Annotated in this window: 48 protein-coding genes and 4 tRNA genes (2 of these 52 cut by a window edge); 23 read left to right on the forward strand and 29 right to left on the reverse strand. The window is 66.0% G+C overall.

Annotated elements, in window-relative coordinates; genetic code table 11:
* From ACF8LI_RS09810 to ACF8LI_RS09840, 7 genes are all read left to right on the forward strand, one after another.
* A protein-coding gene (locus ACF8LI_RS09810) for an efflux RND transporter periplasmic adaptor subunit (RefSeq protein ID WP_392412523.1) crosses the window boundary here: on the forward strand, positions 1-79 show its 3' portion. It extends 1163 nt beyond the left edge of the window; the window shows 79 of its 1242 coding nt (coding positions 1164-1242); its start codon lies beyond the left edge, outside the window; it ends in the stop codon at positions 77-79.
* Between the two features lie 2 nt (positions 80-81).
* The gene (locus ACF8LI_RS09815) at positions 82-3309 is read left to right on the forward strand and encodes an efflux RND transporter permease subunit (RefSeq protein ID WP_392412525.1); all 3228 of its coding nucleotides are present in this window, start codon (positions 82-84) and stop codon (positions 3307-3309) included.
* 43 nt (positions 3310-3352) lie between these two features.
* Entirely contained in the window at positions 3353-4063 is a 711-nt protein-coding gene (locus tag ACF8LI_RS09820; RefSeq protein WP_016447088.1) for a protein-L-isoaspartate O-methyltransferase, read from the forward strand.
* Positions 4064-4140: 77 nt separating this feature from the next.
* Positions 4141-4488, forward strand: coding sequence for a rhodanese-like domain-containing protein (locus ACF8LI_RS09825; protein ID WP_016447089.1), 348 nt, complete (start codon positions 4141-4143; stop codon positions 4486-4488).
* A gap of 87 nt (positions 4489-4575) precedes the next feature.
* Positions 4576-6030, forward strand: coding sequence for a TolC family outer membrane protein (locus tag ACF8LI_RS09830; RefSeq protein ID WP_392412527.1), 1455 nt, complete (start codon positions 4576-4578; stop codon positions 6028-6030).
* Between the two features lie 370 nt (positions 6031-6400).
* Positions 6401-7078 (forward strand): response regulator, encoded by a 678-nt coding sequence (locus tag ACF8LI_RS09835; protein ID WP_013802240.1) that lies wholly within the window; start codon positions 6401-6403, stop codon positions 7076-7078.
* A gap of 2 nt (positions 7079-7080) precedes the next feature.
* Positions 7081-8505, forward strand: a complete 1425-nt coding sequence (locus ACF8LI_RS09840) for a sensor histidine kinase (RefSeq protein WP_392412529.1) — start codon at positions 7081-7083, stop codon at positions 8503-8505.
* Between the two features lie 37 nt (positions 8506-8542).
* On the opposite strand, the gene ACF8LI_RS09845 is transcribed toward ACF8LI_RS09840, so the two are convergent.
* From ACF8LI_RS09845 to ACF8LI_RS09860, 4 genes are all read right to left on the reverse strand, one after another.
* Complete coding sequence (locus ACF8LI_RS09845) at positions 8543-9868, reverse strand: 3-deoxy-D-manno-octulosonic acid transferase (RefSeq protein ID WP_392412531.1); 1326 nt, start codon at positions 9866-9868, stop codon at positions 8543-8545.
* A gap of 15 nt (positions 9869-9883) precedes the next feature.
* Positions 9884-11272 carry a phosphomannomutase/phosphoglucomutase gene (locus ACF8LI_RS09850; RefSeq protein WP_034348160.1) on the reverse strand — a complete coding sequence of 463 codons (1389 nt, stop codon included), beginning with the start codon at positions 11270-11272 and terminating at the stop codon, positions 9884-9886.
* 150 nt (positions 11273-11422) lie between these two features.
* Positions 11423-13309, reverse strand: a complete 1887-nt coding sequence (locus ACF8LI_RS09855) for a propionate--CoA ligase (RefSeq protein WP_047473883.1) — start codon at positions 13307-13309, stop codon at positions 11423-11425.
* Between the two features lie 203 nt (positions 13310-13512).
* Entirely contained in the window at positions 13513-14115 is a 603-nt protein-coding gene (locus tag ACF8LI_RS09860; RefSeq protein ID WP_016447096.1) for an isochorismatase family protein, read from the reverse strand.
* Positions 14116-14306: 191 nt separating this feature from the next.
* Here ACF8LI_RS09860 and ACF8LI_RS09865 point away from each other — a divergent pair, with 191 nt between their 5' ends.
* The 3 genes from ACF8LI_RS09865 to ACF8LI_RS09875 all read left to right on the forward strand — a co-directional run bounded on the left by ACF8LI_RS09865 (position 14307) and on the right by ACF8LI_RS09875 (position 16114).
* Positions 14307-14942: a C40 family peptidase gene (locus ACF8LI_RS09865; RefSeq protein WP_016447097.1), complete on the forward strand. Its 636-nt coding sequence runs from the start codon at positions 14307-14309 to the stop codon at positions 14940-14942.
* A gap of 167 nt (positions 14943-15109) precedes the next feature.
* Positions 15110-15367, forward strand: coding sequence for a GlsB/YeaQ/YmgE family stress response membrane protein (locus tag ACF8LI_RS09870; RefSeq protein ID WP_012205794.1), 258 nt, complete (start codon positions 15110-15112; stop codon positions 15365-15367).
* A gap of 75 nt (positions 15368-15442) precedes the next feature.
* Positions 15443-16114: a hypothetical protein gene (locus ACF8LI_RS09875; RefSeq protein WP_213757825.1), complete on the forward strand. Its 672-nt coding sequence runs from the start codon at positions 15443-15445 to the stop codon at positions 16112-16114.
* Between the two features lie 7 nt (positions 16115-16121).
* On the opposite strand, the gene yghU is transcribed toward ACF8LI_RS09875, so the two are convergent.
* Positions 16122-16961, reverse strand: a complete 840-nt coding sequence (gene yghU / locus ACF8LI_RS09880; RefSeq protein ID WP_016447099.1) for a glutathione-dependent disulfide-bond oxidoreductase — start codon at positions 16959-16961, stop codon at positions 16122-16124.
* Positions 16962-17090: 129 nt separating this feature from the next.
* Here yghU and ACF8LI_RS09885 point away from each other — a divergent pair, with 129 nt between their 5' ends.
* Both ACF8LI_RS09885 and ACF8LI_RS09890 read left to right on the forward strand, forming a co-directional pair.
* The gene (locus ACF8LI_RS09885; RefSeq protein ID WP_203400928.1) at positions 17091-17582 is read left to right on the forward strand and encodes an EVE domain-containing protein; all 492 of its coding nucleotides are present in this window, start codon (positions 17091-17093) and stop codon (positions 17580-17582) included.
* Positions 17583-17762: 180 nt separating this feature from the next.
* The gene (locus ACF8LI_RS09890) at positions 17763-18788 is read left to right on the forward strand and encodes an aromatic acid exporter family protein (protein ID WP_017405853.1); all 1026 of its coding nucleotides are present in this window, start codon (positions 17763-17765) and stop codon (positions 18786-18788) included.
* On the opposite strand, the gene ACF8LI_RS09895 is transcribed toward ACF8LI_RS09890, so the two are convergent.
* Positions 18789-20027 carry a CynX/NimT family MFS transporter gene (locus ACF8LI_RS09895; protein WP_016447102.1) on the reverse strand — a complete coding sequence of 413 codons (1239 nt, stop codon included), beginning with the start codon at positions 20025-20027 and terminating at the stop codon, positions 18789-18791.
* 343 nt (positions 20028-20370) lie between these two features.
* Positions 20371-20988 (reverse strand): LysE family translocator, encoded by a 618-nt coding sequence (locus tag ACF8LI_RS09900; protein ID WP_016451705.1) that lies wholly within the window; start codon positions 20986-20988, stop codon positions 20371-20373.
* A gap of 63 nt (positions 20989-21051) precedes the next feature.
* On the opposite strand from ACF8LI_RS09900, the gene ACF8LI_RS09905 reads away from it, so the two are divergent.
* Positions 21052-21981, forward strand: a complete 930-nt coding sequence (locus ACF8LI_RS09905) for a LysR family transcriptional regulator (RefSeq protein ID WP_016451704.1) — start codon at positions 21052-21054, stop codon at positions 21979-21981.
* Positions 21982-22072: 91 nt separating this feature from the next.
* Here ACF8LI_RS09905 and lpdA read toward each other — a convergent pair whose 3' ends face one another.
* The 3 genes from lpdA to aceE are packed head-to-tail and all read right to left on the reverse strand — an operon-like array spanning position 22073 to position 28382.
* Positions 22073-23920 (reverse strand): dihydrolipoyl dehydrogenase, encoded by a 1848-nt coding sequence (gene lpdA, locus ACF8LI_RS09910; protein ID WP_016451703.1) that lies wholly within the window; start codon positions 23918-23920, stop codon positions 22073-22075.
* A gap of 15 nt (positions 23921-23935) precedes the next feature.
* On the reverse strand, positions 23936-25645 hold the full coding sequence (aceF, locus tag ACF8LI_RS09915; protein WP_392412535.1) for a dihydrolipoyllysine-residue acetyltransferase: 1710 nt from the start codon (positions 25643-25645) through the stop codon (positions 23936-23938).
* Between the two features lie 19 nt (positions 25646-25664).
* On the reverse strand, positions 25665-28382 hold the full coding sequence (gene aceE, locus ACF8LI_RS09920; protein ID WP_016447107.1) for a pyruvate dehydrogenase (acetyl-transferring), homodimeric type: 2718 nt from the start codon (positions 28380-28382) through the stop codon (positions 25665-25667).
* A gap of 320 nt (positions 28383-28702) precedes the next feature.
* On the opposite strand from aceE, the gene ACF8LI_RS09925 reads away from it, so the two are divergent.
* The 6 genes from ACF8LI_RS09925 (at position 28703) to ACF8LI_RS09950 (ending at position 36303) form a co-directional block, all read left to right on the forward strand.
* Entirely contained in the window at positions 28703-31276 is a 2574-nt protein-coding gene (locus tag ACF8LI_RS09925) for a PAS domain-containing sensor histidine kinase (RefSeq protein ID WP_016447108.1), read from the forward strand.
* Complete coding sequence (locus ACF8LI_RS09930; RefSeq protein ID WP_012205807.1) at positions 31273-31923, forward strand: response regulator transcription factor; 651 nt, start codon at positions 31273-31275, stop codon at positions 31921-31923. The genes ACF8LI_RS09925 and ACF8LI_RS09930 overlap by 4 nt, the downstream gene beginning before the upstream one ends.
* An 89-nt stretch (positions 31924-32012) precedes the next feature.
* Entirely contained in the window at positions 32013-32867 is an 855-nt protein-coding gene (folD, locus tag ACF8LI_RS09935; RefSeq protein WP_012205808.1) for a bifunctional methylenetetrahydrofolate dehydrogenase/methenyltetrahydrofolate cyclohydrolase FolD, read from the forward strand.
* 75 nt (positions 32868-32942) lie between these two features.
* Entirely contained in the window at positions 32943-34991 is a 2049-nt protein-coding gene (locus ACF8LI_RS09940) for a M3 family metallopeptidase (RefSeq protein WP_017405846.1), read from the forward strand.
* Between the two features lie 208 nt (positions 34992-35199).
* On the forward strand, positions 35200-35889 hold the full coding sequence (locus ACF8LI_RS09945; protein ID WP_016451697.1) for a glutaredoxin family protein: 690 nt from the start codon (positions 35200-35202) through the stop codon (positions 35887-35889).
* Between the two features lie 39 nt (positions 35890-35928).
* Complete coding sequence (locus ACF8LI_RS09950) at positions 35929-36303, forward strand: hypothetical protein (RefSeq protein WP_223275203.1); 375 nt, start codon at positions 35929-35931, stop codon at positions 36301-36303.
* A gap of 30 nt (positions 36304-36333) precedes the next feature.
* Here ACF8LI_RS09950 and rpiA read toward each other — a convergent pair whose 3' ends face one another.
* Positions 36334-37026 (reverse strand): ribose-5-phosphate isomerase RpiA, encoded by a 693-nt coding sequence (gene rpiA, locus ACF8LI_RS09955; RefSeq protein ID WP_026062503.1) that lies wholly within the window; start codon positions 37024-37026, stop codon positions 36334-36336.
* A 34-nt stretch (positions 37027-37060) separates the two neighbouring features.
* On the opposite strand from rpiA, the gene ACF8LI_RS09960 reads away from it, so the two are divergent.
* On the forward strand, positions 37061-38107 hold the full coding sequence (locus ACF8LI_RS09960) for a quinone-dependent dihydroorotate dehydrogenase (protein WP_016451694.1): 1047 nt from the start codon (positions 37061-37063) through the stop codon (positions 38105-38107).
* A gap of 84 nt (positions 38108-38191) precedes the next feature.
* Here the strand turns inward: ACF8LI_RS09960 and ACF8LI_RS09965 are convergent, their stop codons facing one another.
* From ACF8LI_RS09965 to uvrB, 17 genes are all read right to left on the reverse strand, one after another.
* Complete coding sequence (locus ACF8LI_RS09965) at positions 38192-38563, reverse strand: hypothetical protein (RefSeq protein WP_392412538.1); 372 nt, start codon at positions 38561-38563, stop codon at positions 38192-38194.
* 2 nt (positions 38564-38565) lie between these two features.
* The gene (locus ACF8LI_RS09970) at positions 38566-38985 is read right to left on the reverse strand and encodes a phage holin family protein (protein ID WP_016447116.1); all 420 of its coding nucleotides are present in this window, start codon (positions 38983-38985) and stop codon (positions 38566-38568) included.
* Between the two features lie 8 nt (positions 38986-38993).
* Positions 38994-39305 (reverse strand): DUF883 domain-containing protein, encoded by a 312-nt coding sequence (locus ACF8LI_RS09975; protein WP_016447117.1) that lies wholly within the window; start codon positions 39303-39305, stop codon positions 38994-38996.
* Between the two features lie 201 nt (positions 39306-39506).
* Positions 39507-40607 (reverse strand): NAD(P)/FAD-dependent oxidoreductase, encoded by a 1101-nt coding sequence (locus ACF8LI_RS09980; protein ID WP_034365914.1) that lies wholly within the window; start codon positions 40605-40607, stop codon positions 39507-39509.
* 159 nt (positions 40608-40766) lie between these two features.
* A tRNA-Val gene (locus tag ACF8LI_RS09985) sits at positions 40767-40841 on the reverse strand.
* Between the two features lie 40 nt (positions 40842-40881).
* Positions 40882-40956, reverse strand: a tRNA-Val gene (locus tag ACF8LI_RS09990).
* Positions 40957-40996: 40 nt separating this feature from the next.
* Positions 40997-41071: transfer RNA gene (locus ACF8LI_RS09995), tRNA-Val, on the reverse strand.
* Between the two features lie 37 nt (positions 41072-41108).
* Positions 41109-41183, reverse strand: a tRNA-Val gene (locus ACF8LI_RS10000).
* Positions 41184-41225: 42 nt separating this feature from the next.
* On the reverse strand, positions 41226-41942 hold the full coding sequence (dnaQ, locus tag ACF8LI_RS10005; RefSeq protein WP_016447119.1) for a DNA polymerase III subunit epsilon: 717 nt from the start codon (positions 41940-41942) through the stop codon (positions 41226-41228).
* Positions 41943-41953: 11 nt separating this feature from the next.
* Complete coding sequence (fdx, locus tag ACF8LI_RS10010; protein WP_013802212.1) at positions 41954-42292, reverse strand: ISC system 2Fe-2S type ferredoxin; 339 nt, start codon at positions 42290-42292, stop codon at positions 41954-41956.
* Positions 42293-42317: 25 nt separating this feature from the next.
* Entirely contained in the window at positions 42318-44186 is a 1869-nt protein-coding gene (gene hscA, locus ACF8LI_RS10015) for a Fe-S protein assembly chaperone HscA (protein WP_016451691.1), read from the reverse strand.
* A gap of 84 nt (positions 44187-44270) precedes the next feature.
* Entirely contained in the window at positions 44271-44789 is a 519-nt protein-coding gene (hscB, locus tag ACF8LI_RS10020) for a Fe-S protein assembly co-chaperone HscB (RefSeq protein ID WP_016447121.1), read from the reverse strand.
* A gap of 116 nt (positions 44790-44905) precedes the next feature.
* Entirely contained in the window at positions 44906-45229 is a 324-nt protein-coding gene (iscA, locus tag ACF8LI_RS10025) for an iron-sulfur cluster assembly protein IscA (protein ID WP_016447122.1), read from the reverse strand.
* Between the two features lies 1 nt (position 45230).
* On the reverse strand, positions 45231-45629 hold the full coding sequence (gene iscU, locus ACF8LI_RS10030) for a Fe-S cluster assembly scaffold IscU (RefSeq protein ID WP_016447123.1): 399 nt from the start codon (positions 45627-45629) through the stop codon (positions 45231-45233).
* Between the two features lie 43 nt (positions 45630-45672).
* Positions 45673-46893 carry an IscS subfamily cysteine desulfurase gene (locus ACF8LI_RS10035; protein ID WP_017403940.1) on the reverse strand — a complete coding sequence of 407 codons (1221 nt, stop codon included), beginning with the start codon at positions 46891-46893 and terminating at the stop codon, positions 45673-45675.
* A 134-nt stretch (positions 46894-47027) separates the two neighbouring features.
* On the reverse strand, positions 47028-47564 hold the full coding sequence (gene iscR / locus ACF8LI_RS10040) for a Fe-S cluster assembly transcriptional regulator IscR (RefSeq protein ID WP_012205825.1): 537 nt from the start codon (positions 47562-47564) through the stop codon (positions 47028-47030).
* 225 nt (positions 47565-47789) lie between these two features.
* Positions 47790-49877 (reverse strand): excinuclease ABC subunit UvrB, encoded by a 2088-nt coding sequence (uvrB, locus tag ACF8LI_RS10045; protein WP_034365932.1) that lies wholly within the window; start codon positions 49875-49877, stop codon positions 47790-47792.
* Positions 49878-50005: 128 nt separating this feature from the next.
* Between uvrB and ACF8LI_RS10050 the strand changes: the two genes are divergently transcribed.
* The 3 genes from ACF8LI_RS10050 (at position 50006) to ACF8LI_RS10060 (ending at position 55142) form a co-directional block, all read left to right on the forward strand.
* The gene (locus ACF8LI_RS10050; protein WP_392412542.1) at positions 50006-51202 is read left to right on the forward strand and encodes an amino acid aminotransferase; all 1197 of its coding nucleotides are present in this window, start codon (positions 50006-50008) and stop codon (positions 51200-51202) included.
* Positions 51203-51394: 192 nt separating this feature from the next.
* Entirely contained in the window at positions 51395-52348 is a 954-nt protein-coding gene (locus tag ACF8LI_RS10055) for a CoA transferase (RefSeq protein ID WP_017403937.1), read from the forward strand.
* A gap of 331 nt (positions 52349-52679) precedes the next feature.
* A complete protein-coding gene (locus ACF8LI_RS10060; RefSeq protein WP_017403936.1) occupies positions 52680-55142 on the forward strand; it encodes an EAL domain-containing protein in 2463 nt (820 codons plus the stop codon).
* Positions 55143-55148: 6 nt separating this feature from the next.
* Here the strand turns inward: ACF8LI_RS10060 and ACF8LI_RS10065 are convergent, their stop codons facing one another.
* Positions 55149-56854: the 3' portion of a YgiQ family radical SAM protein gene (locus ACF8LI_RS10065; RefSeq protein WP_288897073.1), read on the reverse strand. Its footprint extends 781 nt past the window's final position; only the last 1706 of its 2487 coding nucleotides appear in the window; the start codon falls outside the window, past its right edge — the gene reads right to left on this strand; the stop codon is at positions 55149-55151.

The following is a 56854-nucleotide window of genomic DNA, read 5'->3' on the forward strand; positions in this document are numbered from 1 at the left end:
CGCAGGCACGGCGGTGCAGATGCAGCAAATGCAGCAGGCCCCGCAGCCCCAGGCTGCGCCAGCCCCCGGAGCCCGCTGACCATGTGGTTCACGCGCGTCAGCCTGGCCAACCCTGTGTTCGCCACCATGCTCATGCTGGCCCTCATGGTGCTGGGTGTGTTTTCCTACCAGCGACTCAAGGTGGACCAGTTCCCGAATGTGGACTTCCCCGTGGTCGTGGTCACGGTGGACTATCCGGGCGCCTCGCCCGAGATCGTGGAGTCCGAGGTCACCAAGAAGATCGAGGAAGGCGTCAACTCCATTGCCGGCATCAACGCGCTGACCTCGCGCAGCTATGAAAGCACCAGCGTCGTCATCATCGAATTCCAGCTGCATGTCGATGGCCGCCGCGCTGCCGAAGACGTGCGCGAGAAGGTGGCCTCGGTGCGCCCCACCCTGCGCGACGAGGTCAAGGAGCCGCGCGTGCTGCGCTTCGATCCGGCCAGCTCGCCCATCTGGTCCGTGGCCGTGCTGCCCCAGGCCGATGCCGGCGCCAAGGCGCCCGATGCCGTCGCGCTGACCAGCTGGGCCGACCAGGTCCTCAAGAAGCGGCTGGAGAACGTGCGCGGCGTGGGCGCCGTCAACCTGGTGGGCGCCACGCCGCGCGAAATCAACATCTACCTGCAGCCCGAGGCGCTGGAAGCCTATGCCATCACGCCCGACCAGATCGTGAACGCCGTGCGCAGCGAGAACCAGGACCTGCCGCTGGGCGCCATCCGCTCGCGCGAGCAGGAGCGCGTGGTGCAGATCGACGCACGCATGAAGCGCCCGCAGGACTTCGAGCGCATCATCGTCGCCCAGCGCGGCGGCGCTCCCGTGCGGCTGGGCCAGCTGGCCCGCGTGCAGGACGGCGCGGGCGAGCTGGAGACCGTGGCCCTGTACAACAGCAGCCGCACCCTGCTGCTGTCCGTGCAGAAGGCCCAGGACGAGAACACCATCGAAGTCGTGGACGGCCTGAACGCCACGCTGCGCGAGATCGCCGCCGAAGTGCCGGCCGGCGTGCGGCTGGAGCCGATTGCCGACAGCGCCCGCCCCATCCGCGTGGCCGTCAACAACGTGCGCCAGACGCTGATCGAGGGCGCGGCACTGACGGTGCTCATCGTCTTCCTGTTCCTGAACTCCTGGCGCTCCACGGTGATCACGGGGCTGACGCTGCCCATTGCGCTGATCGGCACCTTTTTGTTCATGTACTGGTTCGGCTTCTCGATCAACATGATCACGCTGATGGCGCTGTCGCTGTGCGTGGGCCTGCTGATCGACGACGCCATCGTGGTGCGCGAGAACATCGTGCGCCATGTGCAGATGGGCAAGGACGCGCATGCCGCCGCGCTCGACGGCACGCAGGAGATCGGCCTGGCCGTGCTGGCCACCACGCTGTCCATCGTGGCGGTGTTCCTGCCCATCGGCTTCATGGGCGGCATCATCGGCAAGTTCTTCCACGAATTCGGCATCACGATCGTGGCGGCCGTGATGATCTCCATGTTCGTGAGCTTCACGCTGGACCCCATGCTGTCCAGCGTCTGGCACGACCCGACCATCCACGCCCATGGCGAGCAGCGCGGCCGCAGCCTCTACGACCGCACGCTGGGCCGGGTCACGGCCTGGTTCGAGCGCGCCACCGACTCGCTGTCCCACTTCTACCAGGACGTGCTGGGCTGGGCGCTGCGCCACAAGATCGCCACGCTGGCGGCGGCGCTGGCCATCTTCGTGGCCAGCATCTTCCTGGTGCCGCTGCTGGGCACGGAATTCGTGCCCAAGGCCGATTTCTCCGAGACCACGGTGAGCTTCAACACGCCCGTGGGCTCGTCCATCGAGGCCACCGAGGCCAAGGCACGCCAGGTCGATGCCATCATCCGGGCCCTGCCCGAGGTCCGCTACACGCTGGCCACCATCAACACCGGCACGGCCCAGGGCAAGATATACGCCAGCATCTACATCCGCCTGCTGGACCGCCATTTGCGCCAGCGCAGCGGTGACGAACTGTCGGGCGTGCTGCGCGAGCAGTTGCAAAGCGTGCCCGGCATCACCGTCACCCATGTGGGCCAGCGCGAGCCCGTGGGCGGGCAAAAACAGGTCGAATTCTCGCTGCAGGGCCCGGACCTGGGCGAGCTGGAGCGCCTGAACCGCGTGGTGATGGAACGCCTGCGCGGCATTCCCGGACTGGTGGACCTGGACAGCAGCCTCAAGCCCGACAAGCCCGTGATCGACATCACCGTGCGGCGCGATGCGGCCGCCGACCTGGGCCTGTCGGTAGGCTCCATGGCCACCGCGCTGCGCACCTGGGTGGCCGGCCAGACCGTGGGCAACTGGCGCGCCAGCGACGACCAGACCTATGACGTCAAGGTGCGCCTGGCGCCCGAGTCGCGCAGCACGCCCCAGGACCTGGAGCGCCTGCCCTTTGCCCTGCCCTCCACCTCGGGCGACGGCGGCATGCGCATCGTGCGGCTGAACCAGGTGGCCACCGTCACGCCCGCCACCGGCCCCAGCCAGATCAACCGCCGCGACATGACGCGCGAGGTCGCCTTCAGCGGCAACGTCTACCTGCGCTCCAGCGGCGAGGTCTCGGCCGACATCCGCAATGCCCTGGCCGACATCGCCCTGCCGCCCGGCTACCGCACACAGTTCAGCGGCGCCACCAAGAGCATGAACGAATCGTTCGGCTATGCCGTGTCCGCCCTGGCGCTGGCCATCATCTTCATCTACATGATCCTGGCCAGCCAGTTCAAGAGCTTCCTGCAGCCGCTGGCGCTGATGACCTCGCTGCCGCTGACGCTGATCGGCGTGGTGCTGGCGCTGATGATGTTCGGCTCGGCCCTGTCCATGTTCTCCATCATCGGCGTGGTCATGCTCATGGGACTGGTCACCAAGAACGCCATCTTGCTGGTGGACTTCGCCATCCGTGCGCGCGGGCCGCACAGCGACCCGGACACCGGCCAGATCCGCGACGGCCTGCCGCGCGAGCAGGCCCTGCTGCTGGCGGCGCGCGTGCGGCTGCGCCCCATCCTGATGACCACGCTGGCCATGATCTTCGGCATGGTGCCCCTGGCCTTCGCGCTCAGCGAGGGCTCCGAGCAGCGTGCGCCCATGGGCCAATCGGTGATCGGCGGCGTGGTGACTTCCTCCCTGCTGACCCTGGTGGTCGTGCCCGTGGTCTATTGCTACCTCGATGACTTCTCCCAGTGGCTGCGGCGTCTGTGGAACGGCAACCAGCACGACGCGGCCCCCGGCCAAGGCGCCGCCAGCGCCCCCACCCTGCCGCGAGACTCGTAGAATCAAAGGTTTGTCCTGACAAGTCTTTCTCCGGAGATACCCCATGAGCCTGCCCCTGAACAGCCTGCCCGAACACCACAGCGCCCAAGCGCACGCGCGCTACAACATGATCGAGCAACAGATCCGCCCCTGGAACGTGCTTGATGAAGAAGTGCTGGCGCTGCTGGGCAAGGTGCACCGCGAGAATTTCGTGCCGCCCGAGCATGCCGGCCTGGCCTTCATGGACCTGGAAATCCCCCTGGTCGCCCCGGCCGAGGAAGCCGCCGCCAAGGGCTGGTGCATGCTGGCCCCGCGCATCGAGGCGCGCATGCTGCAGGACCTGAAGATCAAGCCCACCGACCGCGTGCTGGAAATCGGCGCCGGCTCGGGCTATATGGCCGCCCTGCTGGCCGCCCAGGCCAAGGAAGTCGTGACGCTGGAAATCGTGCCCGAGCTGGCCGAGATGGCCCGCGAAAACCTGCTGGGCGCCGGCATCACCAATGCCGAGGTCAAGCTGGCCGATGGCGCCACGGCAGCGGCTGCCCTGGGCCAGTTCGACGCCATCGTGCTCAGCGGCTCGGTCGCCCAGGTGCCGCAGGCCCTGCTGGCCCAGCTCAACGACGGCGGCCGCCTGGCGGCCATCGTCGGCCAGCTGCCCATGATGCGTTTCACGCTGGTGCGCAAGAACGGCCACCAGTTCGAGACGAGCCAGCCCTGGGACGTGGTGACCGCCCGCCTGGCCAATTTCGAAGAGCCTTCGCGCTTCACGTTCTGAAACCCGCTGCAGCGGCCGATGCCCGCAGGACCATGGCCGCTGCCGCAACCCCATTCCATTCCGCAAGGATCTTTCCGATGCTTCCCCAAGTGCCTCCCGCGCAACTCAACGATTGGCTGACCCAGCACTCCAGCGGCTCCGATGCCCTGCCCCTGGTGCTGGACGTGCGCGAGCCCTGGGAAGTGGCCCAGGCCAGCGTACGCCCCGAGGGCTTCGAGCTGCGCTGCATCCCCATGGGCGAGATTCCCTCGCGCCTGCAGGAACTCGATCCGGATCACCCCACAGCCTGCCTGTGCCATCACGGCGCACGCAGCATGCATGTCGCTGCCTTCCTGATGAACAACGGCTTCGAGACCGTGGCCAATATCAGCGGAGGCATCGATGCCTGGTCGCGCGAGCGCGACCCAGGCGTGCCGCGCTACTGAGCGGCAACACGCAAAAGAAGCCCGGGACACGGCCAACCCGCCGTCCCCGGTGCTTCGTGACGACTGTGTTTTGATTCGAGGACCTCTATGCCCCTGCTTCGGCCCCTTGCCCCTGTCGCTTACGCCCCGCCCCGCCCACACGCCTGGCCCCTTCGCCAGATTGCCTTGCTGCTGTGTGCCTGCGGCATGGGAACCGCTCTGGCCCAGTCCACCGTCCCTGCCGCCCCGGCCTCGGGCTTGCCCGCCGTGACAGCCTCATCGGCCACGGGCCAGAGCCTGTCGGAGTTGGTCGCCAAGGCACGCGGCTACGACGCCCAGTGGCAGGCCCAGCAGGCCGACGCCCAGGCCGCCGCCAGCCGTGCCGAGCAGGCGCGCTCGGGCCTTCTGCCCAGCGTGGGCCTGCAGGCGGGCGCCAACACATCGCATGTGGAAGTCAGCGTGCTGCCTGGGAGCTTTCGCTCGCCCCAGCAGAACCTGCAGCTCAGCGCCCAGGAGCCGCTGTACCGCCCGGCCAACAAGATCGCCTACGACCAGGGCCAGCGCGGCGTGGACGTGGCGCGCGCCCAGTTGGACAGCGGCGAGCAGAACCTGCTGGTTCGCGTGGCCCAGGCCTACTTCGATGTCCTCGGTGCCCAGGACAGCCTGGCCGTGGTCAAGGCACAGAAGGCAGCCATTGCACAGCAGCTGGAATTCGCCAAGCGCAACTTCGAGGTCGGCACGGCCACCATCACCGACTCGCGCGAAGCCCAGGCCCGGTTCGATCTGGCCGGTGCCCAGGAAATCGCCGCCGAGAACGACCTGCGCGTCAAGCGCCTGGTGCTGGACCAGATCGTCGGCGCCGTGGGCACCGTGCCCCGCCCGCTGGCCCAGCCGCTGCAGTTGCCGGCCTTGATGCCCGCCGATGCCCAGGCCTGGGTGGACACCGCACTGCAAGGCCAGCCCCAGCTGCGCCAGGCCCGCCTGGCGCTGGACATCGCCCAGCTGGAAACGAAGAAAGCCGAGGCCGGCCACAAGCCCACCGTGGACCTGCAGGCCGGCTACGTGGTCAACCGCTATCCCAACGGTTCGGTCACCCCGCAGATCGGCACCAGCTACCGCACCAATGCCGCCAGCGTGGGCGTGGTCATGAACCTGCCGCTGTTCGCCGGCTTTGCCGTGCAAAACCGCATCAAGGAAACCCTGGCGCTGGAAGACAAGGCGCGGGCACAGCTGGACGACGCCCAGCGCAACGTGGAGCAGAGCACGCGCACGGCCTTCTTCGGCGTGCAGTCGGGCCAGGCACAGGTCAAGGCACTGGAGGCCGCGCTGGCGTCCAGCCAGAGCGCGCTGGACGCCAACAAGCTCGGCTACGAGGTCGGCGTGCGCATCAACATCGACGTGCTCAACGCGCAAAGCCAGCTCTACCAGACCCAGCGCGACCTGGCCCTGGCGCGCTACCAGGTGCTGCTGGGCCAGCTCAAGCTGCGCCAGGCCGCCGGCACGCTCAGCGACGACGACCTGCGCGCCATCGATGCGCTGACGCTCCGCGCGCCAGCCCCTTGAATCCCTGAAGCGCCCGCACGGCCGGCAGTGCCCCGGGCTGATGCCCGGCCGCCGTGGGCCGCGCGCCTGGCGCCGCAGCCCTGTGCTCTGGCAAGGCCGAGGCACGCAAACCCGCCACGACCAGAATCCAGGCAGCCAGCGCGCACAGCACCGCCAGGCGGCTCAGCAAGGAACAGCGGGAGAGTCTTGGCATGCGCGCCTTGCCTTCGTGGGAGTTGTCGAGCGGGCCACTGTGGCAAACCCGCCTGAAGACCTGCTCCGGCTTTCCTGAAGGGATGCTGAAGCGCATCGTCCCCGCCTTGACCGATACTCGCGGCAGCCCTCCCGCAGGCGCCGGTCCGCGGCATGGGAGCGGCACAGGGAACACACGATGAGACTGCTGCTGGTGGAGGACGATCTGGATCTGGGCAATGGCGTGCGCATCGCATTGGGCGATCACGCCATGGATGTGGTCTGGGTGCGCCGCCTGTCCGATGCGCTGCGCACGCTGGAGCAGCAAAGCTTCGAGATGGTGCTGCTGGACCTGGGCCTGCCCGATGGCGACGGCATCAGCCTGCTCACGCGCCTGCGCCGCGAATGGCGCCGCCTGCCCGTGCTGATCCTGAGCGCACGCGACAGCCTGCATGACCGGCTGCACGGCCTGGACAGCGGCGCCGATGACTATCTGGTCAAACCCTTTGCCCTGGCCGAACTGGTGTCACGCGTGCGCGCCCTGGCGCGCCGCAGCTATGGGCAGGGCGACGGAACGCTGCATCTGCGCGGCCTGTCGCTGCACGAGCCCACGCGCCGTGTCAGCGTTGCAGGCCAGAACGTCGAGCTGTCCCGCTGCGAATTCGACCTGCTGGCCCTGCTGCTGCGGCGAATGGACCGCGTGGTCACGCGCAGCGGCATCGAGGAGGAAGTCATCCCGGGCGGCAGCGCCAACGGCAGCAATGCGCTGGAGGTCCATGTCTCCAACCTGCGCCGCAAGATCGGGCCGGGCTTCATACGCACGGTGCGCGGCATTGGCTATGTCATCGACTCGCAGCCGATGGCCCCCCTGTCCTGACCATGACATCGCACACCCTGCAGGGGCAGCAGGCCAGCCCGAGATGGCGCCGCTGGCTGCGGCCCACACTGGGCCGGCGGATGCTGCTGGCCCAGATGGGCGTGCTCACCGCGATCTGGACCGCGTTGCTGGTGGCAGCCATCTACATGGCCCACTTCCACAATGAATTGCTGGTCAGCAAGCCTGTCTACGAACTTGTCATGGCAGTGGCCGAGGACCTGGCCGACCTTCCGGACCGCCAGCAGCACAGCCTGGCCGCGCTGGACACGGCCCTGCGCCATGAATACAGCGATGGAGACGACGACATCCGCTTCACGCCCACGCTGCTGGTCTGGCAGCGCGGCCAGCTCCTGTACCGCTCGCCCACGCCGGCACCCACGCTGCGCAACCGCGTGCTGGACACGGTCGAGGACATAGATTTCGAAGGGCAGACCTGGCGCATGAGCACGCTGCGCTCGGCCTCGGGCCAGACCGAAGTCACGCTGATGCTGCCGTCCTTCAAGGAACTGCTGATCACCCTCAACACCCGCAGCTACTACCTGCTGCCACTGCTGATCAGCCTGCCCTTCCTGGCCTTTCCGGCCTGGTGGTCGGTACGCGCGGCACTGCGCCCGCTGCGCCGTGTGGGCGACGAGCTGGCCACACGCGGCCCCGACGACCTCAGCGCGCTCACCTATGCGCCGCCACATGCCGAGCTGCGGCCGCTGGTGCAGGACATCAACGCCCTGCTGGCCCGCGTGCGCTCCAGCAGCGAGCGCGAGCGCAACCTCATCGCCGATGCAGCCCACGAACTGCGCACGCCGCTGGCCGCCATGCACGTCAACGTCGAGGCCCTGCTGCGCCTTGGCAGCGAACCGCGCCAGCAGGAACTCATGGACAGCCTGCTGCGCAGCAACCAGCGCGCCAGCCGCATGGTGGCCCAGCTGCTGCAGCTCATGCGCAGCGAGACCGAAGCGCCCGGCATGGCCATGCAGCCGCTGCGCCTGGACCTGCTGCTGGAAGACCGGCTCGCCGCACTCGACGCCCTGGCCTGCCGCCGCCCGGTGGAACTGGCCCTGGAAGCCAGCGAGCCACTGAGCGTGATGGGCGAACGCGAAGGCCTGGTCTCGCTGATCGACAACCTCGTGGACAACGCCATCAAATACAGCCCCGCGCACGCCACCATCAGCGTGCGCCTGCAGCGCCAGGGCGACCAGGCCGTGCTCCAGGTGCGCGACCGTGGCCCGGGCATCGCCGAGGCCTGGCGCCAGCGTGTCTTCGACCGCTTCTTCCGCGTGCCCGACCAGAGCCAGAGCGGCAGCGGCCTGGGCCTGGCCATCGCCAGGACCGTGACCGAGCGGCACGGCGGCAGCATCGAGCTGCTCAGTGCGGAGGATGGAGGGCTGCTGGCGAGTGTCAGCCTGCCCGTGCTGCAGGACGCCGGCTGATCCGGCCTGCGGATACCGCCAGCCGAAAACCTAGTGCTCAGCGCAACGGTTGGGACTGCACCAGCCCGGTCACCGCCTGCGCCGTGGCCTGTGCGGCCCCACGGTGCTGGTCCAGAAAGCCGCGCGCCTGGGCCACGGCATGGGCGTGGGACTGGCGGTCCCCGGCCAGGTCCACGGCCAAGCGCAGCCCGTGCTCCAGGTCGGGTGCGCGCAGCGCGGCGCCGGCCTCGCAGGCCAGGTCCGAGGCCTCGCTGAAGTTGAAGGTGTGCGGCCCCAGCACCACGGGGCAGTCGCAGGCCAGGGCCTCGATGAGGTTCTGGCCGCCCAGCGGCGCAAAGCTGCCGCCCATGAGCGTGGCGTCGGCCAGGCCGTAGTACAGGGCCATCTCGCCCAGCGAATCACCCAGCCAGATGTCGATGTCATCCGCCGCAGCTCCGCAGGGCGGGCCACCCACCCACTGGCTGCGGCGCGAGACATGCAGGCCGCCGCCAGCCAGCAGCGCCGCCACTTCGTCAAAGCGCTGCGGATGGCGCGGCACGACCAGCCATTGCACGGCCCGGCCTGCCGGCCCCAGCGTGCGCAGGGCGGACAGCAGCATGGCCTCCTCGCCCTCCCGGCTGCTGGCCAGCAGCACCACAGGGCGGGACAGGCCGAACTTCCATTGCCGGGCGCGCTCCAGCAGCGCCGCGTCCGGACGCGCATCGAATTTCAGGTTGCCGAGCACGCCGCGCACGGGCGCACCCAGCAGGCGCAGGCGCTGCGCATCGTCCTCGGTCTGTGCCCAGGCGGCGGCCAGGGCGGCATAGGTAGGGCGCGCCAGCGGTGCCACGCGCAGCGCCTGGCCCAGCGATTTGTCGCTGAGTCGCGCATTGGCCAGCGCCAGCGGCACGCCCTCTTCGCGGCAGATGGCGACTAGGTTGGGCCAGACCTCGGTTTCCATGAGCACGCCGACTGCGGGCCTGAACTGCTGCACGAAGCGGCGCACGGCCGCCGGCGTATCCCAGGGCTGCCAGACCTGCAGGTCGCCGCGCTGCAGCAGCCGGCGGCCTTCGGTGCGGCCTGTGGCCGTGCCATGGGTCAGCAGCAGGCGCATGCCCGGCAGGCGCTCGCGCAGCGCGGTCAGCAAGATGGCGGCAGCGCGCGTCTCACCCAGCGATACGGCATGAATCCAGATCCACCGGCCGCGTCCGTCCTGCCCCAGCGTGGCCGGCTGGTAGCGGCCAAAGCGCTCGGGAATGTGCTCGGCATAGACGGGCTCGGCCTCGGCGCGGCGCAGCAGCTTGCGTCGCAGCAGCGGCTGCGCCGCCCAGGTCACAGCGCTGTACAGCGCGCGCGCCCAGGACGTGGGAGAGCGGGAAGTCATCGCCTGGCGCGCAAATCAGTGCGCGGCACCGCCAACCTGCGCGCCGGGCTTGACGCGCTCCAGCAGCGCCAGCATCTGCGTCTCGATGCGCGACAGCGCCTCCTGGGTCTGGCCCTCGAAGCGCAGCACCAGCACGGGCGTGGTGTTGCTGGCGCGGATCAGGCCGAAGCCGTCGGCCCAGTCCACACGCAGGCCGTCAATGGTGCTGACCTGGGCCGGTGCGGCAAAGGTCTCGGCGGCCAGGGCCTGCAGTTCGGCGGCCAGGCGATGGGGCTCGCCCTCGGCGCAGGCCACATTCAGTTCAGGGGTGGAAAAGCTGGTGGGCAGCGCGTTGAGCAAGGCACTGGGGTCGGCCTCGCGGCTGACGATCTCCAGCAGGCGGCAGCCCGCGTAGGTGCCGTCATCGAAGCCATACCAGCGCTCCTTGAAGAAGATGTGGCCGCTCATCTCGCCGCCCAGCGGCGCGTCCAGCTCCTTCATGCGGGCCTTGACCAGGGAGTGCCCGGTCTTGAACATCACGGGCTCGCCCCCGGCCTCGCGGATGGCGGGCGCCAGGCGCTGCGTGCATTTGACGTCGTAGACGATGCTGCCGCCCGGCACGCGCGAGAGCACGTCCTTGGCGAACAGCATCATCTGGCGGTCGGGGAAGATGTTCTGGCCGTCCTTGGTGACGATGCCCAGGCGGTCGCCGTCACCGTCGAAGGCCAGGCCCAGCTCGGCGTCCGAGGTGCGCAGCGCCTCGATCACGTCGCGCAGGTTCTCGGGCTTGCTGGGATCGGGATGGTGGTTGGGGAATTCACCGTCCACTTCGGAGAACAGTTCGATCACCTCGCAGCCCAGGGCGCGGAAGATGCCGGGCGCCGAGGCACCGGCCACGCCGTTGCCGCAGTCCACCACGATCTTGATGGGGCGCGCCAGCTTCACATCACCCACGATGCGCGCCTGGTAGTCGGCCTGCACATCGGCGCGGCGCACGCTGCCGGTGCCCGTGATCGTCCAGTCATCGCTTTCGACGCGGCGGCGCAGGGCCTGGATTTCCTCGCCGTAAATGGCGCGGCCGGCCAGCACCATCTTGAAGCCGTTGTAGTCCTTGGGGTTGTGGCTGCCCGTGACCTGGATGCCCGAGCGCGCCAGCGTGCTGGCTGCGTAGTACAGCATGGGCGTGGTGGCCAGGCCGATGTCGATCACCTCGATGCCAACCTCGGTCAGCCCGGCGATCAGCGCCGCGGACAACGAGGGTCCCGACAGGCGGCCATCGCGTCCCACGGCCACCACGGTCTCGCCGACCGCCAGGGCCGCCATGCCGAAGGCGCGGCCCACGCCGAGCGCGACCTCCTCGTTGAGCGTGGACGGCACGATGCCGCGGATGTCATAGGCTTTGAAGATGGAAGATGCGACCTGCACGTCGAAAACGCTTTCTCGTCGGTTGAAAACAGGGCGCCGCAGCCTGGGGACCTGGCCCGGCTGCGGCCCAAGGCGCGATTGTAGGCGCGGCAGGCAGGGGCGCCGGCGCACATCACCCCGGCTCCAAGCGGTTGCGGCGCGTGCCCTGCCTCACAGCTGCTGCTGCACCTGGGCCAGCGCAGCCGGATCTTCCATGGTGCTGAGGTCGCCAGGGTCGCGCCCCTCGGCCACGGCCTGCATGGCACGGCGCAGCAGCTTGCCGCTGCGCGTCTTGGGCAACGCACTGACGAAGACCACGCGCGAGGGCCGGGCCACGGCGCCCAGCCGCGCATCGACCAGCTTCATCACGTCGGCCTCCAGCGCCGCGCGCTCGGCCTCGCCTTCCAGCGCCGTGCGCGGCACGGCAAAGGCCAGCGCCGCCTGGCCCTTGAGCGCATCGGCCACGCCGACCACGGCGACTTCGGCCACCTGGGGGTGGGCGGAGATGCATTCCTCGATCTCGCGCGTGCCAAGGCGGTGGCCGGCCACGTTGATCACGTCGTCGGTACGGCCCAGGATGAAGAAGTAGCCGTCCTCGTCGCGTATGCCCCAGTCGAAGGTGCTGTAGATCATGCGGCCCGGAATGCTCTTCCAGTAGGTGTTGATGAAGCGCTGGTCGTCTCGCCAGACGGTCTGCATGCAGCCCGGTGGCAGCGGCCCTTCGATGGCCAGCACGCCCTTTTGCCCGGCGCCGAGCAACTCCTCGCCCGTGGCCTCGTCGATCAGTTTCACGTCATAGCCATAGACGGCCTTGCCGGGACTGCCGAAGCGCGTGGTCTGCTGCTCCACGCCGTTGCACAGCGTGAGGATGGGCCAGCCGGTCTCGGTCTGCCAGTAGTTGTCGATGATGGGCTTGCCCAGGGCCTGGCTGATCCACTGCGCCGTGGGCTCGTCCAGCGGCTCGCCGGCCAGCCACAGCGCCTTGAGGCTGGAGATATCGTGGCGGTGCAGGTACTCGGCATCGTGCTTCTTGAGCACGCGGATGGCCGTGGGCGCCGAGAACATGTGGGTGACCCGGTACTTCTCCACGATGCTCCACCAGATGCCCGCGTCGGGGCGTATGGGCAGGCCCTCGTAGAGCACGGTGGCCATGCCCGCGATCAGGGGCCCATAGATGATGTAGCTGTGCCCCACGACCCAGCCGATGTCGCTGGTGCAGAAAAAGGTCTGGCCCGCCTCGGCCCCGAAGATCAGCGGCATGCTGGCGGCAAGCGCCACCGTGTAGCCGCCCGTGTCGCGCTGCACGCCCTTGGGGCGCCCCGTGGTGCCGCTGGTGTAGAGCGTGTAGCTGGGGTCGGTGGATTCCACCCAGGTGCAGGCGACCTGGGCGTCGGCGTGCAGGGCACGCAGGCTGGTCCAGTCGTGGTCGCGGCCGGCGCGCATGGGCGCAGGCGCCAGGCCACGGTCCACGATGAGCACGGCCGCTGGCTTGTGGCTGGCCAGTTGCAGGGCCTCGTCCAGCAAAGGCTTGTAGGCCACGACGCGCCCGCCGCGCGAGCCCGCGTCGGCACTGATGATGACCTTGGGCTCGGCATCGTCGATGCGCGAGGCCAGCGCCGCCGACGCAAAGCCGCCGAACACCACCGAATGGATGGCACCCAGCCGCGCACAGGCCAGCATGGCAAAGGCCGCCTCGGCAATCATGGGCATGTAGATCTGGACGCGGTCGCCCTTTTGCACGCCCAGCGACTGCAGCACGGCGGCCATGCGCTGCACCTCGGCATGCAGTTCGCGGTAGGTATAGACCTTCTCGGTGCCGGTCTCGGTGGAGATGGCGATCAGCGCATTCTGGTCGGCGCGCTCGGCCAGGTGCCGGTCCACGGCGTTGTGGCAAAGATTGGTCTGGCCGCCCACGAACCACCTGGCGAACGGCGGGTTGTCATAGTCGCAGATGCGCTGGGGCGGCACATGCCAGTCGATGCGGCCGGCCTGCTCGGCCCAGAAGGCATCGCGCTCCTGGATGGAGCGGCGGTGGAAATCGTCGAAACGCGGGGCCATTGTCTGTCTCCTGTCGTTGTCATGGATTGGCGGCTTCTGAATTCATAATTATTCATAATGCGCTTGCCCAAAGCTGACAAATCCTGCACAGCGCCCCGGGCCGGCCCCCCTCCGTCCCATTCGTCTTTCATGGCCCCGCCTTGCGACGGGCGTAAAAAAAGGCGCCGTGCAGGCGCCTCGACGAAAACCATCGCTTCAGTGGCTTACTTGACCAGGGCCAGCAGATCCTTGAAGGCCGGGTGCTCGCAGCTGCGCAGCCACTCGAAGGCCACCATCTCCGTGGTCACCAGTTCGGCACCCGCGCCGGCCAGGCGATCGAAGGCAGCATCGCGGTTGCGCTCGGTGCGCGAGCTGCAGGCATCGGTGACGACCCAGACGTCGAACTCGTCTTCCAGCAGTTCCAGCGCCGTCTGCAGCAGGCAGACATGGGCTTCGCAGCCGGCAATCACCACCATGCTGCGCTCGGGCGCCTGCTGCTGGGGCTTTTGCAGGTGCTTGGGCAGGCTGCGCGCATTGCCGCCCTGGGGACGTGCCGGCGGACGCAGCCACTCGCCCAGTCCTTCGGACACGGCGCTGAAATGCATCTTGGACAGTGTCCTGTCGCACAGCGCGCGCAATTGGGCATCGTTGGCACCCAGGCGCGAGGGGTTCTGTTCGGTGCCGAACACCGGCACTTCCACCAGATGCGCCAGACGAGCCAGTTTCACGGCATTGGCCAGGACTGCCGGGCCCTCGAAGATGGCCGGCATCAGGCGCTCTTGGTAATCGACGAGTACAAGCTGGGAGTCGGAGGCTTCAAGCAGCATGGCGGATCTTTCTTGGAATACGAGGCAGCGCGGGCCGCCCTTCTTATCGGAAAACAGGACAGCCCGCTATTGTCGCAGCTTGGGGGCCATCACCGCCGGGCGACGGCGATTCCTGAGGTGGCTCAAAAACCCGGGCCTTCGGGGGTCTTATCGAATTTGTCCTACGTTTTTGCGTGGTAATCTCGCGCCCCATGTCCCGATGGCTTATCGCACTCCTGTTCGTCAGCGCCACTGCACACGCGGCTCCGCCCGAGCTGCGTGACGACGATATGAACCAGCTGCTGGTCAACCGCAGCCTCATCTCTCAGCTGCGCGAAGCCCGCCACCACATGGCGGAGCGCACTTCCGACTTCGTCAAGGAAGCACGACAGAGCGTCGCCGAAAAGACCTCCGACCTGGTCGTGACCGCCATGGGCTTCATCGGCGTTCCCTACCGTCGCGGCGGCAACAGTGCCGAGACCGGCTTCGACTGCAGCGGCTTTGTCCGTGCCATCTACTCCGAGACCCTGGGCAAGGTCCTGCCGCGTCGCGCTGACCAGCAGGCACAGGCCACGGAAAAAATCGACAAGAACGAACTCAAGCCCGGCGATCTGGTGTTCTTCAACACCATGCGCCGCGCCTTCAGCCACGTCGGCATCTATGTCGGCGACGGCAACTTCATTCATGCCCCCCGCACCGGTGCACAGGTGCGCGTGGAAAGCATGCAAAGCGCCTACTGGGCCCGCCGCTTCGATGGCGCCCGTCGCGTGCAGGACTCCGACGGCCTGGGCCTGGATGCCAGCAAGGCTGCCTTGGCCATGCAGATGCAGGCAAGCCAGCTGCAGTAACCACGGCGGGCTGTCTGCCCTCCCTCGGTCCAGGCGCCTGCAGATGCAGGCGTTTTGTTTTTCAGGGCACTGCACTGCCTTCGTCCCAGGTTGAGACGCTGTCCGACAGGGCCGGCATGCGCCGGGCCCTAGAGTCGCGGCATGGAAGCTTCAGTTCGGAGAAAAGCATGATGTCCTTGATTGGCACCCTCATCGTTGGCCTGGTCGTTGGCCTGCTGGCGCGCGCACTCAAACCCGGCGACGACAGCCTTGGCTGGATCATGACCATCCTGCTTGGTGTGGCAGGATCGTTTCTTGCCAGCTATGTCGGTGTCGCCATGGGCTGGTATGAAGCCGGGCAGCCCGCTGGCTGGATCGCCTCCATCGTTGGCGCCATCGTCATCCTCTTCATCTACAGCCTGGTGCGCAGCAAGAGCGCACGCTGACCGCACCGGCGCCAGCCGCCTCCTCCGGCTGGCGCATTCTCCTGATCGACATCTGCCCCGGACCCACTGGCACGCATGATCTTTCGCACATCGGACAAGACCCCTCCCCCTCCACCACCGCGCCACGATGTGGCGCAGGCTGCAGAGAGCGCGCGCAAGCTGCTGCACCGGCGTGCGCTGGTGGGAGCCGCAGCCAGCAGCCTGCCGATCCCGGGGCTGGACTGGCTGGTTGACGCAGCCCTGCTGGCGCGCCTGCTGCCGCGCATCAACCGTGAGTTCGGCCTCACGCCCGAACAGCTGGACAGGCTGGACCCCGGCAAGCGCGAGCAAGTGCAAAAGGCCGTGGCCATGGTCGGCTCGGTACTAATCGGCAAGCTGATCACGCGCGACATGGTGGTGCGCCTGGCACGCGCTGCCGGCATGCGCATGACGGCAACCCAAGCGGCAAAGTACGTGCCGCTGGCCGGCCAGGCTGCAGCGGCCGCCCTGGGTTACGCCACGCTGCGCTACCTGGGAGAGCGCCACATCCAGGACTGCATTCGCGTGGTCGAGCAGGCGGAGCTCGACATTCCCTCGCATCTGCCCACGCAGCTGGAACGCACGGCCCGCAAGGTCGAGCAGACCGGCAAGCAATTGCATGAGCACGGCAAAGGCAAAGGCGAGGGCGAGCCCGGGGCCGAGCCATCCGGCAAGCGCCCGCGCTTTTGGCGCCAGCCGGACCGCGGCCCCTGGGGCCGCTCCCAGTAAATGGCGATCAGCCCAGGTCCGAGGCGCGGTGGCGCTCCGGCACCTGGGTGGCCTCGTCTCCCCAGGTGCGATTGACGCGGCGGCCGCGCACCACCGCCGGCCGTTGGGCAATCTCGCGGGCCCAGCGCATCACATGCGTGTACTCATGGGCCGCCAGGAACTCGGCCGCGCCGTACACCTCGTTGAGCACCAGTGCGCCATACCAGGGCCAGATGGCGATGTCGGCAATGCTGTAGTGCTCTCCCGCAATGAAGGCGTGCTCGGCCAGCTGGCGATTGAGCACGTCCAGTTGGCGCTTGGTTTCCATGGTGAACCGGTTGATCGGGTACTCGAACTTTTCGGGAGCATAGGCATAGAAATGACCGAAGCCGCCGCCCAGGTAAGGCGCCGATCCCATCTGCCAGAACAGCCAGTTCAGCGTCTCGGTGCGTGCAGCGGGCTCGGCAGGCAGCAGCGCGCCAAACTTCTCGGCCAGGTACAGCAGGATGGAGCCCGACTCGAACACGCGCACCGGCGGCTCCACGCTGCGGTCCACCAGCGCGGGAATCTTGGAATTGGGGTTGACCTCGACAAAGCCGCTGGAGAACTGGTCGCCATCGCTGATACGGATCAGCCAGGCGTCGTACTCGGCGCCGCCATGGCCCAGCGCCAGCAGCTCCTCCAGCATGATGGTGACCTTCACGCCGTTGGGCGTGGCCAGCGAATACAGCTGCAGAGGCTGCTGCCCCACCGGCAGTGTCTTGTCGTGGGTCGGCCCGGCGACCGGGCGGTTGATGTTGGCGAAGGTGCCGCCCGAGGGCGCAGGCTGCCATACGGCGGGCGGGACATAGGTGGAGCGGTCGGACATGCAGGATTCCTGTGGTTCGCGGGCATGGGAAAGGCGCCCGGCTGAAGGCCATTGTCCAGCCCCTGACACACTCCTGCCGCCGCGCGCAGAACGCCGCCACGGCGTCCGGGGATTTGCCACAATCGTTGCATGACTGCCGCCCCCACACCCTCCGCCCGCCAGTTCTGGCTCATGAAGAACGAGCCCGACGAATACTCCATAGACCATGCGCTGGCCGCGCCGCAGGCCACCATTGCCTGGGACGGGGTGCGCAACTACCAGGCGCGCAACTTCATGCGCGATGCCATGCAGGTCGGCGACGGGGTGCTGTACTGGCATTCCAGCTGTGCCGAGCCCGGCATCTACGGCATCGCCCGCATTGCCGGCAATCTGCGCACCGACGCCTCGCAGTTCGACCCGGCCAGCCCGTACTACGACCCCAAGTCTTCTCCCGACAAGCCGCGCTGGCTCACGCTGGACGTGCAGGCGCTGCGCAAGACACGCACGCTGCAGATTGCCGAGCTGCGCGCGCATCCTGAACTGGCGCAGATGCGTGTGCTGCAAAAGGGCAATCGGCTGTCGATCACGCCGGTCACGCCCGAGGAATGGAGCTTCATCGAAGGCCTGCTCAGGCGCGGCTGAACACGCCTCGCACGGGCTGCTTTCTTACAAGCAAGAAGCCTCTTTCCTGCACTCCTGCCCTGCATCGGCCGCTATGCTTTTGGGCATTTGCGAACCTGGATTTCGCAAGCTGGAGGGACCATCTTCGTGCGCTGGCGAAAATCAAAAGCAAAAACAACCACTGGACCACTCAAGAGCGGCATGGCCGCGGCGCCAGGCCGCCTGCGGCTGGCGCTGCGCGATGCCATCGCCGCCTCGCTGGGCGCCATGCTGGCCTGGGAACTGTCCCACTACCTGCTGGGCCACCCCAGACCCGTCTTTGCCGCCGTCACCGCCCTGGTCTGCCTGGCGCCCGGCCTGCCCAGCCATCTCAAGCAAACCTGGGGCTTGGTGCTGGGCTGCGCCATCGGCATCATCGTCGGCGAACTGGCCTGGCTGCTGCCCGACACCATTCCCCTGCTGCGGCTGAGCCTGGCCTCGCTGGTCGCGCTGTCGCTGGCCGCCATGCTGGGGCAGCCGCCTGTGGTTCCGATACAGGCCGGCGTTTCCGTGGTGCTGGTCCTCAGCATGGGGCCCAGCGCGGCGGGCGAAACCCGGCTGGTCGACGTGCTGGTCGGCGCAGGCGTGGGCCTGATGTTCAGCCAGGTCATCTTCACGGCCAATCCGCTGCGTGCCGTATCACGTTCGGCAAGCGCGTTGCTGGGCCAGCTGGCCGACGGGCTGGACGCCACGCTGCGTGCCACCGCCACCCACGACACACCCGACGCCACCGTGGCACTGGGCCAGCTCACGCGCAGCAGCGATGCGCTGAGCGCGCTGCGCACCGCCATGGCGGAGGCGCAAAGCGCCAGCCGCTGGTCCGTGCGCGGACGCCTGGGTGGCGCGGCACTGCAGACCGTCACGGCGCGCTACGACCGCCATGCCGTGCGCCTGTACGCCAGCGCGCTGCTGCTGGGCGAAAGCCTGGTGCGCGGAATGTCGCATGACAGCGGCCTCATGCCGCGCGCCATCGTCCTGCACTGTGAATGGCTGATCGAAGCCTGCCGGCAACTGGCCGCCAATGGCAACGTGGTGGCCCTGCAGCCCGACGACGCCCTGGGCAGGTTGGCCGCCTCGGCCCCCCAGGCGCCCACCCAGCCGCTGCCTGAGGCCTGGCTGCCCGCGCTGGACCACGCACGACAGATGGAAGAGGCCCTGAAGGCGCTCACAGGTTCGCGCGACGCGTGATCAGGCGGCAGCGCGTTCGCGCTGCCTTGCAGGCGCCGCGCTGATGCGGGCAATGGCGCCGGCCAGCCACCAGCCGATGGCGCACATGGCCGCCGTCACCACCCAGGTCCACTGCCATCCGCCCGCCTGCACTGCCACGGCCGCGACCAGAGGCGGCCCTGCAAACTGGCCCACGCTGGACCATTGCTGCATGAAGCCCACCGTGGTCGAAACAGTGGACTCATCGGGGGCAAGCCGCACGGCCATAGAAAACAGCGTGCCCGGAATCAGTCCCCCCGCTGCCGAGAACACAACTACCGCAGCAAATCGCAGCCACAAAGGTGCCAACGGCTGGCCTTGCCATTGCACATAGGCCAGCAGCGCGCACAACGCCATGCAGCCGAAGCCCAGGCGCAGCGCTCGCGATGCGCTCCAGCCGCCTTGCAGCAGACGGCCCGATGCCACATTGCCCACCATGTTGGCCAGCGCCACCACGGCCGTCAGCGTGCCCGACAACGCCGCTCCCAGGCCCGCCTCGGCATAGACCGTGGGAAGAAAGCCGATGACGGCCATCCACTGTCCCGAATACACGGCAAAGCCCAGCGCCACGCACCAGGGGCCAGGGCTGCGCAAAGTCAGCGCCAGGCGCGGACGCCACCCCCCGCCAGCCGCCGACGTGCCAACGGGTGCCTTCGGGCCGTCTGCCGGCACGCCGTACCACACGGCGGCGCAAGCCAGGGCAGAGACCAGCCCCAGAAGCAGCCACCACAGCGGCCAGGAAGCCCATGCCATCACCCAGGGACCCAGCAGCAAGCCGATGGCACTGCCCAGCGGCATGTAGGTGCCCCACCAGCCCATGCGCGCGCTCAGATCGTGCGGCGCCACGCAGCGGCGAATCAGGCCTGGCCCCGGCATGGCGACCAGCAGAAAGCCCAGTCCTTCCACGGCGCGCAGGGCCAGCAACGGTGCAAAACCCGTGGCGATGGCGCCCAGTGCGCTGGCACCCGCCATCAACAGCAGGCCCGCCAGCATGCTGCGCCGCAGTCCCCAGCGGTCAGCCCCCAGGCCCACCACCAGGCCCAGCAGCATGCCGGCCACCTGCACGGTGGAAAGCAGAAAGCCGGCCTGCAGCAGGGACACGCCCAGCTGCTGCTGCAGCACCGGCACGGCCGGCGGCAGCTTGCCTACATGCAGGGCCGCGCTGACGCCGGCCATCACGACGATCCATGAGGGATGCACCCCCTGCCTTGTTGTTTCCATTGGATGCGGTTTCCTGGGGGCACATGCCGTGCGCCCTGTGGGTGATGTGTGAAGTATCGAAAGCATAGGCCAAGCGGCGCCCGCAAGCAGCGCCCCTGGCATCTGCCCACCAACCGGCTTGCGGCAGCGGGCATCGGCAGCGCATTCGACATAGCCCGTGGCACTGGAACGCCCAGGTGAGGCGCTCCAGCTGCGCGGCCAGGCATTTCCGCTGCCCCAGAAACAGCTTGGCCTGCGAGGCACCCCATGGCACCTCGCAGGCCTTGCATGCCGGGCAGAGGCCGCATGCGCTGCGGCCTTTCGCCCGTCCTCCCCCACCGATTCCTGTCAGGCCTTCATGGCATCACAGCCTCAACTTGGCACTGGCCAGCAACACACCGAAGCCCACCAACATGCCGCCAAAGGCCCGGTCTATCCAGTGCCGTACGGCCAGCAGCCGGGCACGAACCCGCTGCGCGGAAAAGCACAGCGCCACAATGCAAAACCAACCCACATGGGCCAGCGAGATGAACCCGCCGTACGCCAGTTGCGTGGCCAGTGATGTGTCCTGCCCCACGATCTGCAGGAACAGGCTCACCACAAACACCGTGGTCTTGGGATTGAGCGCATTCGTCAGAAAGCCCGTGCGCAGCGCCGCCATGTCGGACAGTACGGCAGCCGGCTGGCTGGCCATTTCTCCGTCCGGCCGGCTGCGCAGCATGGTCACGCCCAGATAGATCAGATAGGCTGCACCCAGCAGCTTGACCACATCGAACAGCCAGGTGGCCTGCTGCATCAGCAACCCCACACCAAGCAAGGTATAGCTGACATGGACCAGCACGCCCAGACCTATGCCCAGCGCCGTGAGCATGCCCGCGCGGCGCGAGCGCAGCAGGCTGTTGCGCGTAACCATGGCGAAATCCGCCCCGGGGCTGATCACGGCCAGCAAGGTAATGGTGACTACAGCTATCCATTCGGTCATGCATTCTCCGTTCGACTCAGTGCAACGCGGGATAGTATTGGCCTTCCATGAAAATACATAACGATGTTTTCTGACACAGTTAGTGAACTCAATTCACAGACTCCCAGCAAGCGGCTGCCGTCGTTGCAGGCCCTGCGCTGCTTCGAAGCAGCCGCCCGACGGGAGAACTTCAGCAAGGCGGCTGAAGAGTTGCATCTGACCCACGGCGCCATCAGCCGGGCCGTGCGCCTGCTGGAAGACGATCTGGGCGTGACCCTGTTTGACCGCCGCAGCCGCCGCGTCTTCCTGACCGACGCTGGGCGCCATCTCGCACAGGCCGTGCATGAAGGCCTGGAGCGCATGCGCCAGGCGACGCAGGAGTTGCGCGCACGCGCGCGGCATGCGCGCCGCTGGGTGCTGTCCTGCGAACCCACCTTGCTGATGCGCTGGCTGATTCCACGCTGGCCACAGTTCCAGCAAATGCATCCCGAGCTGCAACTGCACCTGGTGGCCGGCGGTGGCCCGTTCTCGTTTGCGGACGGGATCGACCTGGCCATACGGCGCGACGATTTCGCCCTTCCCGCAGGCTGCCATGCCGAAACGCTGTTCGCAGAGCGCATAGGCCCGGTCTGCCGGCCCGATCGCCTGGCGCAATGGTGCGACCGCCCCGCGCAAGAGCACACGCCCAGGCTGCGCGCCGATGCACCCTTGCTGCAAAGCCGCACGCGCCCTGGCGCCTGGGCCACCTGGGCCGAGTACAGCGGCCAGCCCCAGCCCTCGGGACCGCAGCTGCAGTTCGAACATTTCTATTTCACACTCCAGGCTGCCGTGGCCGGAATGGGCGTGGCCATAGGCCCCTGGCAACTGGTGCGCGACGACATTGCCAGCGGCGTGCTGGCGGCGCCCATGGGCTTTGTGGAGGATGGATCGCGCTATTGCCTGCTGTCCCCTGCCCCGCCTGCACCGAATGGCGTGCACGCGCAGTTGCTGCAGTGGCTGCGCTCCCAGGCCTGAGCCGGCCTGCGACCCGTACTACCCCCCAAAGCACAAAGGCAGCCGAAGCTGCCTTTGTGTCCTTGCCCGTTCCGAAGGCCGGGCGTTGCGCTTACTTGCGCTGCGGCGGCAGGTCCGTGCAGGAGCCGTGCGCCACCTCGGCCGCCATGCCCAGGCTCTCGCCCAGCGTGGGGTGAGGATGGATGGTCTTGCCGATGTCCACGGCGTCGGCACCCATTTCAATGGCCAGCGCGATCTCGCCGATCATGTCGCCCGCATGCGTGCCGACGATGCCACCGCCCAGGATGCGGCCATGGCCATGCGCCTCGGGGCTGTCGTCGAACAGCAGCTTGGTGACGCCTTCGTCGCGGCCATTGGCAATGGCGCGGCCCGATGCCGTCCAGGGGAAGACCCCCTTCTTGACCTTGATGCCCTGGGCCTTGGCCTGGTCCTCGGTCAGGCCCACCCACGCCACTTCCGGGTCGGTGTAGGCCACGCTGGGGATCACGCGGGCATTGAAGGCGCTGGCGGCCAGCTCCTTGTTGCCCTGCAGTTCACCGGCGATGACTTCGGCGGCCACATGGGCCTCGTGCACGGCCTTGTGCGCCAGCATGGGCTGGCCCACCACGTCGCCGATGGCGAAGATGTGGGGCACGTTGGTGCGCATCTGGATGTCGACTTCGATGAAACCGCGGTCCGTGACGGCCACGCCGGCCTTCTCGGCGGCGATCTTCTTGCCGTTGGGCGTGCGGCCCACGGCCTGCAGCACCAGGTCGTAGACCTGGGGCTCGGGCACGGTGATGCCGTCCTTGGCGGGCGCGAAGCTGACCTTGATGCCTTCGGGCGTGGCTTCGGCACCCACGGTCTTGGTGTTGACCATGATGTTGTCGAAGCGCGGCGCGTTCATCTTCTGCCAGACCTTGACCAGGTCGCGGTCGGCGCCCTGCATGAGGCCGTCCATCATCTCCACCACGTCCAGGCGTGCGCCCAGCGTGGAGTAGACGGTGCCCATTTCCAGGCCGATGATGCCGCCACCCAGGATCAGCATGCGTTTGGGCACGCTGGCCAGGTCCAGCGCGCCGGTGGAGTCCACCACGCGCGGGTCCTTGGGCATGAAGGGCAGGTGCACGGCCTGGCTGCCGGCGGCAATGATGGCGCGCTTGAACTGCACGATCTTCTTGCTGCCGGTCTTTTCCTGGCCGTCGCCCGTGGTCTCTTCCACTTCCAGGTGGTTGGCACCGACGAAGTTGCCGTAGCCGCGCACCACGGTGACCTTGCGCATCTTGGCCATCTGGCCCAGGCCGCCGGTCAGCTTGCCGATGACCTTGTCCTTGTGTCCGCGCAGCTGGTCGATGTTGACCTCGGGCGCGCCGAACTTGACGCCTGCCACTTCCAGGTGCTTGACCTCGTCCACGACGGCCGCCACGTGCAGCAGCGCCTTCGAGGGAATGCAGCCCACGTTCAGGCAGACGCCGCCGAGGGTCTTGTAGCGCTCGACGATGACCACGTTCAGGCCCAGGTCGGCTGCGCGGAAGGCGGCAGAGTAGCCGCCGGGGCCACCGCCAAGCACGACCACGTCGCAGTCATAGTCGGCCACGCCACCAGCGTAGCTGGCTGCCGCAGGAGCAGGGGCCGGGGCCGCTGGAGCCGGCACGGCAGGTGCCGCGGCGCTGGCGGCTGCAGGAGCCGCAGCGGCAGCCTGGGGCGCAGTGGCCGCCTCGCCGGCAGCCTCCAGCGTCAGGACCACGGAGCCCTCGGCGACCTTGTCGCCGATCTTGACCTTGAGTTCCTTGACCACGCCGGCATGGCTGGAGGGGATCTCCATGGAGGCCTTGTCGGACTCCACGGTGATCAGAGACTGATCCTTGGCGACGGTGTCACCGGGCTGGACCAGCAGTTCGATCACACCCACTTCGGCGAAGTCGCCGATGTCGGGCACCTTGATGTCGATGATTGCCATGTGTCGGGCCTCCGTTTACAGCAGGATGCGGCGGTAGTCCGCCAGCACCTGACCCAGGAAGGCATTGAAGCGCGCGGCCGAGGCACCGTCGATGACACGGTGGTCATAGGACAGCGACAGCGGCAGCGTCAGGCGCGGCACGAACTGCTTGCCGTCCCACACGGGCTTCATCTGGCCCTTGGACAGGCCGAGGATGGCCACTTCCGGGGCGTTGATGATGGGGGTGAAGTTCGTGCCGCCGATGCCGCCCAGCGACGAGATCGAGAAGCAGCCGCCCTGCATGTCGGCAGCGCCGAGCTTGCCATCGCGGGCCTTCTTGGCCAGCTCGCCCATTTCCTGGCTGATCTGCAGGATGCCCTTCTTGTCGGCATCGCGCAGCACGGGCACCACCAGGCCATTGGGCGTGTCTGCCGCGAAGCCGATGTGGAAGTACTGCTTGTAGACCAGGGTGTCGCCGTCCAGCGAGGCGTTGAACTCCGGGAACTTCTTGAGCGCCGCGACCACCGCCTTGATCACGAAGGCCAGCATGGTCACCTTGACGCCGCTCTTCTCGTTCTCCTTGTTGGTGGAGACGCGGAAAGCTTCCAGGTCGGTGATGTCGGCCTCGTCGTTGTTGGTGACGTGGGGGATCATGACCCAGTTGCGCGACAGGTTGGCGCCGCTGATCTTCTTGATGCGCGACAGGTCCTTGCGCTCGACCGGGCCGAACTTGGCGAAGTCGACCTTGGGCCAGGGCAGCAGGTCCAGGCCGGCGCCGCCGCCGGAGCCGCCCTTGGGAGCCGCCGCAGCCTGGGCCTTGGTCTGCACGGCACCGGCCATGACGGACTTGGTGAAAGCCTGGATGTCGTCGGCCGTGATGCGGCCCTTGTTGCCCGAGCCCTTGACCTCGTCCAGCGGCACACCCAGTTCGCGGGCGAACTTGCGCACGGAGGGCGATGCATGGGGCAGCTTGCCGGTGGGCGCCACGGTGGGGTTGTGTGCAGGTGCAGCGGCAGGAGCCGATGCTGCAGCGGCAGCCACCGGAGCTGCAGCGGCCGGGGCCGCAGTTGCCGGTGCAGGGGCTGCAGCAGCAGGTGCCGGGGCCGCAGCCTGGGCTGCAGGCGCGGCAGCGCCCTGCACGCTCATCTGGCCGACCACGTCGCCCACGTTGACCGTGTCGCCGATCTTGAGCGTCAGCGCCGTGATGGTGCCCGCTGCGGGCGAGGGGATCTCCATCGAGGCCTTGTCGGATTCGACGGTGAACAGCGATTGCTCTGCCGTCACGGTGTCACCGACCTTGACCAGCATCTCGATCACGGCCACGTCCTTGAAGTCGCCGATGTCGGGAATCTTGATGTCGATCTGCGTGGCGGCGCCCGAGGCCGCAGGCGCGGCAGCGGGAGCAGCGGCCGGCGCAGGCGCAGATGCAGGCGCAGCAGATGCAGGCGCTGCCACGGGAGCCGGGGCAGCAGCTGCCGGTGCCGGTGCCGGTGCCGGTGCCGCAGCGTCTGCGGTCTCGATCACGGCAATGATGCTGCCTTGCTTGACCTTGTCGCCCAGGTTCACGCGCAGCTCCTTGAGCACGCCGGCGTGGCTGGACGGAATCTCCATCGATGCCTTGTCGGACTCGACGGTGATCAGCGATTGCTCGGCCTTGATCTGGTCGCCGGCCTTGACCAGCACTTCGATCACACCGACTTCATCGAAATCGCCGATGTCCGGAACTTGAATGTCTACCAATGCCATAGGTGTCTCCCGTTCTTACTCAGGCGTGCAGCGGGTTGATCTTGTCGGCCTTGATGCCGTATTTGGCGATCGCCTCGGCCACGGTGGTGGCGTTGATCTTGCCTTCTTCGGCCAGCGCGCGCAGTGCGGCGACCACGATGTAGTGGCGGTCCACCTCGAAGTGCTCGCGCAACTTGCGGCGGAAGTCCGAACGGCCGAAGCCGTCGGTGCCCAGCACCTTGTAGGTGCGGCCCTTGGGCATGTAGGGACGGATCTGCTCGGCGTAGGCCTTCATGTAGTCGGTGGATGCGATCACCGGACCATTGTGCGACTGCAGCTGCTGCGTGACGAAGGGCACCTTCTGCGTTTCCAGCGGATGCAGCAGGTTCCAGCGGTCGGCTTCCTGGCCGTCGCGGGTGAGTTCGTTGAAGCTGGGGCAGCTCCACACGTCGGCGGCAATACCCCAGTCGGCCAGCAGCAGTTCCTGGGCGAAGAAGGATTCGCGCAGGATGGTGCCCGATCCCAGCAGCTGCACGCGCAGGCCGCTTTCCGGCACCTTCTGGCCGGGCTTGCACAGGTACATGCCCTTGATGATCTGCTGCTCAGTGCCGGGCGTGAGGCCGGGCATGGCGTAGTTCTCGTTGAGCAGCGTGATGTAGTAGAAGACGTTTTCCTGCTCCTGCACCATGCGGCGCAGGCCGTCCTGCATGATCACGGCGACTTCGTGGGCGAAGGTCGGGTCGTAGCTCACGCAGTTGGGAATGGTGTTGGCCAGGATGTGGCTGTGGCCGTCTTCGTGCTGCAGGCCTTCGCCGTTCAGCGTGGTGCGGCCCGAGGTGCCGCCCAGCAGGAAGCCGCGCGCCTGCATGTCGCCGGCCGCCCAGGCCAGGTCACCGATGCGCTGGAAGCCGAACATCGAGTAGTACACGTAGAACGGGATCATGATCCGGTTGCTCGTGCTGTAGCTCGTGGCTGCCGCGATCCAGCTGCTCATGCCGCCGGCTTCGTTGATGCCTTCCTGCAGGATCTGGCCGGCCTTGTCCTCGCGGTAGTACATCACCTGGTCCTTGTCGACCGGGGTGTACTGCTGTCCAGCGGGGTTGTAGATGCCGATCTGGCGGAACAGGCCTTCCATGCCGAAGGTACGTGCCTCGTCCACCAGGATGGGCACGACGCGCGGGCCGATTTCCTTGTCGCGCAGCAGCTGCGTCAGGAATCGCACATAGGCCTGCGTGGTCGAGATCTCACGGCCTTCGGGCGTGGCTTCGAGGATGGCCTTGAAGGTGTCCAGCGCAGGCGCCGTGAACTGCTCGCTGGCCTTGACGCGGCGGTGCGGCAGGTAGCCGCCCAGGGCCTTGCGGCGCTCGTGCAGGTAGCGCATTTCCGGCGTGTCGTCAGCCGGCTTGTAGAAAGGCAGGTCGGCGATCTGGCTGTCGGGAATCGGGATGTTGAAGCGGTCGCGGAAGGCCTTGATGTCCTCGTCGCCCAGCTTCTTGGTCTGGTGAACGGTGTTCTTGCCTTCACCGATCTTGCCCATGCCGAAGCCCTTGACGGTCTTGACCAGCAGCACGGTGGGCTGGCCCTTGTGCGAATTGGCCGCATGGAAGGCCGCATAGACCTTCTGCGAATCGTGGCCGCCGCGGCGCAGGTTCCAGATCTCGTCGTCGCTCATGTGCTCGACCATCTTCAGCGCGCGCGGATCGCGGCCGAAGAAGTTCTTGCGCACGTAGGCGCCGTCATTGGCCTTGAACGACTGGTAGTCGCCGTCGTTGCACTCGGCCATGATCTTCTTGAGCACGCCGTCCTTGTCCTTGGCCAGCAGCTCGTCCCAGCCCTTGCCCCACAGCAGCTTGATGACGTTCCAGCCGGAGCCGCGGAACTCACCCTCGAGTTCCTGGATGATCTTGCCGTTGCCGCGCACCGGACCGTCCAGGCGCTGCAGGTTGCAGTTGATCACGAAGATCAGGTTGTCCAGCTTTTCGCGGGCGGCCAGGGAGATCGCGCCCAGCGACTCGACCTCGTCCATTTCCCCGTCGCCGCAGAAGACCCAGACCTTGCGGTTTTCGGTGTCGGCAATGCCGCGGGCGTGCAGGTACTTGAGGAAGCGCGCCTGGTAGATGGCCATCAGCGGGCCCAGGCCCATGGACACCGTGGGGAACTGCCAGAACTCGGGCATCAGCTTGGGGTGCGGGTAGCTGGACAGGCCCTTGCCGTCCACTTCCTGGCGGAAGTTCAGCAGCTGCTCTTCGGAGATGCGGCCTTCCAGATAGGCGCGGGCATAGATGCCGGGCGAGACGTGGCCCTGGATGTACAGGCAGTCGCCACCGTGGTTTTCGTTTTCGGCGTGCCAGAAGTGGTTGAAGCCGGCCGCAAACATGTTGGCCAGCGAAGCGAAGGAGCCGATGTGGCCACCCAGGTCACCGCCTTCGGGTGGGTGCAGGCGGTTGGCCTTGACCACCATGGCCATGGCGTTCCAGCGCATGTAGGCGCGCAGGCGGCCTTCGATTTCCAGGTTGCCGGGACAGCGCGCTTCCTGCGAGGCCTCGATGGTGTTCACGTAGCCGGTGTTGGCCGAGAAGGGCATGTCCACGCTGTTCTGGCGTGCATGTTCGAGCAGGTCCTCGATCAGCTTGTGCGCATATTCGGCGCCTTCACGATCGATGACGGCCGACAGTGCGTCCATCCATTCGCGCGATTCTTGTTGGTCCAGGCCGGCGGGAACGCCTGCATTGCCTTGCGGGTCAGTCTGAGCTGTCATGGGAATGTCTCCTTGCAGAAGGTAGCGTCTTGGGGTCGAACCAGTGAGCGGCGCAGCGCGCCATCGCAGGCGGGTAGTTCACCACGCCTTGCGCGGCACAGACCCTGTCTGGCGAACTTGAAGATACCGATTCACTGCCTCAATGCTCGGCGAGTGTCGCATACTTTTTTCGAATTTCAAATGGTGCTTTTTGATTTCATAATTTGAAATTTTGCTGCAAACGCACATACAGTGAAGACCCCAAAGAACGTCGCCGAAGCGCCTGCGTGGCGACTCCAATACTCCTTAAAAACAGTCAGACTCTCCCCTACACTGGGCGCATGCAATCCTCCCCTTCCGAGCACGGCACGCACAGCCCTGCCCCCATGGCAGGCGTGGCCGCGCCAGTGCGCTGGTGGCGCAGCTGGTGGCGCAGTCTTTCCCCCACGCGCCAGGACCGCTTTGCGGCACTCGCCCCGCTGGCCGCCGTACTGATGTTCATGGCCGCCATCGTCGCGTCGTTCTGGTATCTGCGCATGGAGGAGATCGACCGCGAGAAGGAAGCGTTGCACCGCGACGTGGAATATGCCCAGCAGCGCGTGCGCCTGCGCCTGCTGGAGCGCCAGGAGCAACTGATGCGCATGGCGCGCGACATCAGCAACCACGATCTGGCCGAGTCCGATTTCGCCAGCCGCGCCGAAGCGCTCATCAGCCAGTATCCCGAACTGCAGTCCATCACCTGGATCGACTCCCAACGCCGCATTCTGGCCAGCCAGTCCGCCCCCACCGTGAGCAGCGACCAGTTGCGCATCCCCCGCGAGGTACTGCGCGCCGGTGACGCCCTGGAGGCCTACCAGCTCGCGCGCGAGATGCAGCAGCCCATCTATGTGCAAGGCCTGGCCCACAAGGGCGAGGCCGCGCCGCTGCTGCAGCTGCATGTGCCGCTGGCGCAGGACGGCCGCTACATCGGCGAGCTGCTGGGCGAGTATTCCGTGGACAGCCTGCTGCGCTACGGCACGCCCACCGAAATCATGGCCCGCTATGCCATGACCATGCTCGACAGCCGGGGCCAGGTTCTGGCCGGCACACCGCTGACGCCGCGCAAACAAAATGCCACCGACCTGCTGCGCTGGCGCACGGTGGCCAATGAGGACGAGGCTCCGGTCGCCCCCGTGGGCAACAGTCTGGTGCTGCGCGCACAGGCCTACCGCACCTCGCTGGGCGTGGTGGGCAGCGGCCTGTTCTGGCTGGTGGGCACGCTCAGCGCGATGACGGCATGGCTGCTGCTGGCCACCTGGCGCCACACGCGACGCCGCCAGCGCGCGCAGGAAGCCCTGGTTGCCGAAACCAATTTCCGCCGCGCCATGGAGAACTCGGTGCTCACCGGCATGCGCGCGCTGGACCTGCAAGGCCGCATCACCTACGTGAACGCCGCCTTCTGCCAGATGACGGGATGGAGCGAATCCGAACTCGTCGGCCAGATGCCGCCCTATTCCTACTGGCCCGACAACGACTACGACAACCTGCACTCCAAGCTGCGCGAGGAGCTGTCCGGCAAGACCATCGTCGGGGGCTTTCAGGTGCGCGTGCAGCGCAAGAACGGCACGCAGTTCGACGCGCGCCTGTATGTCTCGCCGCTGATCGACGCCCACGGCCAGCACACGGGCTGGATGTCGTCCATGACCGACATCACCGAGCCCAACCGCATCCGCGAGCAGTTGTCGGCCTCCTACGAGCGCTTCACCATCGTGCTGGAGGCGCTGGACGCCTCGGTGTCCGTCGCCCCGCTTGGCAGCGCCGAGCTGCTGTTCGCCAACAAGCTGTACCGGCAATGGTTCGGCTCGCAGACCGATGGCCATCTGCAGCTCGTCGCCCAGGCCGGCGTGCTGCCCGTGCGCTCTCAGCCGCAGGGCATGGACGATGAGGATGGCCTGATGGGCCTGCCCACCGACTCGCTGACCAGCGCACGCAGCGAGAACGCCGAGATCTATCTGCCCGAACTGGGCAAGTGGCTGGAAGTGCGCTCGCGCTACCTGAGCTGGGTGGACGGACGCCTGGCGCAGATGGTGATCGCCACCGACATCACGCCGCGCCGCCTGGCCGAGGAGCAGGCCGATCGCCAGGCCGAGCACGCCCAGTCCGTCAGCCGCCTGATCACCATGGGCGAGATGGCCTCCAGCGTGGCCCACGAACTCAACCAGCCGCTGACCGCCATCAGCAACTACTGCAGCGGCATGCTCACGCGCCTCGAAAAAGGCACGCTGACCGAGGAGCAGATGAAGTTCGCGCTGGAGAAGACCGCCCACCAGGCGCAGCGCGCGGGCCAGATCATTTTGCGCATACGCTCCTTCGTCAAGCGCAGCGAACCCAACCGCACCCTGGCCCAGGTCACCGACATGGTCAGCGAGGCAGTGGAGCTGGCCGGCATCGAGCTGCGCCGCCGCAATGTACAGCTGACCTACCACGTGGCCGAGCGCATGCCGGCCATCATGGCCGACACCATCCTCATCGAGCAGGTGCTGGTCAACCTCATGAAGAATGGCGCCGAATCCATCGAGCAATCGGGCCGACCCAGCCACCAGCGCAACGTGGAACTGCGCGTGGTGCCGCGCACCATCGAGGACCAGCGCGTCATCGAATTCAACGTGCAGGACACCGGCAAGGGCTTGCCGCCCGAGGTGCTGGAGCGCCTCTTCGAGGCCTTCTTCACCACCAAGAGCGAAGGCATGGGCATGGGCCTGAATCTGTGCCGCAGCATTGTCGAGTCCCACCAGGGCCGTATGCGTGCCGAGAACCTCTACAATGGTTCCGAGGTTGTCGGCTGCCGATTTTCATTCTGGCTGCCGCTGGCCCCGCCGGGCGACGCGACAACGCCGGCAGCGACCATTGAACCCACAACAAGGACGATTGCATGAGCTTGATCCCCAAAAAAGGCACTGTGTACGTAGTTGATGACGACGAAGCGGTTCGTGATTCGCTGCAATGGTTGTTGGAGGGCAAGGACTATCGTGTGCGCTGCTTCGACTCGGCCGAGACCTTCCTCTCGCGCTACGACCCACGCGAAATCGCCTGCCTCATCGTCGACATCCGCATGGGCGGCATGACCGGCCTGGAACTGCAGGACCGACTGATCGAACGCAAGTCTCCCCTGCCCATCGTCTTCATCACCGGCCACGGCGACGTGCCCATGGCGGTGAACACCATGAAGAAGGGCGCACTGGACTTCATCCAGAAGCCGTTCAACGAGGAAGAACTGCTGAACCTGGTCGAGCGCATGCTGGACCATGCCCGCGAAGCCTTTGCCGGCCACCAGCAGGCCGCCAGCCGCGACGCCCTGCTGGCCAAGCTGACCAGCCGCGAAGCCCAGGTGCTCGAGCGCATCGTCGCCGGCCGCCTGAACAAGCAGATCGCCGACGACCTGGGCATCAGCATCAAGACCGTGGAGGCGCACCGCGCCAACATCATGGAAAAGCTCAACGCCAACACCGTAGCCGACCTGCTCAAGATCGCCCTGGGCCAGGGCCAGACCGCTGCGGCGGCCAAGGCGGCCGTCGCAGGATAAGCACCGACGCCATCCCCTGCTTTTTTCAAAGGGCTGCTAGCGCTTGACCAACAAGCCCTAGCAGCATTTTTATTTTGGTATCCACTGCAATGACAGCCCAACTCATCGACGGCAACGCCCTCTCCCGCCAACTGCGTGCCGAAGTCGCACAGCGCGCCACTGCCCTGAAGGCCCGAGGGACCACGCCCGGCCTGGCCGTGGTCCTGGTCGGCGACAACCCGGCCTCCCAGGTCTATGTGCGCAACAAGGTCAAGGCCTGCGAGGACGCAGGCTTTCATTCCGTACTGGAGAAGTACGACGCCTCGATGACAGAAGCCGAACTGCTGGCCCGCGTCGAGGCGCTGAACAACGACCCCAGCATCCACGGCATCCTGGTCCAGCTGCCGCTGCCCGCACACATCGACGACCACAAGGTCATCGAGACCATCTCGCCGCTCAAGGATGTGGATGGCTTTCACGTGGCCAGCGCCGGCGCGCTGATGGTGGGTGAAGTCGGCTTCAAGGCCTGCACGCCCTATGGCTGCATGAAGATGCTCGAATCCATCGGCATGAAGGACCTGCGCGGCAAGCACGCCGTGGTCATCGGCCGCTCCAACATCGTCGGCAAGCCCATGGCCATGATGCTGCTGGCCGCCAATGCCACCGTCACCATCTGCCACAGCGGCACGGCGGACCTGGCCGCCATGACGCGCCAGGCCGACATCGTGGTCGCCGCCGTGGGCAAGCGCAATGTGCTGACCGCAGACATGTGCAAGCCTGGCGCCGTGGTCATCGACGTGGGCATGAACCGCAACGACGAAGGCAAGCTCTGCGGCGACGTGGACTTTGACGGTGTCAAGGAAGTGGCCGGCTTCATCACCCCCGTGCCGGGCGGCGTCGGCCCCATGACGATTACCATGCTGCTGGTCAACACCATGGAGGCGGCCGAGCGCGCCGCCGGCTGACCAGGAGCTGACAAGCATCGGGCGGCTCCCCGGGGAGCCGCTTGATTTCAATGCACCCGACGGCATCTGACACGCATGAGCAATCCCCTCCTCGAATCCTCCGACCTGCCCCTGTTCGATCGCATCCGCCCCGCCGACGTCGGCCCGGCCATCGACCATCTTCTGACCGGGGCCTGCGAGGCCCTGGAGACCGTCACGGCACCTGACTTCCCCGCGCGCTGGGATTCGATCTCCGCCGTGCTCGATGTCGCCACCGAGAAGCTGGGAACCGCCTGGGGCGCCGTCAGCCACCTCAACAGCGTGGCCGATACACCCGAGCTGCGCGCTGCCTACAACGAATCCCTGCCCAAGGTCACCGAGTTCTGGACGCGCCTGGGCGCCGACGAGCGGCTGTACGCCAAGTACAAGGCCATCGACCCTGCCACGCTCAACGTGGAGCAGCGCGCCGCCTGGGACCATGCCATGCGCAATTTCGTGCTGTCTGGCGCGGAGCTGCAGGGTGAAGCCAAGCTGCGCTTTGCCAAGATTCAGGAACGCTCGGCCGAACTCACGCAGAAGTTCAGCGAGAACGCGCTGGATGCCACCGATGCCTTTGCCTACTACGCCACGGCCGATGAGTTGGACGGTGTGCCCCAGGACGTGTGCCAGGCCGCCCGTGCCGCCGCCGAAGCCGAAGGCAAGCAAGGCTTCAAGCTCACGCTGAAGATGCCCTGCTACCTGCCCGTGATGCAGTTCGCCACCAGCAGCGCGCTGCGCGAGAAGCTCTACCGCGCCTATGTGACACGCGCCTCCGACCAGGCAGAGGGCGATGCCCGCCGCTTCGACAACACGGCCAACATTTCCGAAATACTTGCCCTGCGCAAGGAAGAGGCGCAGCTGCTGGGCTACCGCAACTTCGGCGAGATCTCGCTGGTTCCCAAGATGGCGCATTCGCCGCAGCAGGTGATCGACTTCCTGCGTGACCTCGCGCACCGCGCCCGCCCCTATGCCGAAAAGGATGTCGCCGACCTGCGCAGCTTCGCACGCAAGGAACTGGGCCTGGCCGATCCCCAGCCCTGGGACTGGGCCTATATCTCCGAAAAGCTCAAGGAAGCGCGCTATGCCTTCAGCGAGCAAGAGGTCAAGCAATACTTCCCCGCCCCCAAGGTACTGGCCGGACTGTTCAAGATCGTGGAGACGCTGTTCGACGTGGCCATCCGCCGCGACGTGGCGCCGGTGTGGCATCCCGCTGTCGAGTTCTATCGCATCGAGCGCAGCACGCCGCAAGGCCCCCAACTGGTCGGCCAGTTCTACCTGGACCAGCCCGCACGTTCGGGCAAGCGCGGCGGCGCCTGGATGGACGATGTACGCACCCGCTGGCTGCGCCCCGACAGCCACAAGCTGCAGACGCCGGTCGCGCACCTGGTCTGCAACTTTGCCACCGGCGTTGACGGCAAGCCGGCCCTGCTCACGCACGATGACGTGATCACGCTGTTCCATGAGACAGGCCATGGCCTGCACCACATGCTGACCCAGGTCAACGAGCGCGATGTCTCGGGCATCGCGGGCGTGGAATGGGACGCGGTGGAACTGCCGAGCCAGTTCATGGAAAACTTCTGCTGGGAGTGGGAAGTGCTCAAGCACATGACCGCCCACGTGGACACGGGCGAGCCACTGCCGCGCGCACTGTACGACAAGATGATCGCGGCCAAGAACTTCCAATCTGGCATGCAGACGCTGCGCCAGATCGAGTTCTCGCTGTTCGACATGCTGCTGCACACCGAGCACGATCCGAAGGCCGACATCATGCCGCTGCTGGCCCAGGTTCGCGCCGAAGTGGCCGTGCTGCCCTCGCCCGCCTACAGCCGCTCGGCCCATACCTTCAGCCACATCTTTGCAGGCGGCTACGCAGCGGGCTACTACAGCTACAAGTGGGCCGAAGTCCTCTCGGCGGATGCCTATGCGGCCTTCGAGGAAACCATGCTGGCCGATGGAACCCCCAACCCCGAGACAGGCCGCCGCTACCGCGAGGCCATTCTTGAAGCCGGCGGATCCCGCCCGGCGATGGAGTCGTTCAAGGCCTTCCGTGGCCGCGAACCCCAGCTGGACGCGCTATTGCGCCACCAGGGCATGGCCGAGGCCTGAGCCTGGCAACCCGGTCTGCAGCGCCCCGATGGGGCGCTTTTTCCTGGCCCGGCAACTCCACCGGATGCGCGCAGCCACATCCTGCGACTCCAGAAGATGGCCCAGGATGAATGGCACGCTATGCTTGCAGGCACTCCTGTGCGGGCATCCATCCGGCGAGTGGTCGCCGCCCCGGCACGAAACCCTTCTTCCGAAACCGAGATCGTCCATGCAGTCTTCTCCCAGCCTTGGCCACGGCGCCCTGCGCCACCTGATGCCATGCCTCGCCCTCGCCTGCCTTGCCGCCGCGCTGCCAGCCGCCGCACAGCAGGTCTACCGTATCGTCGGGCCGGATGGAAAAGTCACCTTCTCGGACCGCCCCGCCCCAAGCGCACAGCAGCAGGCAGCGCCCGCCGCCCAGGCAGTGGCGGGCGCCTCGGACAGCAACGCAGGCCTGCCCTATGCGCTGCGCCAGATTGCGAGCCGCTTTCCAGTGACGTTGTACTCCTCGTCCGATTGCACGCCCTGCGATAGCGCTCGTCAGTTGCTGCAGTCCCGGGGCATCCCCTATGCCGAGCGCCTGGTGCAGACCGAGGCGGACGCGGCAGCCCTGAACAAGCTCAGCGGGCAGACCGGACTGCCGTTTGCCACCATCGGCAAGCAGTTTCTGACCGGCTTCTCCTCCAGCGAATGGACGCAGTACCTGGATGCCGCAGGCTACCCCGCAAGCTCCCAGCTGCCAGCCCAGTACAAGCGGCCACCCGCGCAGCCCCTGACCACACCCAAGCCTGCCGCACCGGCCGCATCAGCGCCCGCCGCAGCACCCACCGCCGAGGAGCAGGCAAACAGGCGCGCCCCCATACCCGCCCCCGCGCCAGGTGCACGCACCAGCGACAACCCCGCAGGCCTGAGCTTCTAGGCAGACACTGCCGCCGTCAGGAGCCCGGCCGTGGATTCCATGCTGTCCGACGTGGCCTGGACCTTGGCCAGGCTGGGCATTCTTGTGGGCCTGCCTGCGCTCATCGGGTGGGTACTGGTGGCAAGGCCTTCGTGGCGAGAGCCGTTGCGGCTAACCTGTCTGGTGCTGGTGCCCTGCCTGATCACGCTGTGGTTCATGCATGACGGAGGCCTGGGCAACGGTCTCAACCGCCTGGCCTACTACATGACGACGGCTGGCTTCTTTGCCATCTACGCCGGGCTGGCGGCCGTCACCTGGCTCATTCAGCGCATCAAAAAGCAGCGCACGCAAGCCTCATTGCGCGCGCTGTGTCTCGGTGGCATGGCCCTGCTCGTCTGGACCGCAGGCGCTGCGGTGTTCGAGAGCATCGGCTAGCAGCCGAGAGGCCAGGACCGGGTTCCTGCCTCAATAGTCGAGCGTCTGCACGCCTTCAGGCGTGCCCAGCAGGCAGACCGATGCCTTCTGGTGCGCAAAAACGCCCACGGTGACCACGCCGGGCCACTGGTTGACCTCGGACTCAAAGGCCAGCGGCTCAGCAATCTTCAGGCCGCGCACATCAAGAATGTGCTGGCCGTTGTCCGTCACCAAAGGAGCGCCGTCCTTCATGCGGATCTCGGCCCGGCCACCCCTGGCCTCGAAACGCCGGGCAATCTGGGCAGCAGCCATGGGAATCACCTCCACCGGCAGCGGAAAGTCTCCCAGCACCTCGACGCGCTTGGAGGCATCGGCGATGCAGACAAAGCGCTCGGCCAGCGCCGCAACGATTTTCTCGCGCGTCAGTGCCGCGCCTCCACCCTTGACCATGTAGCCCCGGCCGTCGATCTCGTCGGCGCCATCGATGTATACCGACAGGCGGTCCACCTCGTTGGCATCCAGCACCTTGATGCCCAGCGCCTTCAGGCGCTCGGTGCTGGCCACGGAGCTGGACACGGCCCCAGGGATCTGGTCCTTGATGGTGGCCAGCGCATCGATGAACTTGTTGACCGTCGAGCCCGTGCCGACGCCGACGATTTCGCCGGGCACTACGTAGGCCAGAGCGGCTTGCCCGACCAGGGCTTTGAGTTCATCTTGGGAAAAAGAGGCAGCAGATGTCGTCATGAGGGAAAATCCAGGTAATCCTTCGATTATCCCCATGTCTTTGATCCCCTACGCCCTGACCCGTCCCTTTCTCTTCGGCATGGACCCCGAATCCGCCCACGATCTCACGATGAACCTGATGGCAAAGGGGCAGAACACGCTCCTGCAGCAGGCCTGGGCCCAACCCATGGTGAGTGATCCCGTCGAGCTTGCCGGACTCAGGTTCCCCAATCGCGTCGGCATGGCTGCAGGCCTGGACAAGAACGCACGCTGTATCGATGCGCTGGCCGCCATGGGCTTCGGCTTCGTCGAGGTGGGCACCGTGACTCCGCGCGCGCAGCCCGGCAACCCCAAGCCGCGCATGTTCCGCATCCCCGAACGCAATGCGCTGATCAACCGACTGGGCTTCAACAACGAAGGCCTCGATGCCTTCCTGAGCAACGTCAAGCGCTCACAGGCCCGCGCCATGGGCAAGCCCATGCTGCTGGGGCTGAACATCGGCAAGAACGCCAGCACGCCCATCGAAGAAGCCACCAGCGACTACCTCAAGGCGCTCGATGGCGTCTACCCGCATGCCGACTACGTGACGGTGAACATCAGCTCGCCCAACACCAAGAATCTGCGTGCCCTGCAAAGCGACGAAGCGCTGGATGCCTTGCTGGGAGCGATTGCCGAGCGGCGCGAGCAACTGGCCACGCAGCACGGCAAGCGGGCGCCGGTGTTCGTGAAGATCGCACCCGACCTGGATGAGGAGCAGGTCGGCGTCATCGCCACCTCGCTGCAGCGCCACGGCATGGACGGCGTGATCGCCACCAACACCACGATCAGCCGGGATGCCGTCAAGGGCCTGCCCCACGCCGAGGAAACGGGCGGCCTTTCCGGCGCGCCGGTGCTGGAGGCCAGCAACCAGGTCATCCGCCAACTGCGCTCTGCGCTGGGAAGCCGCTACCCCATCATCGGCGTGGGAGGCATTCTCAGCGGCGAAGATGCGGTCAGCAAGATCCGGGCGGGCGCCGATGTGGTCCAGATCTACAGCGGCCTGATCTATCGGGGCCCCTGCCTGGTACCAGAGGCCGCACGGGCCATCGCGCAACTGCGTTGACTGCCGCGTTATCCGCGTGCTGACCAAGGAAAACGCCCGGCATGCCGGGCGTTTTTTGTGCAAGAAGCCTTGCAAGGCCTTATCTCAGCCCCTGCGCTGCTGAAGGCGTGCCAGCAAAGGCATGAGTGTGGTGCCGATGCGGATCAGTTTGCGCGGCCCCATGACCAAGGCAGCGGCAGCCGCCACGCCCACGGCCACGGGGTGCAGACGCGCAAACGTTGCGACGCGCTCGATCAGCGGTGCATCCGGGCGCACGCGTGTGGCGGCACGGCTCAGCGCCCGGGCCTGGGCCACGGCCGCCGAGCGCGCCCTGAGGCGCTCGCGCTGCTGGGCAATGCGCTGCATCACCTGCTGCTGCTCCACGGTGGAAGTGGGCCACAGCGCCGCATTGGGGCCCGTGGGCCTGGGCGGCGCAACCTCGTCGCGGGACTGGGAAGCATTGGAAGCATTGACCATGGTTACAGCCTCTTCTTCAGCGCCTGCCAGTCCTGGCTCAGCTCGTTGCGGGTGAGGATGAAAGGGCGTGCCAGGCGTCGTACGGCCGCAAGCAACTGCCACAAGGCAATTGCAAGGATAGCCAGCCAGCCGCCAAACAGCAGCCAGGCCACCATCACGCGGTGCTCGGTGTCCCAGAACTGCACCAGCACCGCCACGGACAGCATGAGCATGACCACGACGCTGAGTCCGGCCAGCGCGATCAGCAGCACGACCACGGTCTGCATGCTGCGCTTGTGCTGGACCCATTCAAGCCGAGCCAGGTCGGTACGGTCCTCGGCGGCAATGGCCAGCTCGATCACGGCAGCACGCCAGCGCGCCACCCAGGCATCCAAACCCAGAAGGGAAATCCAGTTCACAGGCATCCTTTTCTGGTCAGGCATGCCGTTGATCAGCGACGGCCCAGCATGAAGCCCAGCAAGGCGCCCACAGCCAGGGCTGCGCCAGCCACACGCCACGGCTCGTCGTGGGCATAGCGATCCGCCGCATAGGCGGCATCCTTGGCTTGGCGGGCCGCTTCCTGCGCGGCGCGCACAGCCGAGTCACGCACATTGGACATGCCGTCATCGATGCGCTGGCGCAGCATGTGGATTTCCGGCACGGCATCCAGCTCCTTGGCAGACAGCAGGCCACGCAGGTCGCTGACCAGTTTTTCAAGATCGGCTTGCGCGGTGGAGACGGTTTCAGTGATCGACTTCGTCATGATGAGCCTTTCTATTGAGGTGAAAACAAATACAGCGGGGAGCAGGCAATCATGTCGCCCGATACCTGTCACGCAACATGGGCAGGCCCTTGTTACATGCAAGCATCTTATCCAATTGTTCCCTGGCTTCCGGGAAGCGAGGGGGCCTGAGCCTTGTCAGACAAGGCCTGCCGTGGCCGTGTGTCGTGGACCGGCAGACCATCAGGCCAGCAACTTCGCCACATGTGCGCCGATGGCCAGGCAGCTGGTCAGCCCCGGCGATTCGATGCCCAGCAACTGCACCACGCCCGCAACGCCATGGACCTGCGGTCCCTGGATCGTGAAGTCTGCCGCCGCCTCGCCAGGACCGCTGATCTTGGGACGGATGCCAGCGTAGCCGGGCACCAGCGCGCCATCGGCCAGGGCCGGCCAGTACCGGCGGATCTCTGCATAGAAGGCGTCGGCGCGCGCTGGATCGACCTGCAGATCGCTTGCGCTTTCCACCCACTGCACATCGGGGCCGAACTTGGCCTGTCCACCCATGTCCAGGGTGAGATGCACGCCCAGACCTGCAGCCTCGGGCACGGGATAGATGAGGCGCGAGAACGGCGCGCGCCCCGACAGCGTGAAATAGTTGCCCTTGGCATAGAAGGCGCGTGGAACCAACTGCTGCGGAAAGCCTTGCAGGCGCGCCGCCAGCAACGGGGCATTCAGGCCTGCCGCATTGACCAGGCTACGCGCCTGCAGCTGCGTGCCGTCGGCGGTGCGCAGCCACACGCCGCCAGACGTGGCGGCGGCCTCCTGCACCTCGGCATGGCAGACCACCATGCCGCCTGCGTTTTCGAGATCGCCCTGCAGAGCCAGCATCAGGCCGTGGCTGTCGATGATGCCGGTGCTGGGCGAATGCAGTGCCGCCACACACTGCAGCGCAGGCTCCAAGGCCCGTGCCTCGGGGCCATCCAGCCAGCGCAGATCATTGACGCCATTGGCCTCGGCCTTGCGCGCAATGGCCTGGAGCTGGCCGCGCTGCGCCTCATCCGTTGCCACGATGAGCTTGCCGCAGCGCTGGTGGGCAACGCCGCGTTCCTCGCAATAGGCATAGAGACGCTTGCGGCCTTCGACGCAAAACCGGGCCTTCAGCGAACCCTGGGGATAGTAGATGCCGGCATGGATGACCTCGCTGTTGCGCGAACTGGTGCCCGTACCAATGGCTTCAGCTGCCTCCAGCACCATGACTTCCCTGCCCTGCAACGCCAGGGCCCTGGCCACGGCCAGCCCCACGACGCCCGCCCCCACCACCACGCAATCGACCTGCTCGCTCATCCTGCCTGCCCTTTCGTCGTTCAGCCACTGATTATCAGACCGCGCCAGATACGAATACGCCGCAGATCACCGGGCTGCACTGGAATATCCAGGACCTGGAACAAATGGGAGCAACCAAAACGGAAAAGCCCTCCTGAACAAGTTTCAGGAGGGCTTGAATGGTGGGTGATACATGGATCGAACATGTGACCCCTGCCGTGTGAAGGCAGTGCTCTACCGCTGAGCTAATCACCCGTGAAGCACGGCTGCGAGGCCGTACTTCCTTGGAAAAAATTGGTGGGTGATACATGGATCGAACATGTGACCCCTGCCGTGTGAAGGCAGTGCTCTACCGCTGAGCTAATCACCCGTGAAGCATGGCTGCGAGGCCATGCTTCCTTGGAAAAAATTGGTGGGTGATACATGGATCGAACATGTGACCCCTGCCGTGTGAAGGCAGTGCTCTACCGCTGAGCTAATCACCCATGAAGCCGGCTGTGAGGCCCGCTTCCCTGGAAAAACTGGTGGGTGATACATGGATCGAACATGTGACCCCTGCCGTGTGAAGGCAGTGCTCTACCGCTGAGCTAATCACCCATATGTCGTTACTGCGACAAGACTTAGATTATGTCATAACTTCTAGGACTGATTTTCGAAGCTGCGCCAAATTGTCTTGCCGCCGCTCGATTTATCCATCTGCACCATCACGTCCTCGTGCGCGGCCAGCTCCTGATCATTGGCGCTCACCACGCGCAGCCTGAAGCTGCGCAGATCGACCTGCGCGACCACCAGGCCGCCCTCGGACTGGGCCGGCTCCTCCACCATCAGCAGGGCCTCCTGGCCTCGCGTGAGGTTGATGTAGACATCGGCCAGCAGTTCCGCATCCAGCAAGGCGCCGTGCAGCGTGCGCCCGGAGTTGTCCACTTCCAGGCGGTCGCACAGCGAGTCCAGCGAGTTGCGCTTGCCTGGGAACATTTCCTTGGCCATGACCAGGGTGTCGATGACACCGCTCACGCACTGCCTGATCGGCGGGCGGTTGGCAAGCTCCAGCTCCTTGTTCAGGAATCCCAGATCGAAAGGCGCGTTGTGAATGATGAGTTCAGCGCCTTGCAGATACTCCCAGATCTCATCGACCTTTTGCTCGAAGCGAGGCTTGTCCTTGAGGAACTCGGTGGTGATGCCGTGCACGCGCAGCGCGTCCGGATGGCTGTCGCGCCCCGCATTGAAGTACAGATGCAGGTTGTTGCCGGTCAGCTTGCGGTTGACCATCTCCACGCACCCCAGCTCGATGAGCCGGTCGCCGTTGTCGGCGGACAGGCCCGTGGTTTCCGTGTCGAGAATGATTTGACGCGACATGTGCTGGGTCCTCAGTGGTTTTCCTTGGCGTGGTTGAGCGAGTACTTGGGAATCTCGATGGTCACGTCCTCGCGCGCCAGGATGGCCTGGCAGGACAGGCGGGACTGCGGCTGCAGGCCCCATGCGCGGTCCAGCAGATCTTCTTCCTCTTCCTCGGCCTCGTTCAACGAGTTGTAGCCTGCCTTGACCACCACGTGGCAGGTGGTGCATGCACAGCTCATGTCGCAGGCGTGCTCGATCTTGATGTTGTTGTCCAGCAGTGCCTCGCAGATGGAGGTGCCGGCAGGCGCCTCGATTTCGGCACCCTGAGGACAGTATTCGGCGTGGGGAAGTATTTTGATAACGGGCATGGCGGATCTGCGTTCGGATCAGAAATCAGGAAAGGGATTGCACGCTCTTGCCGGCCAGGGCCTGCTGGATGCTGCGGTTCATGCGCTCGGCGGCAAAGGACTCCGTGCCCTTGGCCAGCGCCTGTGTTGCGGCCTCGATGACGGCGGCATCCTCGGAGCCCACGCTGGCGCGCAGGGCGTCGACCAGAGCGTCGATGGCTGCGCGCTGGTCTGCAGCCAGCACATCGCCATCGGCCTGCAGCGCGCTCTCCGTGGCCATGAGCATGCGGTCGGCATCGACACGCGCCTCCACCAGCGCGCGCGCCTGAATGTCCTGCTGGGCCGTGGCAAAGCCGTCCTGCAGCATGCGGGCAACCTCGTCGTCCGAGAGGCCGTACGAGGGCTTGACATGGATATGCGCCTCGACGCCGCTGATCTGCTCCTTGGCACCCACCGACAGCAGGCCGTCGGCATCCACGGTGAAGGTCACGCGGATGCGCGCCGCGCCGGCTGCCATGGGCGGGATGCCGCGCAGTTCGAAACGCGCCAGGCTGCGGCAGTCCGCCACAAGATCGCGCTCACCCTGCACCACATGAATGGCCAGGGCCGTCTGCCCATCCTTGTAGGTGGTGAAGTCCTGAGCGCGGGCCGTGGGAATGGTCTCGTTGCGCGTGATGATGCGCTCCACCAGACCGCCCATGGTCTCCACACCCAGCGACAGGGGAATCACATCCAGCAGCAGCATGTCGCCGCTGGAACTGTTGCCCGCGAGTTGATTGGCCTGAATGGCAGCGCCCAACGCCACGACTTCATCGGGATTGAGGTTGACGAGAGGATCGCGGCCAAAGAACTGGGCCACTGCCTCACGCACCTGGGGCATGCGGGTGGAACCACCGACCAGGACCACGCCCTGCACCTCGTCGCGCGTCAGGCCAGCGTCCTTGAGTGCGCGGCGCACCGCCGCCAGCGAGCGAGCCGTCAGATGGGCCGTGCTCGCATCGAAGTCGCCACGCTTGACATCGAAATGCACAGTGCCGGTGGACAGCTCTGCCGTGAACGTGGCGGCCTGAGCATCCGTCAATGCCTGCTTGCAAAGGCGTGCCGCCATGCGCCAGCGGGCCTTGTCCTCGGCGGTCTGCGGAACCACGCCGGTCTGCTGGGCCACCCACTCAGCCAGTGCCGCATCGTAGTCATCGCCACCCAAGGCCGAGTCCCCCCCCGTGGAGACGACCTCGAACACACCCTGGGACAGGCGCAGGACCGAAATATCGAAAGTGCCGCCACCCAGATCGTAGACGGCGTAAACACCTTCGGAGCCGTTGTCCAGGCCATAGGCAATGGCGGCAGCCGTGGGCTCGTTGATCAGGCGCAGCAGGTTGATGCCGGCGAGCTTGGCCGCATCCTTGGTGGCCTGGCGCTGCGCGTCGTCAAAGTAGGCTGGCACGGTGATGACCGCGCCATGGATGTCGTCGTTGAAAGTGTCCTCGGCGCGAAAGCGCAGCGTGGCCAGGATCTCGGCGCTGACTTCCACGGGGGTCTTCGTGCCATCGATGGTCTCGATCCCGATCACGCCACGACCGGCTTCTTGCTCAGCAAAGCGGTAAGGCAGCTTCTCCGGCGCGTCGATGTCCGCCAGCGTACGGCCCATGAAGCGCTTGGCCGAGGCGATGGTGTTGCCCGCATCGGTGGACAGCGCCGCCTGCGCGGCGTAGCCGATCTCGCGGCGTCCCTGGGGCAGATAGCGCACGACGGAAGGCAGCAGTACCTGGCCCTGATCATCCGGCAGGCATTCGGCCACGCCATTGCGGACTGCGGCGACCAGCGAATGGGTGGTGCCCAGGTCGATACCCACGGCAATGCGTCGCTGGTGGGGATCGGGGGACTGACCGGGTTCGGAAATCTGCAAAAGCGCCATGGAAATACTCGGGGAAATTGCAGGTCCGGGCCGGCCGGCCTGCCTTGTGAATGAGGGACTCTCGTGGGAGGTTCGGGTCGCGGACTATTGTCCCAGTTGATCGCGGCGACGCTCTATGTCCTGCGCAAATCGCGCAACAAACATGAGGGCTCTGACCTGCTGCACGGCCGCCTGGGCATCGTGCAGTTCATCGAGCTGGCGGCCGCATTCGGCCAGCATGCTCTTTCTGGCCTGCGACACTTCGCCGTCCAGCGCGTCCAAGGCGGCCTCGTCCTGCGCATCGTCCAGCGCCTCGCGCCATTCCATCTGCTGCATCAAAAAGGCGGTGGGCATGGAGGTGTTGTCTTCGGCACGCACGGGTGCACCCAGCAATTCGCAAAGATAGGCTGCTCGCCTGAGCGGCTCTTTCAGCCGTTGATAGGCCTCGTTGATGCGTACCGACCATTGCATGGCCACACGCTGCGCAGCTGCGCCCTGGGAGGCAAAGCGGTCAGGATGGGCCTCGCGCTGCAACTCCTTCCAGCGCGCGTCAATGGTGCTGCGCTCCTGCGCAAATTGGCGCGGCAGCGCAAACAGCTCGAAATCGTCCGATTGCAGGTTCATGTCGATAAAAAGCCGCCAGCACCGAAGCGATGGCGGCCTCTTGAGGGAGTAGAAAAGTCAGGGCCTGCCGGGCATGCCGCCAGGCCACCAGAGCCTGGCCCCCCGGCAAATGCCGGTCAGATGCGAAAGCTCTCGCCGCAGCCGCAGCGATCGCGCTCGTTGGGGTTGTGGAACTTGAAGCCTTCGTTCAAGCCCTCACGCACGAAGTCCAGTTCCGTGCCATCGATATAGGCCAGGCTCTTGGGGTCGACCAGCACCTTGATGCCGTGGTCCTCAAAGATCACATCCTCGGGCAACTGTTCGTCCACATACTCCAGCTTGTAGGCCAGGCCAGAGCAGCCCGTGGTCTTGACCCCAAGGCGCACGCCGATGCCCTTGCCGCGGCGCGACAGGTAGCGGCTCACATGGCGGGCCGCGGACTCGGTCAGCGAGATCGCCATATCAGGCGGCCACCACCGCAGTGCGCTTGGCACGGTAGTCGTCCACTGCGGCCTTGATGGCGTCTTCGGCCAGGATGGAGCAGTGCACCTTGACGGGAGGCAGGGCCAGTTCTTCGGCGATCTGGCTGTTCTTCAGCGCAGCCGCTTCATCCAGCGTCTTTCCCTTGACCCACTCGGTCACCAGCGAAGACGAGGCGATTGCCGAACCACAGCCATAGGTCTTGAAACGGGCATCTTCAATGACGCCGGTTTCGGGGTTGACCTTGATCTGCAGCTTCATCACGTCGCCACAGGCAGGCGCGCCGACCATGCCGGTGCCCACCGATTCGTCGCTCTTGTCGAACGAACCCACGTTGCGGGGGTTTTCATAGTGGTCTACCACTTTGTCGGAATAAGCCATGATGTCTACCTCTTCAATACTTGATTCGCGTGCCGGCCGACGCTCAGTGCGCCGCCCACTGGATGGTGCTGAGGTCGATGCCGTCCTTGTACATCTCCCACAGCGGGCTGAGTTCGCGCAGCTTGACCACATTGGTGCGGATGGTGCTGATCGCGTAGTCGATTTCTTCCTCGGTCGTGAAACGGCCGATGGTCATGCGCAGGCTGCTGTGCGCCAGCTCGTCACTGCGGCCGAGGGCACGCAGCACATAGCTGGGCTCCAGGCTGGCCGAAGTGCAAGCGGAGCCCGACGACACTGCCAGCCCCTTGATGCCCATGATGAGCGACTCGCCTTCGACGAAGTTGAAGCTCATGTTCAGGTTCTGAGGCACACGGTGCTCCATGCTGCCGTTGATGAAGACCTGTTCCAGATCCTTCAAACCGTTGAGCAGGCGCTGTTGCAGCGCATAGGCCTTGGCATTGCTCTCGACCATCTCTTCCTTGGCGATGCGGAAAGCCTCGCCCATGCCGACGATCTGGTGCGTGGGCAGCGTACCCGAACGCATGCCACGCTCATGACCACCGCCGTGGATCTGCGCCTCCAGGCGCACACGCGGCTTGCGGCGCACGTACAGGGCACCCACGCCCTTGGGACCGTAGGTCTTGTGCGCGGTCATGCTCATCAGGTCGATCGGCAACTTGGACATGTCGATCTCCACGCGGCCCGTAGCCTGCGCAGCATCCACATGGAACAGGATGCCCTTCTCGCGGCACAGCGCGCCAATCGTGGGAATGTCCTGGATGACGCCGATTTCGTTGTTCACGAAGAGCACGCTCACCAAGATGGTATCGGGACGCAGCGCGGCCTTGAAGGCCTCAATGTCGAGCAGACCATCAGGCTGCACGTCCATGTAGGTCACCTCAAAGCCCTGGCGCTCGAGTTCACGCATGGTGTCGAGCACGGCCTTGTGCTCGGTCTTGAGCGTGATCAGATGCTTGCCCTTGCCTTGATAGAAGTGCGCCGCACCCTTGATGGCAAGATTGATGGACTCGGTCGCGCCACTGGTCCACACAATTTCACGGGGATCCGCGCCAATCAGATCCGCCACCTGGCCGCGGGCCTTCTCGATGGCCTCTTCGGCCTCCCAACCCCAGGCATGGCTGCGCGATGCAGCGTTGCCGAAGTGCTCACGCAACCATGGGATCATGGCGTCCACCACGCGAGGGTCCACGGGAGTAGTCGCGCCATAGTCGAGATAGATGGGGAAATGCGGGGTCATGTCCATGACTGGCTCTTATCAAAGTTCCGGCTGGCAAAAATCGGGAAGGCGATGAACTCCGGTGAATCCATCCGGGCGGGCAGCACCGCGCCACACAGCCATGCGCAGCGGCGCCCTGCCCTCAGGGTGTCAAAAGTCGATCAGGACTTGGCGAAGGCGTTGCCCAGCGCGAATACCGAGTTCGGTGCATTCACGCGGATGGGCTTGACCACGGGAGCCGTGGAAATCGCACGACGCACTACGGGCTTGTCCTCGATCTGGATGCCCTTGGCCAATTGTTCGTCGACGAGCTTTTGCAGCGTCACGGAATCGAGGAACTCGACCATGCGCTGATTCAATGCCGCCCACAGTTCATGCGTCATGCAGCGGCCTGCTTCGCCCAGACAATTTTCCTTGCCGCCGCATTGGGTGGCGTCAATGGGCTCGTCCACGGAGACGATAATGTCGGCCACGGTGATGTCGCCAGCCTTGCGGGCCAGCGTGTAGCCGCCGCCGGGTCCACGGGTGGACTCGACGAGTTCATGGCGGCGCAGCTTGCCGAACAGCTGTTCGAGATACGACAGGGAAATCTGCTGTCGCTGGCTGATGGCAGCCAGCGTAACAGGGCCATTGTTCTGGCGCAGGGCCAGATCGATCATGGCAGTGACCGCAAAACGGCCTTTGGTGGTGAGACGCATTACGAGCTCCTTCAGTCAGGCTTGTACGTTACAGAAACACCCGCTCCAGCGATTTGACTGGAGTTGGGCACAGTCTCCGCCCTTACTCCGTCCTGTTCAAAAGGTTCAGAGCCCTTCTTTTCATCGAAGTTTTTGTTGTTGTTGAGTGTTGACCCTGAGTGTACCACATTCCCCATCAATTTTGTCGGGTAACAAGAGCCAACAGGCTTCAGACAAGGCACCGCCTCAGGAAACCTGCGCGGAAGAGCCTCCGAACAGTTGCTCCTTGAGCAGTGCCAGCTGATCGCGCACCCGCGCCGCCTGTTCGAACTCCAGGCTGCGCGCATGTTCGAGCATCTGCTTCTCCAGACGCTTGATTTCCTTGGCCACATCTTTTTCGGACATGTCCTCGACACGCGCTCTTTCGAGCTGATTGGCTTCCAGACGTTCCGCTTCCTTGCCGCTTTTTTCGCTGTAGACACCATCAATCAGGTCTTTCACCCGCTTGACAATCTGCTTGGGTTCAATGCCGTTTTCCTCGTTGAACGCCATTTGCTTGGCGCGGCGGCGCTCGGTCTCGCCGATGGCCTTCTTCATCGACTCCGTGATCCTGTCCGCGTAGAGGATGGCCTTGCCGTGCAGGTTGCGTGCGGCGCGGCCGATGGTCTGGATGAGACTTCGCTCGGCGCGAAGAAAGCCTTCCTTGTCGGCATCGAGGATGGCGACCAGCGAGACTTCAGGGATGTCCAAGCCCTCTCGCAGCAGGTTGATGCCCACGAGAACGTCGAAGACGCCCAGACGCAGGTCACGAATGATCTCCACGCGCTCCACCGTCTCCACGTCGGAGTGCAGATAGCGCACCTTGACCCCGTTTTCGCTCAGGTAGTCGGTGAGCTGCTCGGCCATGCGCTTGGTGAGCGTGGTGATGAGAACACGCTCCCCGCGCTCGACGCGCAGGCGGATTTCCTGCAGCACGTCATCCACCTGGTTGGTGGCTGGGCGCACTTCGATTTCGGGGTCGATCAGCCCCGTCGGGCGCACAACCTGGTCCACGATCTGACCTGAGTGGGTTTTTTCGTAGTCTGCCGGCGTGGCCGAGACAAAGATGACCTGGCGCATGCGCCGCTCGAATTCCTCGAATTTCAGCGGCCGGTTGTCCAGCGCCGACGGCAGCCGAAAGCCGTACTCCACGAGCGTGGTCTTGCGCGAGCGATCGCCGCTGTACATGGCGTTGAGCTGACCGATCATCTGGTGGCTCTCGTCCAGGAACATGAGCGCGTCGCTGGGCAGGTAGTCGGTCAATGTGCTGGGGGGCTCGCCCGGGGCTGCGCCGGAGAGGTGGCGCGTGTAGTTCTCGATGCCCTTGCAGTGGCCGACCTCGGTGAGCATTTCAAGGTCGAAGCGCGTGCGCTGCTCCAGGCGCTGGGCCTCGACCAGCTTGCCGTCACCCACCAGTTGCTTGAGCCGCTCGGCCAGTTCCAGCTTGATGGTTTCCACGGCGGCCAGCACCTTGTCGCGCGGCGTGACGTAGTGGCTGCTGGGGTAGACAGTGAAGCGCGGAATGCTCTGGCGCACGCGGCCCGTGAGCGGGTCGAACAGCTGCAGGCTTTCAACCTCGTCGTCGAAAAGTTCGATGCGGATGGCCAGCTCGGAATGCTCGGCGGGGAAGACATCGATGGTGTCGCCGCGCACGCGGAACTTGCCGCGGCTGAAGTCCTGGTCGTTGCGCTGGTACTGCATGCGGATCAGCTGCGCGATGACGTCGCGCTGGTTGATTCGGTCGCCAGTACGCAGCGTCATGATCATGCGGTGGTAGCTTTCGGGTTCGCCGATGCCGTAGATGGCCGAGACCGTGGCCACGATGACCACGTCGCGCCGCTCCATGAGACTTTTGGTGCACGAAAGCCGCATCTGCTCGATGTGCTCGTTGATGGCGCTGTCTTTTTCGATGAAAAGGTCGCGCTGGGGCACGTAGGCCTCGGGCTGGTAATAGTCGTAGTAGCTGACGAAGTACTCGACGGAGTTCTTGGGAAAGAACTCGCGGAACTCGCTGTACAGCTGTGCGGCCAGTGTCTTGTTGGGTGCGAAGACGATGGCCGGACGACCCAGGCGGGCGATCACGTTGGCCATGGTGAAGGTCTTGCCCGAGCCCGTCACGCCCAGCAGGGTCTGAAAGGATTCACCGTCCTGGATGCCCTCGACCAGCTTCTCAATGGCGGCGGGCTGGTCGCCAGCCGGTGGATAGGGCTGGAACAGCTCGAAGGGGGAGTCCGCGAAATGCACGAACTGGCCCGAGGCCGCAGGTGCTGGAGAGGAATCAGAGACTTCGTGCATGACGTGGGTTCGCAAAAGTGGGTATCGGCCGGCGAGATCGCTAGAATTCATGGGTTAACCCGAAAGCCTACCGCAGCTTGGGGCTAGCCGCGTTTTTTCCACCTCCCAAGACATCCCAAGGACGCTTCATGTCTCTGTTTACCGCCGTCGAAATGGCCCCCCGCGACCCCATCCTGGGTCTGAACGAGCAGTTCGCTGCCGACACCAACCCCAGCAAGGTGAATCTGGGCGTGGGCGTGTACTTCGACGACAACGGCAAGTTGCCCCTGCTCGAGTGCGTGCAGGCCGCCGAGAAGGCGATGATGGACAAGCCCACGGCCCGCGGCTACCTGCCCATCGACGGCATCGCTGCCTATGATGCCGCAGTCAAGGGCCTGGTGTTCGGCGCCGAGTCCGACGTCGTCAAGTCCGGCCGCGTGTCCACGGTGCAGGCCATCGGCGGCACCGGCGGCCTGAAGATCGGCGCCGACTTCCTCAAGAAGATCAGCCCCGCTGCCAAGGTGCTGATCTCCGACCCGAGCTGGGAAAACCACAAGGCCATCTTCACGAACGCCGGTTTCGAGGTGGGCACCTATGCCTACTACGACGCCGTCAACCGCAAGGTGAACTTCGAAGGCATGCTGGCCGACCTGAACGCAGCGGCCCCTGGCACCATCGTGGTGCTGCACGCCTGCTGCCACAACCCGACCGGCTACGACATCACGGCCGAGCAGTGGGACCAAGTGATTGCCGCCATCAAGGCCAAGGGCCTGGTGGCCTTCCTTGACATGGCCTACCAGGGCTTTGGCCACGGCATTGCCGAAGACGGCGCCGTGATCGGCAAGTTCGTGGCCGCCGGCCTGAACATCTTCGTCTCGACCTCGTTCTCCAAGAGCTTCAGCCTGTACGGCGAGCGCGTGGGCGCACTGTCGGTGGTCGCCAACGACAAGGAAGAGGCGGCCCGCGTGCTGAGCCAGCTCAAGATCGTGATCCGCACCAACTATTCCAACCCGCCCACCCATGGTGGCGCCGTGGTGGCGGCCGTGCTGAACAACCCCGAGCTGCGCGCACTGTGGGAAAAGGAACTGGGCGAGATGCGCGTGCGCATCAAGGCCATGCGCCAGAAGCTGGTCGATGGCCTGAAGGCTGCCGGCGTCCAGCAGGACATGAGCTTCATCACCACGCAGATCGGCATGTTCAGCTACTCCGGCCTGAGCAAGGACCAGATGGTGCGCCTGCGCACCGAGTTCGGCGTCTACGGCACGGACACGGGCCGCATGTGCGTGGCCGCGCTCAACAGCAAGAATATCGACTACGTCTGCCAGTCGATCGCCAAGGTGGTCTGACCGCCACTCCAGCCACCTGGCCCTGCGCCGGGTGACAAGGCATGCCGCCAGCGCTCCCTGCCCTGGCGGCATTTTCTTTGTGCGGGCGGTTTTTGCATCCTGGCAGTCCGGTATGCGCCAGGTCTGCGCAGGTACCGGTGCGATCATCCGGGCAGCCGAAACATCGAATGAAGAACGAGACGCTCCATTCCCATGCCAGATCACGCCTGCCTCACTCCCTTCACCTCCTCGCCTGCAGACGGGCTGCCCCTGTCCGGCGTACGCATTCTGAGCCTGGCACTGAACCTGCCGGGTCCCGCCGCCCTGATGCGCTGCGCGGCCATGGGCGCGCAGTGCAGCAAGCTGGAGCCGCCCTCTGCGCAGCCAGGGCCTGCCGGCGCGGACCCGATGGCGCTCTACAGCCCGCAGGCCTATTCCGACATGCACCAGGGCATCGCAGTCTGGCAGGCACAGCTCAAGACCGAGGACGGACAGGCCGCGCTGCACAAGGCGCTGGACAGCGCCGACATCCTGCTGACCTCGTTCCGCCCCGCCGCGCTGGCCAAGCTGGGGCTGGACTGGGCGTCGCTGCAGCAGCGCCATCCGCAGCTGTCGCTGGTGCGCATCGTCGGCAGCGCGGGAGCCCTGGCCGATGTGCCGGGCCATGACCTGACCTATCAGGCCGAGGCGGGGCTGGTACAGGGCGGCGCCATGCCACCCAGCCTGTTTGCCGACATGGCTGGCGCGCTGATGGCCAGCGAGGCCGTGCTCAAGGCCTGGCTGCTGCGCCAGCGCAGCGGCCACGGCAACCTGCAGGAAACAGGACTGGCACAGGCCGCGCAATGGCTGGCCCTGCCCTGGCACTGGGGCCTGACCCGGCCCGACGGAGATGTGGGCGGAGCACACGCAGGCTATCGCGTCTATGCCTGCGCCGACGGTTCGGTGGCCGTGGCGGCACTGGAGCCGCATTTCGCGGCACGCCTGTGCGCAGCAGCATCGGTGCCGGGCGATGGCAGCATCGCCTGCATGCGCAACCCGGCCACGCATGCGGCCCTGGAAGCCTTCCTGGCTGCCCTGTCCTGCGCCGAACTGGCAGACCTGGCCGAGCGCCACGACCTGCCCCTGCATCCGCTCGCCGCTCAGCCAGCGGCCTCGCGCCGCTTGTAGGCGAATGCCGAAAGGCAGCATCTGCGCACGACCTACAAGCCGCCTGGGTCGCGGCTGCCCGCTGAGTATGAACATGCTGCTGCCGACGACCCTCTTTACCGCGATAGCCTGCTCCTCTTAAATCAGAGCTGCGCATACAACCAGACAACCCGAACACATCTGGAAACACCCATAATCGGCTCATCTGGAGGCAGCCCCATGGTTCGAGAACATCCATCGACCGCCCCGCTATCCGGGATGCGTCAGCCACCTAGCCACTCAGCGCCTGGCCTGCAGCGCATCGGCGCCAGCGCCTAAGGCCGCCGCTGGGTCCCCCTTCCGTCCACCGCCTATGCAAAGCCAGCCCCCAGCCCATGTGCCGGTACTGCAGCTGGTGCAGCGCATCTGGCCCCTGGTGCTGGTGGTCGTGGTGCTGGTGGTCATGGCCAGCGGCAGCCTCTACCTTGTGTCTGCGGTGCGCGCCTTCGTGGCCGGAGAAAGCCTGTGGTCCAAGGCACAGAAGGATGCCATCTACGCCCTGAGCCGCTATGTGGACAGCGGCTCGGCGCGCGACCTGGCGCGCTTCGAGCAGGCCATGATCGTTCCTGCAGGCGACTGGCAGGCCCGCATGGCGCTGGACGATGTGCCGGCCAGGGTCAAGGACGCGCGCGCCGGCATTCTGCTGGGAGGCAACCACCCGGACGATGCCGACGCGCTGATCTGGCTGATGCAGACTTTTCGCCATGTCGAACTGCTGGAGGAGCCCTATCGTTACTGGAAGCAGGGCGACCAGTACCTGCAGCAGCTCGACCGGCTGGCGCAGGAGATAGAGCAGCGCCACACCGTGGGAAGCGTGAGCGCCGAGGACGTCATCACCTGGAAGCGCGAGATCGAGCAGATCAACGCCGGCGTCACACCCGCCACCCAGCAGTTCAGCGCCTCGCTGGGCCGCAGCTCCCGGCAGATGGTGATGTGGCTGCAGTGCATTCACCTGATGCTGGGCGTGGCGCTGATCCTGGTGGCGCTCTGGCATACGCGGCGCATGCTGCAGCAGCGCCAGCAGGTGCAAAACGACCTGCTGACCGAAAAGGAAAGGGCCCAGACCACGCTGGCATCGCTGGGCGATGCCGTGATCACCACGGACGCCCAGGGCGTGGTGGACTATGCCAACCCTGCCGCGCTGGGCCTGCTGGGCAGCAGCGAGCAGCAGCTCAAGGGACGGCACCTGGCCAAGGGCCTGCATTTCAACAGCATCGACACCACCCAGACGGCGGAAAGCCTGCTGACCCATCTGCTGTCGGGTCGGCAATTGCGCGAAGAGCACACGCGGTGGCTGCGGCGCCATGACCGCAGCATCGTGCCGGTCAAGCTCATGGGCTCGGCCATCAGCGGCGGCGGGGAGCGCCCGGCAGGTGCGGTGATCGTGCTCAGGGATGTCTCGCGTGAGCAGCAGTATCTGGACCAGCTTTCCTGGCATGCCAGCCATGACGGCCTGACCGGGCTGGAGAACCGCGTGGAATTCGAGCGCCGCCTGCAGCGCCTGCTCAACCAGGGCCAGCACAGGCTGCGGCCCGCAGCCCTGCTGTACATGGATCTGGACCAGTTCAAGCTCATCAACGAGACCTGCGGCCATCCGGCGGGCGATGAAATGCTGTGCGAGGTCAGCCGTCTGCTGCTGCACAACCTGCGCGAGACAGACACCCTGGCCCGCCTGGGCGGCGACGAATTCGGCGTTCTTCTGGAGAACTGTCCGCCCGAGCCCGCGCTGCGCATTGCCGAAAAGCTGCGCCAGGCTGCCGAAGCCCTGCACGTGCACTGGGGCAAGCAGGTGCTGCGCACAGGACTGAGCATTGGACTGGTCCACATCGGCGGCGAGGTCCAGTCGGCCCAGGACCTGCTGCGCATGGCCGACATGGCCTGCTACCGCGCCAAGGAGCGCGGCCGCAACCGCATCTATGTCTACCGCAGCGACGACGGCGAATACACCCGCCACGTCAGCGAGATGGAATGGGTCACGCGCATACGCACGGCGCTGGAGCAGGAGCGCTTTTGCCTGTACGCACAAAGCATTGCACCGCTGCAGCCCGATGGCCAGCGCGGCCTGCATTTCGAGGTGCTGCTGCGGTTGCGCGACGAGCAGGGCCAGATCATCTCGCCAGCCGCGTTCATACCCGCGGCAGAGCGCTACGGCATCATGCCCACCGTCGACCGCTGGGTGATCGCCAGAACGCTGGCCACGCTGGCCGAGCATCCGGCCGCGCTGCGCCATATCGACACCTGCGCCATCAATCTGTCAGGCCCCAGCCTCGACGACGACGGGCTGCTGGACTTTGTGCAGGCGCAGCTGAGCACGCACGGCATCGCGCCGCAGCTGCTGTGCTTCGAGATCACCGAGACCAGCGCCATCGCCAGTCTGTCCAGCGCCACCCGGCTGATCCAGGCCCTGCGCACGCTGGGCTGCCGTTTTGCGCTGGACGACTTCGGCGTGGGCATGTCCTCGCTGACCTATCTGAAGCAGTTGCCCGTGGACTATCTGAAGATCGACGGCGGCTTCGTGCGCGACATGCTCCAGGACCCCAGCAACCACGCCATGGTGGAGATGATCAACCGCATAGGCCATATCCTGGGCAAGCGCACGGTGGCCGAGTATGTGGAAAGCCGGGAGATCGCCCAGGCCCTGCAGGCCGTGGGCGTGGACTACGCACAGGGCTTTGCCCTGGCGCGGCCCGTGCCGCTGGACACGCAGTACTTCGAAAGCGGTGCCCAGGCCGCCCGCCGCGAATGGCAGGGCACGCTGGCGCCGGCAGTCGGCTGAGGCGCCTCAGCGCGGCTTGCGCCCGCCCGGCGCGGCCTTGCGGCCGGCCCCGGCAGCGCCTGCGGAGCCGCCCACGCCAGGGCGCGGTGGCAGGCCCGTGTGCTGGGTCAGCATGCGGCCGGGCTTGGGCTGGCTGGAGCGCAAGCGCACGTCGCCTCCGGGGTCGCGGGCCTGTGCCTGCGCCTTGCCCGGCCCCGCACTCTTGCCACCGGCCTTGTTGAGGGCATAGGCCTTGCCCTGCTGGGAGACCACGGCACGCGCGGCCACGCCCGTTCCCTGGGTGCTGTTCTTGCGGCGCGCGCTCTGGTAGCCGCCATCGACCAGGGGCTGGAAGGTGGGGATCAGGTGCTGCTTGCCGTTGCCGATGAGGTCGGCACGGCCCATGGCCTTCAAGGCCTCGCGCAGCAGCGGCCAGTTGTTGGGGTCGTGGTAGCGCAGGAAGGCCTTGTGCAGGCGGCGGCGCTTTTCACCGCGCACGATGTCCACCGACTCCTCGCTTACGTCGCGCATCTGGCGACGCACCTTGGTGAGGGTGTTGCGACCCGAGTGGTACATGGCCGTGGCCGTGGCCATGGGGCTGGGGTAGAAGGTCTGCACCTGGTCGGCGCGAAATCCGTTCTTCTTCAGCCAGATGGCGAGGTTCATCATGTCCTCGTCGCTGGTGCCCGGGTGGGCGGCGATGAAGTAGGGAATCAGGTACTGCTTCTTGCCCGCTTCCTCGCTGAACTGCTCGAACATCTGCTTGAAGCGGTCATAGCTGCCTATGCCCGGCTTCATCATCTTGGTCAGCGGCCCGGATTCGGTGTGCTCGGGCGCGATCTTCAGGTAGCCGCCCACATGGTGCTGCACCAGTTCCTTGACGTACTCGGGCGACTTCACGGCCAGGTCGTAGCGCAGGCCCGAGCCGATCAGGATCTTCTTGATGCCCGGCAGATTGCGCGCGCGGCGGTAGATCTTGACCAGCGGGGCATGGTCGGTGTGCAGGTTCTGGCAGATGCCGGGGAACACGCAGCTGGGCTTGCGGCAGGCGGCCTCGATCTCGGGGCTCTTGCAGCCCAGGCGGTACATGTTGGCCGTGGGGCCGCCCAGGTCGGAGATGGTGCCGGTGAAGCCCTTGACCTTGTCGCGGATGTCCTCGACCTCCTGGATGATGGACTCCTCGGAGCGGCTCTGGATGATGCGGCCTTCATGCTCGGTGATGGAGCAGAAGGTGCAGCCGCCGAAGCAGCCGCGCATGATGTTGACCGAGGTGCGGATCATCTCCCAGGCCGGGATCTTGGTCTCGCCCTCATGGCTGCCGTTGGCGTCGGCATAGCTGGGATGGGGGCTTCGCGCATACGGCAGGCCAAAGACCCAGTCCATCTCGGCCGTGGTCAGCGGGATGGGGGGCGGGTTCAGCCACACATCGCGCGCGGTCACTCCTTCGCCGTGGGCCTGGACCAGGGCGCGGGCGTTGCCGGGATTGGTCTCCAGGTGCAGCACGCGGTTGGCGTGGGCGTAGAGGATGGGATCGGCCTTGACCTGCTCATAGCTGGGCAGGCGCAGCACGGTCTTGTCGCGCGGCGGCTGCTTGCCCTTGCCGCGCAGCGACGGGTTGGGCACGAACTGGATGGTCTGAACAGCGGCGACCGAGGCGCCGTCCGGCTTCGCGTCGGCATCACCCTCTTCCTTGGAGCAGGTCTGGCCCTGGGCCTCGGCCTGCTCGCTGGTGG

Source organism: Delftia sp. WSY_12, assembly GCF_043104645.1.
In the GTDB taxonomy this organism is placed as follows: domain Bacteria; phylum Pseudomonadota; class Gammaproteobacteria; order Burkholderiales; family Burkholderiaceae_C; genus Comamonas; species Comamonas tsuruhatensis.

Coding starts and splice junctions, on each gene's coding strand:
- ACF8LI_RS09815 (WP_392412525.1), top strand. CDS start 82: ATGTGGTTCACGCGCGTCAGCCTGGCCAACCCTGTGTTCGCCACCATG.
- ACF8LI_RS09820 (WP_016447088.1), top strand. CDS start 3,353: ATGAGCCTGCCCCTGAACAGCCTGCCCGAACACCACAGCGCCCAAGCG.
- ACF8LI_RS09825 (WP_016447089.1), top strand. CDS start 4,141: ATGCTTCCCCAAGTGCCTCCCGCGCAACTCAACGATTGGCTGACCCAG.
- ACF8LI_RS09830 (WP_392412527.1), top strand. CDS start 4,576: ATGCCCCTGCTTCGGCCCCTTGCCCCTGTCGCTTACGCCCCGCCCCGC.
- ACF8LI_RS09835 (WP_013802240.1), top strand. CDS start 6,401: ATGAGACTGCTGCTGGTGGAGGACGATCTGGATCTGGGCAATGGCGTG.
- ACF8LI_RS09840 (WP_392412529.1), top strand. CDS start 7,081: ATGACATCGCACACCCTGCAGGGGCAGCAGGCCAGCCCGAGATGGCGC.
- ACF8LI_RS09845 (WP_392412531.1), bottom strand. CDS start 9,868: ATGACTTCCCGCTCTCCCACGTCCTGGGCGCGCGCGCTGTACAGCGCT.
- ACF8LI_RS09855 (WP_047473883.1), bottom strand. CDS start 13,309: ATGGCCCCGCGTTTCGACGATTTCCACCGCCGCTCCATCCAGGAGCGC.
- ACF8LI_RS09860 (WP_016447096.1), bottom strand. CDS start 14,115: ATGCTGCTTGAAGCCTCCGACTCCCAGCTTGTACTCGTCGATTACCAA.
- ACF8LI_RS09865 (WP_016447097.1), top strand. CDS start 14,307: ATGTCCCGATGGCTTATCGCACTCCTGTTCGTCAGCGCCACTGCACAC.
- ACF8LI_RS09870 (WP_012205794.1), top strand. CDS start 15,110: ATGATGTCCTTGATTGGCACCCTCATCGTTGGCCTGGTCGTTGGCCTG.
- ACF8LI_RS09875 (WP_213757825.1), top strand. CDS start 15,443: ATGATCTTTCGCACATCGGACAAGACCCCTCCCCCTCCACCACCGCGC.
- yghU (WP_016447099.1), bottom strand. CDS start 16,961: ATGTCCGACCGCTCCACCTATGTCCCGCCCGCCGTATGGCAGCCTGCG.
- ACF8LI_RS09885 (WP_203400928.1), top strand. CDS start 17,091: ATGACTGCCGCCCCCACACCCTCCGCCCGCCAGTTCTGGCTCATGAAG.
- ACF8LI_RS09890 (WP_017405853.1), top strand. CDS start 17,763: ATGGCCGCGGCGCCAGGCCGCCTGCGGCTGGCGCTGCGCGATGCCATC.
- ACF8LI_RS09895 (WP_016447102.1), bottom strand. CDS start 20,027: ATGGAAACAACAAGGCAGGGGGTGCATCCCTCATGGATCGTCGTGATG.
- ACF8LI_RS09900 (WP_016451705.1), bottom strand. CDS start 20,988: ATGACCGAATGGATAGCTGTAGTCACCATTACCTTGCTGGCCGTGATC.
- ACF8LI_RS09905 (WP_016451704.1), top strand. CDS start 21,052: ATGTTTTCTGACACAGTTAGTGAACTCAATTCACAGACTCCCAGCAAG.
- lpdA (WP_016451703.1), bottom strand. CDS start 23,920: ATGGCAATCATCGACATCAAGGTGCCCGACATCGGCGACTTCGCCGAA.
- aceF (WP_392412535.1), bottom strand. CDS start 25,645: ATGGCATTGGTAGACATTCAAGTTCCGGACATCGGCGATTTCGATGAA.
- aceE (WP_016447107.1), bottom strand. CDS start 28,382: ATGACAGCTCAGACTGACCCGCAAGGCAATGCAGGCGTTCCCGCCGGC.
- ACF8LI_RS09925 (WP_016447108.1), top strand. CDS start 28,703: ATGCAATCCTCCCCTTCCGAGCACGGCACGCACAGCCCTGCCCCCATG.
- ACF8LI_RS09930 (WP_012205807.1), top strand. CDS start 31,273: ATGAGCTTGATCCCCAAAAAAGGCACTGTGTACGTAGTTGATGACGAC.
- folD (WP_012205808.1), top strand. CDS start 32,013: ATGACAGCCCAACTCATCGACGGCAACGCCCTCTCCCGCCAACTGCGT.
- ACF8LI_RS09940 (WP_017405846.1), top strand. CDS start 32,943: ATGAGCAATCCCCTCCTCGAATCCTCCGACCTGCCCCTGTTCGATCGC.
- ACF8LI_RS09945 (WP_016451697.1), top strand. CDS start 35,200: ATGCAGTCTTCTCCCAGCCTTGGCCACGGCGCCCTGCGCCACCTGATG.
- ACF8LI_RS09950 (WP_223275203.1), top strand. CDS start 35,929: ATGCTGTCCGACGTGGCCTGGACCTTGGCCAGGCTGGGCATTCTTGTG.
- rpiA (WP_026062503.1), bottom strand. CDS start 37,026: ATGACGACATCTGCTGCCTCTTTTTCCCAAGATGAACTCAAAGCCCTG.
- ACF8LI_RS09960 (WP_016451694.1), top strand. CDS start 37,061: ATGTCTTTGATCCCCTACGCCCTGACCCGTCCCTTTCTCTTCGGCATG.
- ACF8LI_RS09965 (WP_392412538.1), bottom strand. CDS start 38,563: ATGGTCAATGCTTCCAATGCTTCCCAGTCCCGCGACGAGGTTGCGCCG.
- ACF8LI_RS09970 (WP_016447116.1), bottom strand. CDS start 38,985: ATGCCTGACCAGAAAAGGATGCCTGTGAACTGGATTTCCCTTCTGGGT.
- ACF8LI_RS09975 (WP_016447117.1), bottom strand. CDS start 39,305: ATGACGAAGTCGATCACTGAAACCGTCTCCACCGCGCAAGCCGATCTT.
- ACF8LI_RS09980 (WP_034365914.1), bottom strand. CDS start 40,607: ATGAGCGAGCAGGTCGATTGCGTGGTGGTGGGGGCGGGCGTCGTGGGG.
- dnaQ (WP_016447119.1), bottom strand. CDS start 41,942: ATGTCGCGTCAAATCATTCTCGACACGGAAACCACGGGCCTGTCCGCC.
- fdx (WP_013802212.1), bottom strand. CDS start 42,292: ATGCCCGTTATCAAAATACTTCCCCACGCCGAATACTGTCCTCAGGGT.
- hscA (WP_016451691.1), bottom strand. CDS start 44,186: ATGGCGCTTTTGCAGATTTCCGAACCCGGTCAGTCCCCCGATCCCCAC.
- hscB (WP_016447121.1), bottom strand. CDS start 44,789: ATGAACCTGCAATCGGACGATTTCGAGCTGTTTGCGCTGCCGCGCCAA.
- iscA (WP_016447122.1), bottom strand. CDS start 45,229: ATGGCGATCTCGCTGACCGAGTCCGCGGCCCGCCATGTGAGCCGCTAC.
- iscU (WP_016447123.1), bottom strand. CDS start 45,629: ATGGCTTATTCCGACAAAGTGGTAGACCACTATGAAAACCCCCGCAAC.
- ACF8LI_RS10035 (WP_017403940.1), bottom strand. CDS start 46,893: ATGGACATGACCCCGCATTTCCCCATCTATCTCGACTATGGCGCGACT.
- iscR (WP_012205825.1), bottom strand. CDS start 47,564: ATGCGTCTCACCACCAAAGGCCGTTTTGCGGTCACTGCCATGATCGAT.
- uvrB (WP_034365932.1), bottom strand. CDS start 49,877: ATGCACGAAGTCTCTGATTCCTCTCCAGCACCTGCGGCCTCGGGCCAG.
- ACF8LI_RS10050 (WP_392412542.1), top strand. CDS start 50,006: ATGTCTCTGTTTACCGCCGTCGAAATGGCCCCCCGCGACCCCATCCTG.
- ACF8LI_RS10055 (WP_017403937.1), top strand. CDS start 51,395: ATGCCAGATCACGCCTGCCTCACTCCCTTCACCTCCTCGCCTGCAGAC.
- ACF8LI_RS10060 (WP_017403936.1), top strand. CDS start 52,680: ATGCAAAGCCAGCCCCCAGCCCATGTGCCGGTACTGCAGCTGGTGCAG.